This is a genomic window from Kurthia senegalensis (assembly GCF_000285595.1).
Lineage (GTDB): Bacteria > Bacillota > Bacilli > Bacillales_A > Planococcaceae > Kurthia > Kurthia senegalensis.
In genome coordinates, this window is the sequence record NZ_HE611064.1 from 743,956 (window position 1) to 791,404 (window position 47,449).

The 47,449-nt window shown below is 37.8% G+C and carries 40 protein-coding genes and 2 pseudogenes; 14 read left to right on the forward strand and 28 right to left on the reverse strand.

Annotated features, from left to right (window positions below):
- Positions 1–152: 152 nt before the first annotated feature.
- From KSHG_RS04000 to KSHG_RS04025, 7 genes and pseudogenes are all read right to left on the reverse strand, one after another.
- On the reverse strand, positions 153–572 hold the full coding sequence (locus tag KSHG_RS04000; RefSeq protein WP_010302172.1) for a TIGR03826 family flagellar region protein: 420 nt from the start codon (positions 570–572) through the stop codon (positions 153–155).
- Positions 573–593: 21 nt separating this feature from the next.
- The gene (locus KSHG_RS04005) at positions 594–1,193 is read right to left on the reverse strand and encodes a ComF family protein (protein WP_026022499.1); all 600 of its coding nucleotides are present in this window, start codon (positions 1,191–1,193) and stop codon (positions 594–596) included.
- A 3-nt stretch (positions 1,194–1,196) separates the two neighbouring features.
- Positions 1,197–1,727 carry a DNA/RNA helicase gene (locus KSHG_RS18695; RefSeq protein ID WP_010302178.1) on the reverse strand — a complete coding sequence of 177 codons (531 nt, stop codon included), beginning with the start codon at positions 1,725–1,727 and terminating at the stop codon, positions 1,197–1,199.
- Positions 1,687–2,559, reverse strand: a complete 873-nt coding sequence (locus tag KSHG_RS18700; protein WP_010302180.1) for a DNA/RNA helicase — start codon at positions 2,557–2,559, stop codon at positions 1,687–1,689. Before KSHG_RS18700 ends, KSHG_RS18695 begins: the two co-directional genes overlap by 41 nt.
- Positions 2,560–2,744: 185 nt before the next feature.
- Positions 2,745–3,592: pseudogene (locus KSHG_RS16100) on the reverse strand (DegV family protein).
- Positions 3,593–3,782: 190 nt separating this feature from the next.
- Positions 3,783–4,457, reverse strand: coding sequence for a response regulator (locus tag KSHG_RS04020; RefSeq protein WP_010302188.1), 675 nt, complete (start codon positions 4,455–4,457; stop codon positions 3,783–3,785).
- Positions 4,458–4,490: 33 nt separating this feature from the next.
- Positions 4,491–5,642, reverse strand: coding sequence for a sensor histidine kinase (locus KSHG_RS04025; RefSeq protein WP_010302191.1), 1,152 nt, complete (start codon positions 5,640–5,642; stop codon positions 4,491–4,493).
- A gap of 179 nt (positions 5,643–5,821) precedes the next feature.
- On the opposite strand from KSHG_RS04025, the gene KSHG_RS04030 reads away from it, so the two are divergent.
- Both KSHG_RS04030 and KSHG_RS04035 read left to right on the forward strand, forming a co-directional pair.
- Complete coding sequence (locus tag KSHG_RS04030; protein ID WP_010302195.1) at positions 5,822–6,457, forward strand: YigZ family protein; 636 nt, start codon at positions 5,822–5,824, stop codon at positions 6,455–6,457.
- A gap of 93 nt (positions 6,458–6,550) precedes the next feature.
- Positions 6,551–7,666 carry an LCP family protein gene (locus KSHG_RS04035; RefSeq protein WP_010302198.1) on the forward strand — a complete coding sequence of 372 codons (1,116 nt, stop codon included), beginning with the start codon at positions 6,551–6,553 and terminating at the stop codon, positions 7,664–7,666.
- 92 nt (positions 7,667–7,758) lie between these two features.
- On the opposite strand, the gene KSHG_RS04040 is transcribed toward KSHG_RS04035, so the two are convergent.
- Positions 7,759–8,817 (reverse strand): glycosyltransferase family 4 protein, encoded by a 1,059-nt coding sequence (locus KSHG_RS04040; RefSeq protein ID WP_026022500.1) that lies wholly within the window; start codon positions 8,815–8,817, stop codon positions 7,759–7,761.
- Between the two features lie 828 nt (positions 8,818–9,645).
- On the opposite strand from KSHG_RS04040, the gene brnQ reads away from it, so the two are divergent.
- The 4 genes from brnQ (at position 9,646) to KSHG_RS04060 (ending at position 15,847) form a co-directional block, all read left to right on the forward strand.
- Positions 9,646–10,959, forward strand: coding sequence for a branched-chain amino acid transport system II carrier protein (gene brnQ, locus KSHG_RS04045; RefSeq protein WP_010302203.1), 1,314 nt, complete (start codon positions 9,646–9,648; stop codon positions 10,957–10,959).
- A 310-nt stretch (positions 10,960–11,269) separates the two neighbouring features.
- Complete coding sequence (locus KSHG_RS04050) at positions 11,270–12,844, forward strand: FMN-binding glutamate synthase family protein (RefSeq protein ID WP_010302206.1); 1,575 nt, start codon at positions 11,270–11,272, stop codon at positions 12,842–12,844.
- A 618-nt stretch (positions 12,845–13,462) separates the two neighbouring features.
- A complete protein-coding gene (locus KSHG_RS04055; protein ID WP_010302208.1) occupies positions 13,463–14,806 on the forward strand; it encodes a C40 family peptidase in 1,344 nt (447 codons plus the stop codon).
- 324 nt (positions 14,807–15,130) lie between these two features.
- Positions 15,131–15,847, forward strand: a complete 717-nt coding sequence (locus KSHG_RS04060; protein ID WP_010302210.1) for a C40 family peptidase — start codon at positions 15,131–15,133, stop codon at positions 15,845–15,847.
- Positions 15,848–16,023: 176 nt separating this feature from the next.
- Here the strand turns inward: KSHG_RS04060 and KSHG_RS04065 are convergent, their stop codons facing one another.
- Positions 16,024–17,694, reverse strand: a complete 1,671-nt coding sequence (locus tag KSHG_RS04065; RefSeq protein ID WP_010302212.1) for a S1C family serine protease — start codon at positions 17,692–17,694, stop codon at positions 16,024–16,026.
- Positions 17,695–18,025: 331 nt separating this feature from the next.
- Between KSHG_RS04065 and KSHG_RS17935 the strand changes: the two are divergent.
- Both KSHG_RS17935 and KSHG_RS04075 read left to right on the forward strand, forming a co-directional pair.
- Positions 18,026–18,954: pseudogene (locus KSHG_RS17935) on the forward strand (CapA family protein).
- 42 nt (positions 18,955–18,996) lie between these two features.
- Positions 18,997–19,725 carry a WecB/TagA/CpsF family glycosyltransferase gene (locus KSHG_RS04075; RefSeq protein ID WP_010302214.1) on the forward strand — a complete coding sequence of 243 codons (729 nt, stop codon included), beginning with the start codon at positions 18,997–18,999 and terminating at the stop codon, positions 19,723–19,725.
- A 60-nt stretch (positions 19,726–19,785) separates the two neighbouring features.
- Here the strand turns inward: KSHG_RS04075 and KSHG_RS04080 are convergent, their stop codons facing one another.
- The 6 genes from KSHG_RS04080 to KSHG_RS04105 all read right to left on the reverse strand — a co-directional run bounded on the left by KSHG_RS04080 (position 19,786) and on the right by KSHG_RS04105 (position 31,714).
- The gene (locus KSHG_RS04080) at positions 19,786–24,135 is read right to left on the reverse strand and encodes a Cna B-type domain-containing protein (protein WP_026022501.1); all 4,350 of its coding nucleotides are present in this window, start codon (positions 24,133–24,135) and stop codon (positions 19,786–19,788) included.
- Positions 24,136–24,515: 380 nt separating this feature from the next.
- On the reverse strand, positions 24,516–27,560 hold the full coding sequence (locus KSHG_RS04085; protein ID WP_010302217.1) for an Ig-like domain-containing protein: 3,045 nt from the start codon (positions 27,558–27,560) through the stop codon (positions 24,516–24,518).
- Between the two features lie 263 nt (positions 27,561–27,823).
- A complete protein-coding gene (locus tag KSHG_RS04090; protein WP_010302219.1) occupies positions 27,824–28,351 on the reverse strand; it encodes a hypothetical protein in 528 nt (175 codons plus the stop codon).
- A 724-nt stretch (positions 28,352–29,075) separates the two neighbouring features.
- Positions 29,076–30,770 carry a methyl-accepting chemotaxis protein gene (locus KSHG_RS04095; RefSeq protein ID WP_010302222.1) on the reverse strand — a complete coding sequence of 565 codons (1,695 nt, stop codon included), beginning with the start codon at positions 30,768–30,770 and terminating at the stop codon, positions 29,076–29,078.
- Positions 30,771–30,965: 195 nt separating this feature from the next.
- The gene (locus KSHG_RS04100) at positions 30,966–31,271 is read right to left on the reverse strand and encodes a DUF2653 family protein (RefSeq protein WP_010302225.1); all 306 of its coding nucleotides are present in this window, start codon (positions 31,269–31,271) and stop codon (positions 30,966–30,968) included.
- Complete coding sequence (locus tag KSHG_RS04105) at positions 31,259–31,714, reverse strand: hypothetical protein (RefSeq protein WP_010302228.1); 456 nt, start codon at positions 31,712–31,714, stop codon at positions 31,259–31,261. Before KSHG_RS04105 ends, KSHG_RS04100 begins: the two co-directional genes overlap by 13 nt.
- Before the next feature lie 246 nt (positions 31,715–31,960).
- On the opposite strand from KSHG_RS04105, the gene KSHG_RS04110 reads away from it, so the two are divergent.
- Complete coding sequence (locus tag KSHG_RS04110; protein WP_010302231.1) at positions 31,961–33,670, forward strand: methyl-accepting chemotaxis protein; 1,710 nt, start codon at positions 31,961–31,963, stop codon at positions 33,668–33,670.
- A 97-nt stretch (positions 33,671–33,767) separates the two neighbouring features.
- On the opposite strand, the gene KSHG_RS04115 is transcribed toward KSHG_RS04110, so the two are convergent.
- Positions 33,768–35,141, reverse strand: coding sequence for a S41 family peptidase (locus KSHG_RS04115; protein WP_010302234.1), 1,374 nt, complete (start codon positions 35,139–35,141; stop codon positions 33,768–33,770).
- A 279-nt stretch (positions 35,142–35,420) separates the two neighbouring features.
- Here KSHG_RS04115 and KSHG_RS04120 point away from each other — a divergent pair, with 279 nt between their 5' ends.
- From KSHG_RS04120 to KSHG_RS04130, 3 genes are read left to right on the forward strand one after another with little or no spacing between them, the layout of a single operon-like run.
- Positions 35,421–35,678, forward strand: a complete 258-nt coding sequence (locus KSHG_RS04120; protein ID WP_010302236.1) for an SH3 domain-containing protein — start codon at positions 35,421–35,423, stop codon at positions 35,676–35,678.
- Positions 35,675–36,013, forward strand: coding sequence for a hypothetical protein (locus tag KSHG_RS04125; protein ID WP_010302238.1), 339 nt, complete (start codon positions 35,675–35,677; stop codon positions 36,011–36,013). The genes KSHG_RS04120 and KSHG_RS04125 overlap by 4 nt, the downstream gene beginning before the upstream one ends.
- A complete protein-coding gene (locus KSHG_RS04130) occupies positions 36,010–36,255 on the forward strand; it encodes a hypothetical protein (RefSeq protein ID WP_010302241.1) in 246 nt (81 codons plus the stop codon). Before KSHG_RS04125 ends, KSHG_RS04130 begins: the two co-directional genes overlap by 4 nt.
- A 34-nt stretch (positions 36,256–36,289) precedes the next feature.
- Here KSHG_RS04130 and KSHG_RS04135 read toward each other — a convergent pair whose 3' ends face one another.
- The 8 genes from KSHG_RS04135 to KSHG_RS04180 all read right to left on the reverse strand — a co-directional run bounded on the left by KSHG_RS04135 (position 36,290) and on the right by KSHG_RS04180 (position 43,179).
- The gene (locus KSHG_RS04135; protein WP_010302243.1) at positions 36,290–37,375 is read right to left on the reverse strand and encodes an LPXTG cell wall anchor domain-containing protein; all 1,086 of its coding nucleotides are present in this window, start codon (positions 37,373–37,375) and stop codon (positions 36,290–36,292) included.
- A gap of 239 nt (positions 37,376–37,614) precedes the next feature.
- A complete protein-coding gene (locus KSHG_RS04140) occupies positions 37,615–38,781 on the reverse strand; it encodes a hypothetical protein (RefSeq protein ID WP_010302245.1) in 1,167 nt (388 codons plus the stop codon).
- Positions 38,756–39,409 (reverse strand): hypothetical protein, encoded by a 654-nt coding sequence (locus KSHG_RS04145; RefSeq protein ID WP_010302248.1) that lies wholly within the window; start codon positions 39,407–39,409, stop codon positions 38,756–38,758. The genes KSHG_RS04140 and KSHG_RS04145 overlap by 26 nt, the downstream gene beginning before the upstream one ends.
- A 960-nt stretch (positions 39,410–40,369) precedes the next feature.
- On the reverse strand, positions 40,370–40,807 hold the full coding sequence (locus tag KSHG_RS04160) for a universal stress protein (protein WP_010302254.1): 438 nt from the start codon (positions 40,805–40,807) through the stop codon (positions 40,370–40,372).
- A gap of 67 nt (positions 40,808–40,874) precedes the next feature.
- Positions 40,875–42,386, reverse strand: a complete 1,512-nt coding sequence (locus tag KSHG_RS04165; RefSeq protein ID WP_010302258.1) for a glycosyltransferase — start codon at positions 42,384–42,386, stop codon at positions 40,875–40,877.
- 194 nt (positions 42,387–42,580) lie between these two features.
- A complete protein-coding gene (locus tag KSHG_RS17940; RefSeq protein WP_010302260.1) occupies positions 42,581–42,712 on the reverse strand; it encodes a YvrJ family protein in 132 nt (43 codons plus the stop codon).
- 15 nt (positions 42,713–42,727) lie between these two features.
- Complete coding sequence (locus tag KSHG_RS04175; protein WP_010302262.1) at positions 42,728–42,949, reverse strand: DUF2922 domain-containing protein; 222 nt, start codon at positions 42,947–42,949, stop codon at positions 42,728–42,730.
- Positions 42,950–42,987: 38 nt separating this feature from the next.
- Positions 42,988–43,179: a DUF1659 domain-containing protein gene (locus KSHG_RS04180; RefSeq protein ID WP_010302265.1), complete on the reverse strand. Its 192-nt coding sequence runs from the start codon at positions 43,177–43,179 to the stop codon at positions 42,988–42,990.
- A gap of 364 nt (positions 43,180–43,543) precedes the next feature.
- Between KSHG_RS04180 and KSHG_RS04185 the strand changes: the two genes are divergently transcribed.
- Positions 43,544–44,038: a sigma-70 family RNA polymerase sigma factor gene (locus KSHG_RS04185; protein WP_010302268.1), complete on the forward strand. Its 495-nt coding sequence runs from the start codon at positions 43,544–43,546 to the stop codon at positions 44,036–44,038.
- Positions 44,039–44,270: 232 nt separating this feature from the next.
- Here the strand turns inward: KSHG_RS04185 and KSHG_RS04190 are convergent, their stop codons facing one another.
- The 4 genes from KSHG_RS04190 to KSHG_RS04205 form a co-directional block, all read right to left on the reverse strand.
- Positions 44,271–44,699 carry a hypothetical protein gene (locus KSHG_RS04190; RefSeq protein ID WP_010302270.1) on the reverse strand — a complete coding sequence of 143 codons (429 nt, stop codon included), beginning with the start codon at positions 44,697–44,699 and terminating at the stop codon, positions 44,271–44,273.
- Between the two features lie 47 nt (positions 44,700–44,746).
- The gene (locus KSHG_RS04195; RefSeq protein WP_147630483.1) at positions 44,747–44,965 is read right to left on the reverse strand and encodes a hypothetical protein; all 219 of its coding nucleotides are present in this window, start codon (positions 44,963–44,965) and stop codon (positions 44,747–44,749) included.
- Positions 44,935–45,234, reverse strand: a complete 300-nt coding sequence (locus KSHG_RS04200) for a hypothetical protein (RefSeq protein ID WP_010302276.1) — start codon at positions 45,232–45,234, stop codon at positions 44,935–44,937. The genes KSHG_RS04195 and KSHG_RS04200 overlap by 31 nt, the downstream gene beginning before the upstream one ends.
- Before the next feature lie 262 nt (positions 45,235–45,496).
- On the reverse strand, positions 45,497–45,949 hold the full coding sequence (locus KSHG_RS04205) for a hypothetical protein (RefSeq protein WP_010302279.1): 453 nt from the start codon (positions 45,947–45,949) through the stop codon (positions 45,497–45,499).
- Between the two features lie 515 nt (positions 45,950–46,464).
- On the opposite strand from KSHG_RS04205, the gene KSHG_RS04210 reads away from it, so the two are divergent.
- Positions 46,465–47,418, forward strand: coding sequence for a hypothetical protein (locus KSHG_RS04210; protein ID WP_010302282.1), 954 nt, complete (start codon positions 46,465–46,467; stop codon positions 47,416–47,418).
- Positions 47,419–47,449 lie beyond the last annotated feature (31 nt).

The window sequence follows — 47,449 nt, forward strand, 5'->3', positions numbered from 1 at the left end:
CCCCTCTACTTCTTTTTGAATACTTACCCGTTATTTCGGAGAGAAATAGGAGATGTTAAGCATTTTTTTCGAAAAGAGAAAGTTTTACTATGTCACTTTTAAACATCTAGTCCTATATACCATAACTACAAAATTTAAAAAGGTACATAGTATTAGTAGCGTTTCGTCTTTTCTGAAAGATACGTGCCGCGTTCACGACGTGCAACACCTTCTCTAAATTCTCTTCCCGCTTCAAAGACGTTTAAATCTTTTTGGAGATTCGTCGAGCAACTTTCACATAGCTTTCCTGTTTGTGTCAGCTTGCCACAATTATCACAAGGGTAGCCTAAATTCGGGAAAAGCGCTGGCTGTAAACGACCTTTGCGCACCCACTTATGAAGCATCTCTTCCGTGCATCCTGTCGCTTCGACAATGCGCTCAATTGTAGCAGCACGATTCTCACGGCGACGTAAAAAGCGATAAACTTCCTCGTATTTTCTTTCTTCATCTGCTCCACAGTTTCCACAAACGTCACGAATACCAATGTCATTAAATAATTGCCCACAGATCGGACAGTTCTTTACTTCACCCATTGTTTGTTCGTCCCCTTTCTATTACGTACGTGCCGAAATTAAAACGAGTACGTCGATTTTTTCGAAACCTGCTTGTCGCAATACGTGCGTCGCATGTCGAATCGTCGTTCCAGTCGTAATAATGTCGTCCACGATTAAAATTGGTCTATTTTTCTTTAATTGTATAGTATTTCGGCAAAACAATATACGACTATTTTCTCGTTGTTCTTTCGTCTTTTCACTTTGAGATGCCGTCGTTGTTTTTTCGAGTAAATGAACGTAAGGGACACTTGCCGCTTCCAACAATTCGTCGATGTGCGCAAATGTACGCTCTCGCTTTTTGTCTGGATGCATTGGAATCGGCACGATTGTATATCCTTTATACGCTTTCAAGGTCTCACGTAATACATCGGCAAAAACGACTCGGACTACATAGTCTTTCAAAAATTTATATCGAAATAAATACGACTGCATCGCATCATTATAATAGTAAAGTGCTTGTACGTTTTCGTATGGCTGCTCTTCCACTCGTTCAAATTGTGCCATACATTTCTCACAAACGCTTTGCTGCCGTCTTTTCCTAAAAAAATCCCCCCACGTCGGAATCGCTTCTAGTAGAGCATCGCATAATAAACAGTTCATGAGCTACAACCCGTTCAACCGCTTAATTTCAGCGATCGCCTCATCCATACTTTTCGTAATACCGTGATGATAAAAAACAACGTCCCCGTCCGGATTTTCTACCGAACGACCGACACGACCGCTAATTTGAATGAGCGCATTGCTCGTAAAGATCGTCGACTCCGCCCCAAGTACCGCCACTTGAAGATTTGGAATCGTAATCCCTCTCTCCAAAATCGTCGTCGTCAACAAACCGGCAATTTTTCCATCTCGCAGCGCTTGTACTTTTTCTTTTCGATTCGGCTCATTCGCATAAACGAATGTAATCGATGCATCGATTCGTTCGAAAAGAGGTGCTGTCCGTTCCATCAATTCAATCGTCGGGAAGAATAAAAGAAATGGCTTACCATCTTTCAACCAAGACGTTAGTTGTCTTTCTAACACTTTCGGTATACGTGATGCTACGAGCTGCTTTTTATAAAATGGCAAAAAGCGCATCGTCGGTACGGGTAAATCAAAAACCGTGAAATCGTCGCGGAATAAATGAATAAGCATCGTTGCGTGTCGCTTTTATGCGCTGAGCTGACGTAGGCGTCGCTGTCACATACATGATTGCCCCGTCTTTTTTCACTGCCTTTTGTACGGCGAGTTGTAGCGAACGGTCATAGCTGTATGGAAAAGCATCTGCTTCATCAACGAATACGATGTCAAAGCTCTCTTCAAATCGGTACAGTTGATGTGTCGTCGTAACGATGAGTGGGGAGAAAGAAGGCTTCACATCTGCACCACCGTACAACGCATGAATGTCGGTGTCTGGAAAAACACGTTGGAAACGCGGAAACAATTCTAGTACGACGTCCGTTCTCGGCGTAGCGACACATACACGCCACCCTTCGTTCAAAGCGACTGCCATGCTCTCAAACAAAATCTCCGTCTTCCCCGCACCACATACCGCATGAATCAAACGTGCTTTCTTTTGTTTGACACTCTCTACTAATTCGTTCGTCACGCGACTTTGTGCATCTGTTAATTGACCTTGCCAGTGAAACGTATGTAGCTTCGCTTCGTACAAGTCATCCCCACCCCACAGTAGTAATTCATCGCAAGAAGCGACACGACCCATTTGAATACAATGACGACAATATGCACATCGTTGATTGCATTTTGCACAGTTGAATGTTACATACGCTGACGCATCCGGACAATGACACCTTTGGCAATGCCACTTCCCATCTTTTTTAATGACACCTTGTTTTTTTAAAATAACGCCACTCGCCTCTGCTCGTTGCAACAATTCATTTGAAAAAGGGAGACGATCTCCCGTAACAATACGCCCTGCTAAAAAATCATGTACCGTTTGCAATGATTCTTGTACTGAATGTTCCATATGACGTTTCTCCTTTTTTCATTTCATTGTACTTGAAAAAAGAACGAAAAAAAGCGTCCCTAGCCTGTGCTAGGAACGCCCATTTTTTAAGATATTGTTTAGTATAAACACAATAATAATCGTTTACGGAGGAATTGTCACTCGTTTTTTGTCGAAATACGACAAATTTCTCACATTTTTTTATTTTAAACGTTTTTAGGGAACCAACCCATTGCTAAAGCCCCTTCACCTAAATGCGTTCCGACAACCGCACCGAAATAAGATAAGTGGAACGTCACAGTCGGAAATTCTTGCTGCAAATGTTCCATCCATTCTTTTGCTTTCTCTTCACAATTCGAATGAATAACAGTCGCTTCTAATGCACCATGTCGTGCAACGTCTGCTGCTAATTCTTCTTCTACCCGTTTTAATGCTTTTTTCTGTGTACGTACTTTTTCAAATGGCACGATTACTTTATCTTTAAAATGTAAAATAGGTTTCACTTGTAACAAACTTCCGATTAAAGCAGAAGCTGCTGATAAGCGACCCCCTCGTTGTAGATGAGATAAATCATCTACGACGATAAAGTCTTTTTCATGTGCTTTCATTTTATTTAAATGAGCAATGATTTCTTTTGCAGTCGCGCCTTGCGCAGCCATTTTCGCTGCATGGATAGAGTACATTCCTTGCATATAGCAGGCTACTTCTGTGTCGAAGCCGTATACGTCAATTTCATCTACCATATCTCCTGCAGAAAGTGCGCCTTGATACGTGCCGCTAATGCCGCTTGAAAGATGGATTGTCACAATCTCATCGTAATCTTTCGCTAATTCTTCAAATAGTTGAACAAACTTACCGATTGGTGGTTGGCTTGAAGTCGGTAATTTTTACCGCCTCGAATTTTATCATAAAAATCATCGGCAGTTAATGTTACTTCTTCTTCATATGTTTCCCCGTCAATGACGACCGTAAGTGGCACCATATGAATAGTATATTGTTCAAGTTCAGCTTTCGTTAAGTAGGCTGTACTGTCCGTTACAATTGCAGTTGCCATTTGTTTCACTCCTCTACATGTAGTTCAATTCTATAAAAATATGACACAAAAGGCAAATCGAACATGACAAATATCACTATTTTTTTTAACAAATGTATGTTTCATAATAAAAAGCTATTTGCATGTGCGATTGCTCATGCAAATAGCTTTTTTATTCATCCTATTAAAATAAATATAATTATTCTATAAATTAGCGTACTTCTACCCAACCATTTTTGATCGCTGTTACAACTGCTTGTGTACGGTCATTAACGTTCATTTTTTGTAAAATGCTTGATACGTGGTTTTTAACCGTTTTTTCAGAAATGTACAATGTTTCACCGATTGCACGGTTTGATTGTCCATCTGTTAACAATTGTAAAACTTCACATTCACGTTTCGTTAATAAGTGGAATGGACGGCGAATTTCAGTTTGGTGGAATGAGCCTTTGTTTTCACGTTCGCTTAAACGACGGTATTCTGCTACTAAATTTTTCGTAATTTTAGGGTGTAAATAAGAACCGCCTGTTGCAACAATTTTAATTGCATCTACGATTTCGTTTGCATCCATTTCTTTAAGCATATAGCCTAAAGCACCTGATTTTAATGCATGAGAAACGTAAGATTCGTCATCATGAATTGAAAGGATAATTACTTTCGCATCTGGATATTTCTCGATTAAATCAGCAGTTGCCTCTACGCCATTTTTTTGTGGCATGTTAATGTCCATTAAGACAACATCTGGTTGAAATTCATCGTAAAGAGGAAGTATTTCTACACCATCATCACCTTCAGCTACTACTTCGAAACTATCTTCGAAGTCTAAAATACGTTTAACGCCTTCGCGGAATAATTGGTGATCATCAATAATAATAATTTTTGTCATAGTTATTTCCTCCTCTAGTACCTATACAAAAGGTTATATTCCCGTTTTCAATGGGATTTTAAACATAGTTGTTGTGCCTTTTCCGATTTCGGACTGTAGAACAATCGTACCATCCAATAATTCTACACGTTCCTTCATACCGACAATACCAAACGAGTTCTGTTTCGTAATCGTCGTATCGAATCCGATACCATCATCTTTTATATAAATAGTAACATTTTCCTCTAGCCATTCAAAGTTTACTGATATATTTTTTGAATGTCCATGTTTAATTGAATTGTTCACGCATTCTTGAACAAGTCTAAAAATAGCAGTTTCAAAGTTTGTTTGTAAGCGACGATCTTTCCCACGTGACACAAAATACACTTCTGTTCCTTCATTATAATCTTGCACGGAATTTAAGTATTTTTTCAACGTCGGTACAATGCCAAGATCGTCTAACGCCATTGGTCTTAAGTCATAAATAATACGTCTTACTTCATGTAAAGTGTCGCGAACCATACCTTTTAAATCTCTTAATTCTTGGATTGCTCTTTCTACACCTTTTTCATCATACGAACGTGTAATCAAATCTGTTCTTAGTAGTACATTTGCCAACATTTGTGCTGGGCCATCATGTACTTCTCGAGAAATTCTCTTTCGCTCTTCTTCTTGTGCCTCAATGACACGAATCGCAAAATTCTCTTTTACTTTTGCATTTTCAAGTGCTGGACCGATATCTCTTAAATCATCACTTAAATAAGTCAAAACGACATTCACTTGATTTACAAGATGATCTGCCTTATTAATCGTGTCTAGTAATCCTCGCATACGGCGTTCCAAATCATCACGACGCTCGCGCAATTGCTTTTCTTCTGATTGCACGACAGAATGACGAACTTGGATAGAATTGGCAAATTGGTACGCTTCATGTACTTGCTCTTCTGTATATGTTTGGAAATTTTGTGATACTTCTGCTAAGTTACTTCTCGCTTGCTTTGCTTGTTGTTCTAGCATATCATTTTCTTGAATAACACTTTGTAACTTTTGACGTACTTGTTGCAACTCGCTTTTCATTTCTTCGAACGATTGACGCGATTGTTCACTAATGATAAAAATATCATTTTTAGATGCATCAATCGTATCGACCATACTGTCGAAAATTTTATCAAGTAATCTAACGTCAATCTTATTTCCTTTAGGCATATCTATACTCCTTATTTCGTGTACCAAATGTATGGTAGACTTTTATAGTACTGACATCTCAGAATAAAAGGTATATATAACAATTATAACATCTTTGTGCTAAAAGAATATAAAAAACTATTGTAATAAAAATGACAAATGTATCATTTTTATTACAAGACATCGAAAGGAGAAAGAAAATGAGAGATAATTACCTAACAATAAAAGAATTTGCTATTGATGAATTAGTCATATCGAAGTCTCGCTTTATTGCCCATGCGGCACGTGCTGAAAATGAGACGGAAGCCCTTTCCTTCATCCAACAAATTAAGCAGGAACATCGTAGTGCAACTCACAACTGCTCAGCATACATAATTGGTGAACATAACCAAATTCAAAAGGCAAACGATGACGGAGAGCCTAGCGGTACAGCAGGCGTTCCTATATTAGACGTCTTAAAGAAACAACAGTTGCAAGATACAGTCATCGTCATTACACGCTACTTCGGTGGTATTAAGCTTGGTGCGGGAGGCCTCGTGCGCGCTTACGGAAAAGCAACGACACTTGGCATCGCAGCAGCTGGTGTTGTAGAACGTCGTCAACACGTCAAAATGAAAGTCGTAGCAGACTATACATTACTCGGTAAACTTGAAAATAATATCCGAAATTCTTCTTATTTATTAGAAGAAATTTTATACACTGAAGGTGTAGAATTCCATGTATTCGTCCCCGCCGAAGAAGAACAAACTTTCATAAATTGGATGACCGAGCTATCCAATGGACAAACGAAAATCAGTTGTTTAGAACGTCTTTTCTTACAATTTGACCGTACATAAATACGTTTTACGGATTTCTTATGTCATAGTATAATTAAACGCGTTGCAATTATTTATAAAAATCAATTAAATTTCTCACAAAGGAGATCGGATATGGCGGAATCTAGACAAGGCTCCGGGCAAAATTCTCGCACGAACGCACAACGTCCAAAGCCAAAATCTCACGCAAAATCAAAAAAAACAAAGAAACGTGAACGTCAAGAAGGAAAACAGCCACAAAAGAAAAAAGGTGGCTGTTTATGGAAAGTGTTACTACTCATACTTATTCTTTTATTAGCAGTTGGCGGCACTTACGCTTATTACTTGTACCACACAGGTAAAAAAGCGGTCGACAATGCTTATATGGAAGTTGGGCGTGAAAAATCGGATTTACGAACTGAAAACGTCGAACCTCTTTCCGACAATATTTCGATCTTAATTATCGGAATTGACGATAGTGAAAAACGTGCACAAGGTGAAGGAAACTCTCGTTCGGATGCGCTTCTCGTTGCCACATTAAACAACGAGAACAAATCCATTAAACTTCTAAGTATCCCTCGTGATTCATACGTATACATACCTACAGTCGGTTACAACGATAAGATTACTCATGCGCACGCTTACGGTGGTATTCTTTCTTCAATCGAAACGGTTGAAGGCATGCTGAATATCCCGATTGATTATTATTACCGTGTCAACTTCGATGCCTTTATCGACATCGTAGACGCACTAGGCGGTATTGAAGTAACCGTTCCTTACGAGATCAACGAATTAGATGAAAATGATAAACGTACGGTTCACTTATTACCAGGCAAGCAAACCGTCAATGGTCGAGAAGCACTTGCGCTTGCACGTACACGTCACCAAGATAGCGACATCGAGCGTGGGAAGCGTCAACAAATGATTTTACAAGCAATTGCGAAAAAATCAGCAACCGTTTCTTCTTTCTCAAAATATGATGATCTACTTGAAGCAGTCGGCAATAATATGCAAACGAATATGACATTTTCTGAAATGAAATCTCTGTTCGCTTACATGCAAAAAGGAATTCCAAATATTGACTCTCTTACACTTAAAGGAGCAGACGATATGTCTACTGGTATTTACTACTACAAAGTAAATGATGAAAGCTTACTCGATACGAGACAAACGTTGCAAAAACAACTTGGCTTACCTGTCGACGATGCACTAATCGACACATCAGATTCCTCAACAACGACTACTCCATAAAAAAAACCTCTCACCGACTGGTGAGAGGTTTTTTTGTCGATTCAGCTTTTTTCAGATGAAACAACCTTTATTTTACGAATTAATTTGACGAATCATCGTCTGAATCTTTTCGATTTACTTTTTTTTACGAGTTTCAGTAAGGGCTTGTAGCGACTTCCTGCAAGACCAATCACTTCAACGAACAACTCAAGCGCAATTAATAAAACGAGAATTAATAAAATCGCACCCCATAGTTTTGCCATAGAGAAAATAACAGCAGCTAAACCGAACATGATCGCAATGCCATAAATAATAATGACCGTTTGACGATGTGTAAATCCGATGCTTAGCAAGCGGTGATGCAAATGCGATTTATCTGGTTGGAATGGTGGTTGTTTATTTAATAAACGACGCACGATAGCAAAGAAAGTATCTGAAATTGGAACACCTAACATGACGATGGGAATAACTAATGATACGAACGTAACATTTTTAAATCCGAGTAACGCTAGTACAGAAATCATAAACCCTAAAAATAGAGCCCCTGTGTCACCCATGAAAATTTTTGCGGGATGGAAGTTATAAAATAAGAAGCCGATCGTACTAACAGCTAACACTGTAGCCATCACAAGAACGAACGTATTTCCCATAATAAATGCCATCGCAGCAAGAGTCACTAATGCAATCGTTGATACGCCGGCAGCAAGGCCATCTAATCCGTCAATTAAATTAATCGCATTCGTAATGCCGACAATCCAAATTAATGTCAGTGGGATGCTTAAATAACCAAAATCAATCACACCACCGAACGGTAAGTTGATGAAATCTATTTCAATATGTCCGTAAAAAATAATAACTGCTGCGGCAATTGTTTGCCCTAAAAATTTCGCTTTCGCTGATATTTCTAGCATATCATCTAGTACACCCGTAATGATAATAATGAATGCCCCAATCAAAATGGGAATCATCGCTTCATTCGTAGGAAGTAAGACAAGAACGCCGACTAGAAAGGCCAAGAAGATTGCCAAACCGCCTATACGAGGCATGATTTTCGCATGGACTTTACGATAATTTGGTTTATCAACAGCTCCAATACGAAAAGCAAGTCGTTTAACGAGCGGCGTAAATAAAATCGATGCTATAAATGCCGCTAATAAGGACCAGTAAAACAACATGCTTACGTCTGTTATTCAAAATATGGATAAACGCATATGTGTGTTTCAACATACTTTATGTAAAGGTATGACATACCGTCCAATACATCGCTTATCTAATAACAGAATCCTCCTTTCCTTCTATATCATATGAAAATTCCTTCTCACGAAAACGACCCGTATTTTCTCGAACGTTTTTATACGTAAAAATTCTTATTTATACTCGCTGTTAAATAACAGATTAAATCATTTTATATTATAGCATGATTTATGTAAAAGAACAGTTTACATCCTAGACAGACAAGAATTTACTATTTTTCACTAATTGCTCTCCTCCTTCTTCATTATGTATTAAAATAAGCATTTTTATACAATGTGAATACGTAGTTTCATCCTATTTAAATAGTAACTTTCTCTCTCTTTAAAATTGCATGTTCATACTCCTACATTTAGATTTCTTTCGTATGTTTACTTTTTCATCCATACCTTTTACTATGTCGTTTAGTAAGGAAGTACGTGCTCGTATAAATTTGTAACATGCAATATATAGCTTCTCCTTTTTTTGATTTTTTCCTCGTTTTTTTATGTGAAGCTAATCTTATTTATGTTATTTTTCGCTTACTTAACTTGTTTTTTCAAGATTATCGAGCTTATTTTCTGTTTTCAGAAAAATAAACGTTTCTTTCTTATTTTATTCATGTTAGTATATTGAAGTACTTTTAATAACACATTAATTAAAATATTCAGACAAAACAAACTATTTAAGTAAAAATATAACTTCCCTTTTCTTTCGGCTTAATTAGTCAGAAAATTAAGAAGTTTTAAACTAAAGGAGCTGCAATACATATGAATCGTCTTTCGTTCTCAGAAAAAGTCTCCGTAGGGTTTATGCTTTTCGCATTATTCCTCGGAGCAGGTAACATCATCTTCCCCCCACAACTTGGTCAACAATCTGGTGAAAACTTTTGGATTGCGATCATCGCCTTCTTAATTACAGGCGTCGGTCTTCCATTACTCGGTGTCATCACAGTCGCAAAATCAGGCGGCGAACTCGAAGATATGGCTGGTAAAATCCATCCGATATTCGGTATTTTCTTCACAGCAGTCGTTTATTTAACAATCGGACCGCTATTCGCTCTACCTCGTACAGGTACAGTGTCATACGAATTAGGTGTGAAACCTTTCTTATCAGATGCAACAGCGGCACACGCTTGGCCACTTGCTATTTTCACAGTCATCTTCTTCTTAATTACAACGTTCTTTGCATTAAATCCAACCAAACTAATTGACCGCGTCGGTAAAATTTTAACGCCGTTACTTCTATTAGTAATTGCGGTACTTGCAATCAAAGCCATCGTAACACCAATGGACGGTTCAGGTCCTGCAACTGGTAGCTACATCGACAACGCTTTCGGTGAAGGTTTCAAACAAGGCTACTTAACGATGGACTTCTTAGCTGCTTTAATTTTCGGGATTGTGATTATCCAAGCATTAAAAGGTAAAAATGTAACGGAAAAATCAGCAGTCATTAAAACGACGGTTTTCGCAGCATTCGTCGCAGCAATCGGTTTAGCACTCGTTTACTTATCACTAGGTTACATCGGCTCTTCAAGTTTCCAAACGATCGGAGCATTTAGCGAAGGATCCGACATTATTACACATTCAGCAAACGTTCTTTACGGTCAATTCGGAAACATTTTATTAACAGCCGTTATCGTTCTTGCCTGTTTAACGACATCAATTGGTTTACTAACAGCGGCATCAGAATACTTCGCCAAAATCATTCCTGCACTTTCTTATAAAAAATGGGTTTGGATTTTCGCTGTATTCACAACGTTCATCGCAAATATCGGTTTAGCTCAATTAATTCAATTTTCTTTACCAGTATTATTCTTCATCTATCCACCAGCCATCGTATTAATGCTTCTTACATTAGTATCGAAATGGTTCAACGATAGCCGCTGGGTTTACTTGTTCGGTATGCTCGTAACAGCTATTTGGTCACTATATGATGGTTTAGCTGCCGCAAAAATTACACCGCAATGGTACGAATCATTCGTAAGTGTTATGCCACTATTCGATATGGGCTTAGGTTGGTTAATTCCAGCAATCATCGGTGCAGTGATTGGTTACATCGTTTCACTATTCACTAAAAAATAAGTTATGGCTAACACCCTTCATACATTTTGTAGAAGGGTGTTTTTTTGTTTTGTTTTAAATATCCTTTAGTAACCCCCTCCTTATTACTTGTTTCTACATTTTCTTCATTATGAAAAAAGACTGTTTTTTCTCGCCTATTACATTCACCGCTAAAATAAGAAAGCGTTTTCATTTTTGTGATTAACTCGAAATATTCTGTCTATTGCAAAATGCTTGAATTAATATCGAATTGTGATATATTTGATACCGTTGTGATATGAGTTCAAAATTTCGACAAAAATTCGACAAAAAAATAAAAGGACGTGACATTATGAGTTGGACTTCGATCTTAGCCATCGTGTTGCTTGTAATCATTGCATTAATCATTTTAGTGCCAATCATTATTTTATCGATCTTATTCTTTACAGACCGTAAGCAAAACCAACATGCCATTTTACGTAACTTCCCTGTACTTGGGAGAATCCGTTATTTCACTGAAAAAATAGGACCAGAACTACGTCAATACTTATTTGACGATGATAATAAAGGGAAACCTTTCACTCGTGAAGATTATCTTCACATCGTGTTACCTGGTAAATACTTAGGAAGCGTTATTTCATTCGGCTCAAAACGTGACTTCGACGAAGCCGGCTTCTTCATTCGTAACGCCATGTTTACGAAACAAGTAGAAGAAATGCGTGTCGACAATACACAATTAATCGAAACGAAAAAATATATTATGGACGAAGATACACTTTTCGCTCGTAAAGAACATACGGAAACAAAACAAGTGAAACCTTGGTTGCTTCCAGAAGAAGACGCTATCGTCATCGGACCAAATTGTCGCGAGCCATTCCGCGTTCGCTCAATGGTCGGTCAATCCGCAATGAGTTACGGCGCACTCGGTAAAAATGCGATTACCGCTCTATCAAAAGGGATTGGTATGGCTGAAGGCTCTTGGATGAACACAGGTGAAGGTGGCGTATCACCCCATCACTTAGCTGGTGGTGCTGATATTATCGCTCAAATCGGTTCTGGTATTTTCGGATACCGTGACGCAGAAGGTAACTTCAGCTTAGAAAAAATTAAAGAAAAAGCAGCAATTCCTCAAATTAAAGCATTTGAATTAAAATTAGCACAAGGTGCCAAAACACGTGGTGGTCACGTTGAGGGTGATAAAGTAACGCCTGAAATTGCGGAAATCCGTGGCGTAGAAGTCGGTAAAACGATTAACTCACCTAACCGATTCCATCAATTCCATGACCTTCCTACATTATTCAACTTCATCGATCAAATTCGTGAAGCTGGTGGTCTGCCAGTCGGTATTAAAATCGTTATTGGTAGCCCAGAAGATGCGGAAGACTTAGCTCGCTTTATGCAAGAATCTGGTCAAGGGCCAGACTTCATTACACTTGATGGTGGTGAAGGTGGTACAGGTGCAACATTCCAAGACTTAGCTGACTCTGTCGGTCTTCCACTCCATTCTTCCATCGTGTTATTAAATGATGCACTTGAAAAATATGGTGTACGTAACCGCGTGAAAATCATCGCTTCTGGTAAATTAATTACATCAGATAAAGCTGCAGTCGTACTTGCACTTGGCGCTGACTTAATTAATATTGCACGTGGCTTCATGATTTCTGTCGGCTGTATTATGGCTCAAAAATGTAGTTCAAACGAATGTCCTGCCGGTGTAGCGACAACCGATCCGAAACTACAACAAGGGTTAGTCATCGACGAGAAAAAATTCCGCGTAACGAACTATATTATTAACTTACGTGAAGGGTTATTCCGTGTCGCAGCTGCGGCAGGTATCGACTCACCTACAAAATTCACTGATAAAAACATCGTCTACAAAGATGATGAAGGTAAAGTGTATACAATCGAAAATTTAAAAAACAAATAGTAATCTAAACGAAAACCCTCGAAATTTAAAAATTTCGAGGGTTTTTTATTTTTCATTTATTTCATTAAACTTTCTTCTATTTATATAAAAGATTTTCGATCATACAAAATAAGGAGGAAAACAATTTTATCCCATTCCTTAAAGACAAATAATTACTACACATCAAACACACTTGTCACAGTATCATGTCATTAACACTATTCAACATGAAGTAAAACGATTTTTTCTTATTCTCAATAAAAAGATGTTTATCATTTTTCTACAAAAAATAGCCGTCATAAAATTATATTACTATTTTTTATATTTTAATGTTTAAGAACTATATATACGTGGAATAATATTAAGAAATTTGGTGTTTTTCGTTCTTTTTTTACATAAAAAGGAATGAAAATAATAAGTAAATAAACTCATTTTATATAATAGTATAATTTTCTTTGTTTTTTACTTATAATCATCTTATATAGGTAAATATGTTTATTTATTTGAACATTTTCATACCTACAACAGTCAAATTTCCTCTTTTGATGAAATCCCCTTGTTGTCTGAAATTTTTTTCAATAAAATAAGAGCAACGCATCAGATCGTATATTAAAAATTAATTAAGGAGGAATGTCACTTATGAAAAAATCTCACTACACTGCACTTGCTGTCGGGGCTGCTTCTCTCGTATTCAGCACGCAAGCACACGCATCAAACACAAATACGTATACGGTGAAAGCTGGGGATTCCCTTTCGCTTATCGCCGCAAAACATCATACGACAATCGCAAAACTCAAAAAGTTGAATAAACTCACATCCGATATGATTTACGTCACCCAAAAATTGAAAGTACCTAATTCAACGACAACTGTAAAAAAAGGAAAAACAGTAAAAAAAGGTTCATCTGCTACTACGATGAAAAAAACGAGTAACGTAACATCAACTTATACTGTCCAACCTGGCGACTCCCTATCTGTAATTGCCAACAAAAAAAATACGACTGTCGCTACAATTAAAAGCTTAAATAAACTGTCGTCTGATATGATCTATGTCGGACAAACATTAAAAGTAAACGGCAAAGCGACCGTACAAGGAAAATCAACGACAAAGAAAACGACAATAAAAAAAGGTACGACGAAAAAAGCGACAGCTGCTTCTACTAAAAAAGCAGCAACATACCGTGTATCTAGTGGTGATTCTTTAAGTAAGATTGCCAATCAATACGGTACGACAATCGACCAAATTAAAAAGTTGAACAACCTTTCTTCTAATTTAATTTTCGTCGGACAAACATTAAAAGTATCTGGTTCTACCGTTACAAAAGTAGCTTCGACAACGCCGAAAAAAGCGGCAACGACTACGAAAAAATCGACAGCTACAAACACGAGTAAAAAAGCGACAAGTACATATGTCGTTGTGAGTGGAGACTCTCTCGGCAAAATCGCTGGTCAACACGGTATTTCAGTTGCAACATTAAAAGAATTAAATAATATTTCTTCTAATTTAATTTTTGTCGGACAAAAACTTAAAGTAACCGGTTCAACTATTACGAAAGTTTCAAGCGAAACGACAACTTATAAATCAACACAAACTTTATCAGACGATAAAAACATTTCTTACACGACTTCTAAAGTATTACAAGTCGCTCAAAAATATTTAGGCGTCCCTTATCGTTTTGGTGGTACAACACCAGCAGGATTTGATTGCTCTGGCTACATTTATTACGTTTATAAAGAAGCTGGATTAGATTTAGGTTCTCGAAAAACAGCTGCTGGTTATGCTGCATTAACGACAACCGTTTCGAATCCACAAGTCGGCGATCTCGTATTCTTCGAAGGCACTTATGCTGGAATGGAAGGACGTATTAGTCACGTCGGTATTTACTTAGGGAACGGGAAGTTCTTATCTGCATTGAGTAAAGGAATTGGTGTTTCTGACTTGAAATATTGGAAAGATTCATTCGTCCGATACGGTCGTTTGTAACAAAAAATTTCCTATTGTAAAGACTAAAAGGCGATACGACGCTGAAAAATCTATTCAGCGTCGTATCGCCTTTTTATTTTTTTACGAAAACAATATTATTTATTTGATATTTAAATAAAAAATAATCATTTTTTTACTATAAAGTCATATAGTTTAACGTAAAGACCTTGTTGTTACACAATTGTAATATAACTGTAATTGAATAGACGTTGTTAAAAAAGCTAAATTTCTTTAAAGTTATGATTAGGAAATTTAAACAAGAACATTCATTACTATTTACATAAAACATTGTCGAACATAAAACAATTTGGAGGAATTACATTTATGAACTTTAAAAAAATTACTACCGCGATTGCTACGAGTGCAGTTGCTTTATCACTAGCATTTACATCGGTTAATCCTGTAAGCGAAACAGTTGAAGCACAAGCTTCTACAGCTACTTCTTACAAAGCTACTTTATATGTAAAATCATATGACGGTAAATTAAACGTACGTAAATCTGCTTCTGCTAAATCTGCAAAAGTCGTAACACTTAAAAATGGCGTGAAAGTAAAAACAACTTTAAAGAAAAAAGTTGGGAAAGCTTCATGGGTGTACATTTCTGCAAACGGTAAAAAAGGTTGGGTAAATGCTGCTTACCTTTCTTCTAAAAAATCATCAATCAAAAAAGTATCTGAAACAAGTTCTAACGTGATCGCTTACGGCGAGAAATTTTTAGGAACTCCTTACGTATGGGGCGGTACAACACCTCGCGGATTTGATTGCTCTGGCTTCACAGGTTACGTTTACAAAAACGTATTAGGTAAATCTTTACCACGTACTTCTGGTGCTCAATATGCGGCTTCTCGCCACATTTCAAAAGATAACGCTGAAGTAGGCGATTTAGTATTCTTCTCAGCTTACGGTAGCCGTATTACACACGTAGCAATCTACGCTGGTAACAATCGTCTATTACACGCTGCTGGTAACCGTGTACAATACTCAAACTTATATGATGGCTACTGGAACGTTCGTTTAGTAGGATTCGGTACTTTCCGTTAATTTTAAAACTTTCCAATTGAAATATTGACAATGTTTACAATACGAAATAAAAGAGGATGAGCTAATAGCTCATCCTCTTTTTTGTTGCATTCACACCCTACCCGTTCCAGAAAGCATTGAATTTAACCTAATAAAAAAAGGAATACATGTTGCTGCATTCCTTTTTCACACATCAACTATTCTTTACTTGATGTCGTTGCCTCATCTGTTTTTTCAACAGTTGGAGCTGGTGCTACATCTGTCGTTGAATTGGTTGTCGACTCCTTCTCTTTTGAATTCGTCGTTGTGTTTTCTTTATTTTCTGTTGTCGGTTGTTCTTGATCTTTTTCAGAAGTTTGAGGTTGTGCTTTACTATCCTCACCTTTTTTCTCTTCAGTCGCATCTTCTGTTGTCGGTTTTTCTGTAGATTCCTTTTCAGTCGTTGCTTCTTCATTTGATGAATTATTAGTCGTTGCCTCATCTTGCTCTTCTGTCGCATTGTTATCATTCGTTGTTGGTGCGTTATTTGAATCTGTTGAACTATTTAATGTAATATCTGTAATTACATAATCGCTATATTCAATAATATATTTAAACGTTAACGTTTGTTTTAGTTTTTGTTCTGTACCATCTTTCATGTACGTTAGGACAGAATTTACTGTTACATTTGCATGATCTTCTACGACCGTAATGTCTGCGATAGAATACGAAATATTTTGTTTCGATTTATCGCTCGTCGTATAAGCATCAAAAATAGTTGGTGCTGCTTTGTATGCTGCACTTCCTTGTTGAATGAAGTTCAAGTACGCGCGGCGTTGTTTGTAGTCAAAGTCTTGTGCAATTAAGCTGTAGAAATCTTCAACGTACGCTTTTAAAATCTCGTATCCTTTATCGTCAGCAAACGTATATTGTTGCTCGTATTCATCTTCCTCATCATGTTCGTTGAAGTTGATTTCTGGATCTGTTGCAGCCCATTTGTTTACGAGCGGCATAACATTGGCCATCGGTAATGCATACCCGATTTCTGGATGATCCGTTAAAATGATTGAGTTAATGCCAATGACATTCCCTGTTTTCACATTAATTAATGGGCCACCACTTGAACCTGATTCTAACTTAGCCGTAATTTCATATAAATTCGTATATGAATAACCATCTGTAAAACTTGCGCCAACTGACGTAATCTTACCTGTCGTTGTCGTACCACTCTTCGCATGCGGACTACCAATAGCTACTACCTCTGTACCTACGACAGCTTGTGCCGTATCAATAACGAGTGGATTTTTACCCGCTAATTCTGGTACGCGAATGAGAGCAACGTCCGTCTTACTGTCGGTACCAATTACTTTACCGTTAAATTCTTGACCATTGGCGTTAATAACGACTACGTCATCCATTGAATTGGCAACGTGCGCATTCGTAATAATATCTCCCTTTGTATTAAAAAGGAAACCCGATCCTTGCTTTGAACCAGCTAAAATCGTATACACTTGCGTTTTTGCATTGGCAATGATGGCTTCATGGTTTTCTTTGGGCATCGTAATCGATGTTTCATCTTCATTTGTCGTTTCAGGAGAAGTTTCCGTTGTTGTCGGTCCTACTTCGCGCTCGTCTGTAACGGTGCTCGCACCTTTTTCGGAAGTCCCCTTTTCTTCAATGTCTTTAGATGAAACTTTCCCTGTAGCGGGTTTTTCATCCTTAGCTTTCTGTACATCATGGATATTTTCAGTATCTTCTACAGCTGCTTTTTCGTTATCATTATTATGCACTAAAGCATAAATACCGACAGCCACAGCGAGTACTAAAATAGCAGATATAACAATTCGCTTTATGGATGTTTTTGGCGTATAACGTCTTTTGTTCTTCATGACATCCACATCCTATTCGATTATAATGGAACTAGAAAATAAGGACGCTGTTACTTTTGTAAAAGTTCCTTATTCTTTTTTTGCCCAGAACTTAAATACATCGTATTTTTCTCAAAAAATGTATTTAAAATTCCAACGTTTATCATAGCATATTTTTATACAAATACTTGGACAAAGGAGTAAAAATTTGAAAAAAATTTCTATTTTTTTATTTATGCTTTTATTCGTAACAGCATGCTCTCCTGAAAAAAATGCAGGTGAGCCACCACTATCGAAAGAACAAACAATTTCAAATAAAAAGCAAGAAGCGAATACATCGATTCGCATTGCCATGATTGGCGATATTTTATTGCACACACAAATTTTACACTACAAAGATTACACCCCTGCACTCAAACCGATAGAAAAGTCATTACAAAGTTATGACTTTTTGATTGCAAACCAAGAATCTTTAGCAATCGGCAATCGATTTGCGCTTTCTAGTTATCCAAAATTCGCAAGTCCTGACTTCATATTACGTGACTTAAAAGAAGCGGGTGTCGACTTTTTAAACTTAGCGAACAATCACATTCTCGATCACGGCGAAGCCGGACTACGTACGGAACTTGAGAATATAAAAAAGTGAACCTTCCTTATGTAGGGGCTTATGAATCCGAAAAAGATGCCAACACGCGACGTATTCAAAATGTCGACGGTATTCAACTTGGCATTCTTAGCTATACTTACGGAACGAACGGTCTTCAAGTTCCAAACAATCGTGACTATTTGGTGAACTATATTGATGAAAAGAAAATTAAACGTGACATCAAAGCCATTCGCTCGAAGGCAGACGTCGTAATCGTCAATATGCACTGGGGTACGGAATACACGACGAAAGTAAATGCCACACAACGTCGCCTTGCGAAAATAATCAACGAAGCGGGGGCAGATATTATATTCGGCGGACATCCACATATTTTGCAACCGTATGCAGAGATGACAAACGCTGACGGCTTAACGACGCATATTTTTTATTCCATTGGGAACTTTTATGCGACGAATGCCGTTGGAAAAGCGACCTTAATCGGTGGTGCAGCGAGCTTTCAAATTACAAAACAAGGTGACCATATAACAATTGACCAACCGGAATTTAAAGCGACTGCCGTACTAAAAGATCAAGATATGTATAAAGTATTCCCTTTAAAGCAAGTTGAAAAACGTGCTCCAGAAAATTTACAGTGGGTACAACAATTATTAGGCAATAAAGTGAACGTACAATAAATGCTATAATGAAATGACTATGAAATGAGTGAGGTTTTTACGATGAACACAGTTTCGATATTAGATATTCCTGTGGCACAAACGACAAAAGCACAATTCGTGCCACATGTTATAAAAGAGATGCAACAATCAAATAAAGCAATCACAATCGTTACAGCAAACCCTGAAATTATTATGTTAGCAAAAGAAAATCATGCATATGAATGTTTATTAAAAGCTTCTAGCTACGTCGTCGCAGATGGCATCGGCGTCGTGATTGGTGCGAAAATGCTCGGTACACCGTTAGAAGAGCGCATCCCCGGCTATGAACTCGTACATGAATTTATGAAAACAGCGACACCCGAACGCAACCGCTTCTTCTTTTACGGAAGTAAACCGGGCGTTGCCAAACAAGCAGCTGAACGAGCTACTTCACTGTACCCACAAATAGATGTCGTTGGCATTTGCGATGGGTACGGGAATGATGGTGACGGTGACGAAGTAGCACAAAAAGCAATCGCTGCGAAGCCTGATTTTATTTTCGTCGCAACAGGCGCTCCGAAACAAGAAGAATGGATTGCCATTCATAAAGAACATTTTCCGCACACAGTTATGATGGGTGTCGGCGGAAGTTTCGACGTGCTTTCTGGCAATGTCGACCGTGCACCTGAGCTTTTTATTAAACTTAATTTAGAATGGTTCCATCGCTTAATTACGCAACCAACACGTGCTAAGCGTATGTTGAAAATCCCACAATTTTTATGGGAAGTGCAACGTAAAAAGAAAAAATAAAAAGCTACATCCACATAAAAAGAGGTTGAGACAAAATGTCTCAACCTCTTTTCGTTTTAGTTATGCTGCTTTTCTTTTACGTAGTGTGTAGATGAACATACTAAGCGCAAGTATCATAACAGCGATTCCGCTATATAAAATGATATTCGTATTTGCCATACCTGTTTGTGGCAACACTTTGTTACTTGCTGTGTACGATGGTGTTGTCGTTGGACTCGTACTTGAGCTGTAACTAGAAGGCGTTCCTGTTCCAGTAGTAGTGTTTCCTGTTCCACCACCTGTTCCTGAACCATTATTATTATTATTATTATTACCTGTACCGCCATCTGTCGTTCCGTTATTTGTAGGTGGTGTATCATCTTTCTTCACGAATGTGTTCGTAATCGTGAAGCCTTTTTCTTCATCACCTGAAACAGCGGCTGTATAATTTTCAACTGCTTCCTCTTCTACCGTATACGTAATTTCTTTATTTGTCGCATCGTATTTTGGTAAATTTTGTACGATCGTATGGAAGTCATTCGCTTCGTTTAATTTAATTTCGCAATCTGTACCATCTGAACCGATGAGATGAACTGTGATTTCTCCATGAATATCAAGTTCATCTTTCCATACTTTTTGTATTGGTAAATCAAATACTTTCGTATTCGTTACCGTATAACCATTTTCTACATCACCTGTAATAGCCGATGCATAGCCTTCCATGTCTTGCTCTTCCACCGTATACGTGATTTCTTTATTCGTACCATCGTATTGTGGAACTGTTAATGTCGCTTTAAATTCGTTCGCCTCATTTAGTACAACTTCATGTGCCGAACCGTCTGAACCTTTCACGTGTAACGTCACATCTGGATGTGTCGTTTCACCGTCTAACCATACTTTCGTAAAGTTTAGCGTTTGTTGTTTCGTATTCGTAATCGTGAAGCCTTTTTCCATATCGCCTGTCGTTGTAGAAACATAGCCTGCTGGGACATTTTTTTCTTTCACTGTATACGTAATTTCTTTACCATCTTCTGTGTAAAGTGGCATATTCGTAAATGTCGCTTTAAATTCATTCGCTGTGTTCAATTCTACTGTTTGTACAGGCTTTGTCGTATCTTGACCGTATAGTTCTACTGAAATCGCATCATGAGTTGACTTACCGTCTACCCATTTTTTCTCTACAGAGAATGACACTTCTTTCATGTTTGTAATCGTGAAGCCTTTTTCCATATCACCCGTTACCGTTGATTTGTAATGGTCGATTGGTGTTTCTTTTACGCTGTACGTAATTTTCTCACCGTTTTCATCGTAAGCTGGTAATAAATCGGTTGTTGCTTTAAATGCTTCTGCTTTCGTTAATTCAATTGTTTGTACGATTTCTTTCGTCGCATCATTAATAATAGATACTTCTACTTTATCCGGATGGCTACCTGTGCCAACCCAAACTTTCGTAAGGTCGAATTTCGTTTGCTTCGTATTCGTTACGACGAAACCATCTTTTTCATTTCCAGTAACTGCTGAAGCATATCCTTCTACCGCTTCTTCTTTTACAGAATACGTAATTTCTTTTCCTGAGCGATCATACTTCGGTAAGTTCTCAATCGTTGCTTCATAATTTTTTGCAGCCGTTAACGTTACGGTTTCCACCGCTTTCGTATCATTCGATGCAAAAACGAGGATGTTGATTTCTGGGTGTGTCGTCTCACCGTCTAACCATTTTTTCTTCACTTGTACATTCGTTACTTTCGTATTCGTTACGATGAAACCTTTTTCCATATCACCTGTAATTGTTGAACTGTACCCTGCAGGTGTTTGTTCCTTCACCGTATACGTAATCACATCACCGTTTTCGTCATATTTCGGTAATGCTTTGCTCGTCGTTGACCCCGTATCTTTCAACGTAATGGTATCGACTGGATTCGTTTGATCCACTCCGAAAATATCTAGTTGAACGTCGTCATGTGTTGACTCACCGTCTAACCATTTTTTCTCTGCTTTAACTGTCGTTAATTCTGTATTTGTAATGACGAAACCTTCTTCTACATCACCTGTCACAGCTGCACTGTAGCCTGTGACTTCTTGTTCTTTCACTGTATAGTTAATTACTTTATTTGAAGCATCATATTTCGGTACGTTTTCGAATGTACCTTTATAATTATTCGCTTCATTTAATACGAGCGGAGAATTCACTTTCGTATCATTTGCGTAAAGATCTACCTTTACTTCATCATGGCTTGATTTTTTATCGTTCCATTTTTTCTCAACTGGTACATTGACCACTTTCGTATTCGTTACGACAAAACCACCTGTCGTATTATCTTTCTCAATATTCGTCGTATACCCCGCAACTGGTTTTTCTGTTAATGTGTACGCAATTGCTTCCCCATTTTCAAACATCGGAATATTTTTAAAGCTATCTTTATACCCTTTCGCTTTTTCTAGCGTTAAATCGTATTGCTTACTAGCACCTGATAACGTTACTTCTACTGTGTCCGGTGTATTTTCCGTACCCGCTACCCATTTTTTCTCAACTGGAATGTCTTTCACTTTCGTATTTGTTACAACAAAACCTGTTGTCGCATCTCCAGTTACTTTCGAAATGTAACCAGCTGGTACATTTTTCTCTTTCACTGTATATTCATGTTCAAATACAGCTGTATCTTTACCGAACTTCGGAACAGTGATTTTCGCTTCATACTTATCTTTTTTCTCTAATGTCACGTCTATCGGTAGGTCTTTACCATTCGATACTTCTACTACGATTGAATCTGGTGATGAACCGTCATCAATCCAAGTTTTCTTCAAGTTAATATCCATCATTCGTGTGTTCGTAATCGTAAAGCCATCTTGTTCGTTTCCTGTCACGTCTGATTTAAAGCCAGCCGGTACATTTTTCTCTTTCACTGTATAATTAATTTCTTGACCATCTTTAAAAAATGGTAAGTTTTCAAGTGTCACCTTGAATCCTTTTGCTGGATCCAAGGTAATATTTTGCGAGCTTACTTCCGTTGAGCCAACTTTCCCTATCACAATCGCATCAACAGCCGTGTGATCGATATCATCTAACCATTGTTTCGTTACGGTAATGTCTTTAATTTTTTCATTCGTAATTGTGAAACCTGTCTTTTGATCGCCTGTAATTTTCGGTTCTTTGTTGTAACCAGCTACAGGAATTTCTTTCACTGTGTACGTATACGCTTCATTACCAGTCGAATTCATTACCGGATAATTCGTAATAGTTTCTTTCCAACCCTTGTCCTTCGTCAATGTCACTTCTCTATAATCTTTCCCATTTTGAAGTACCATTACTTTAATGTTATCGGGTGGTGTATCCCCTTGTTGCCACACTTTTTGCACAGTAAATGATGGTAAATTACCGAAACCACCACCACCTGCTGCTGGCTTATAAGAAGCAGTTGCCTTATCGTTGTAATCTTCTATTGTCTGATCTTTATAATTCCCACCGATACCGACCGTATCTGGCTCTCCATTAGTTTTCGTTCCTTTATAGCTAAAATTATTTTGCCAAGCATTTTTATCAAAATCATCTGTTGGTATTGTTTTGTAGTAAATAGACAATTGTTTCGTTATATCTTTTACTACTTTAATTTTGAAAGATGTGTCAGTCACATCAATAATCTCTACCGAATCTTTTAGCGTACTCGGAGAAAATGTAAATGAGTCTTTTACGAGTTTTTGATTAGCAGACATCGTATCTTCAATAATAGAACCTGCTGGAATTTTCATCACATTTTCATACGAAAGTAAATAACGCCAATTGATTTCAAATGTCCCATCTTGTTTTAAACTAACCGAACCATCTTTATATACTGTATGCGTTTTAATACCAAAAGATGGATTCCCTTCATTTTTTAAATAGTACGTTTGTCCGTTATCAAATGTAACTGGATACGTTTGACCTGCCGTTAATCCACTAGCCATCGAGATCGTATGCCAAATATTAAATTCTCGATTTTGTTTATTTACGAAATACGAATTAAATTTTACGTAAATTTTTTGGTTATTGATTGAAAACGTACCAATCTCCGTACCAGTTTCATCTTTCAATGTTTGAACGCTAAAGTTAGCTGATAAAATATTTTTAGGAATATCGATGACATATGTGTCTTCCGTTGAAATTTGATTTGCTCCATCCGGAATCTTATAGTCGTAGCTAACGCGAATAGTAGACCCATTGTATAAACCATATCCTGCTTGTGGATTTAAAGCATTTTTAGATATGTCATTTGCATCAGTCGGCTGATTCCCTGTCATTGAATGTAGCGTTACCTTTTCTAAAAAGTTAAGTGTCTTCAAATTCACATCAGCTGCATTTGCAACTTGCGTCGTTCCAATATAGGGAAACACTAAGTTCAACAACAGCATAACCATTGCTAAAATAGTCCCTACTAATATCTTCTTTTTCTTCATACGCCTCACCTTTGCTTTCAAATTAGTATGTTTTCTACTGACGACAAAATCACTCTCTATTTCCAATACTTTTAAAAATGATAAAAAAGAACTAAAAAAGTAAAAATAACACAATTCAAAATAGAATATTTTATTTTTATAGAAATTTAAGACTATTAATTTTTCGTCTTAACTTATTTTCCCCAATTTTAAAAGTCTATAAACCTATTTCTATTTACTTATTTAATTTCAATTTATCTTTTTTGACATTTTTTTGTTATTTGAACTAAAAAAAGGCTACTAAGGTAGCCTTTTAGTGTGAGAATAAAAATAAAAACCCCCAAATCCTACTGAAAGGATTTGGGGGAAAATGTATCACTTTATGTTTTAAACTGTTGGAATTATTGTGCTTGTGCAGCTGTTACTGTTACTGGTACAACGATTACTTCGTTACCTACAGTAACACGTACGCTTGTCGTACCTGCTGCTTTACCCGTTACAGTAATTTCAGCATCATTAGCTGTTACTGTCGCAATTGTTGGATCAATTGATAAAGCTTTCACTTTTGGAGTAATTTCATCTCCGTATTGATCAAATGCTTTGAATGTTACTTTTTGTTCTTTAGTTTCTTCAACATTTACTGAAGTTACTTTTTCATCAGCAAAGTTAAATGTACCCGCTGCTAACGCTGAAGATTTTGCAGATACCGTAACTGTTACTGTTTGTTTTTTACCGAGTACGTCTGCTGTAAATGTGACTTTTTTATCTTCTGTCACTTCTTTTGTTTCAATCACACCGTCTACGATGGTTGCGACTGATTCATCGCTAGAAGTCCAAAGAACTTCTGATTGATTAATATTTACTTTAGAACCGTCTGCTTCAATGCCTGTTGCTGTTAATGTTGCAGCTCCTGTAGTTTCTGATTTTAAGATGACATCATTTTTAAGGCCATCAATCGCTACGTTACTTACAACGTCTGTTGTTAGGCCAACAGTAATTGAAGTAGAAGCTTTCACATCACCGATTGTGAATTCAAGTGTTCCTGTACCTTTATCTTTACCTGTTACCTCTACAGTGTATTCGCCAGCTTTGCCAGTAACTGCCTCTACAGTGCCTGCTTCTAATACTTTGTTTGTTGATGTTACTTTTGGTTCTGCTACAAATGCTTTACCGTATTGGTCTAATACATTAATAGTAACCGTCATTTTACCATCTAAACCTAATTTGCTTGATGATGGTGCAACCGTCATTTTCGCTGCTTTACGTTGTTCTCCAACTGTTACGTTGAAATTAGAAGTAACTGTTTTACCGGCTGCTTCTGCAGTTACAGTAACTTTGTATGTGCCTGCTGCTACTGATGTTGTTGGTAATACTTTAACGAATGATTTTCCGTTAGCATCTTCATTGAATTTACCTTCTGCATCGATATTACCTGTTACGATATCTGCTAGACCTGCTACTTCTTTGCCATCTTTATCTGTTACGTTGACAGAAATTTTTTCTGCTGCGACTTCTTTGCCATCTTGGTCTACAGTTTCAATTGCATTGTATTTAGCAAGTTCTGCTGCATCGCCAGCGACAACGCCTGTTACGTCATTCCCTGCAGTTACTTTAGTTAATACGGGTGCTACTACGTTTACTGAAGCTGTTTTCACAATGTTTCCTACTTGTACGCTTACTACAGCAGTACCTGCAGTTAATGAAGGAAGCGTTACGTATGTTGTTGTTACGCCGTCTTTCGTTACGTCTTCAATGTTCGGTGTACCTGTTACGGCAGCTTTTGAGCTAGCAAATGTTGCATTATCTTTCACTTGTGCTGCTGTTAATACTTCACCGTGTTTGTTTTTGAATACGATGGCTGCTTTAACATTTGTAGAACCAGCTTTTAACTCTTTGCTATCGAAAGCAAAGTCAGAGATAGACGCTACTTCTGTATTTGTCGTTGTTGTGAAAGTAAGATCATTCGCTTTGATTACTTTCGCATCTGTGAATGAAGCGCCAATGTACGGTGTAATTGTGTACGTACCTTGTTTAGATGAAGTCGCTTTGATTTCAATTGATTCATTACCAGCTGCATCTTTCACTGTTTCAGCTGTCACTTTTACGTCTGCTGCTGTTACACCGGCAGTTGCTGAAGTGATATTGAATTTAATGTTTTCTGGTAATACTACTGAACCTGTGTTTCCAGCAATTGTCGCAATTGTTGCTGCTTCATTGTTGAAGCCAGTTGTATTTTTTGCAGTTGCTGTTAATGTTGTTAATGTCGCTGCGCCAACTGTAATTGTTGTAGACGCTTGAACTTTTGAATCTACTTTTGAGAATACTTCTACTTTATAAGTACCCGCTTCATCAGATTTGAATGTTACTTTACCGTCTGCAGCTACTTGAATTACAGATTCCGGATTAGTTGTATCTACTTGTTGGCCATTCACTTGATAAATAACTTCTTTGTTATCCATTTCATTGTTGAATTGGTCTAGTAATTTCACTGAAAGATCTGTCGCTTCTTTTGCAGGGATAGACGTGTCAGCAGCATTTACTGATAATGTAGTCGCTTTTGAAGCTTCTTCTTTAACGACTGTGTATTCGATTGCATCTTCTGCTAATACAGTCGGTGTTGCTTTACCATCTGTGTGCGTTAATGTAATGACTACTTTATCGCCTTCGTTTAATTGTTTAGAAATAGTCACTTTACCATTTTCATATTTTGCATCATTAGCTGTTAATGCTAAACCGTTAACTGTCACTTTTACAGCTGCTGTAGTTGGTACAGCGATTTCTTCACCGTATTGGTTTTCAGCTGCTACAGTTACTGAAGCTTGTGCCGCTGCTGGGATACCTGTCGTTACTTTTGTAAATTTAGCAACGTAAGCAGGTGCCACTTTTGCTACAAATGTTGCATTTGCAAATTCAGCCCAATCAGCTGATGCTGTGTATGCTTTTGTATCTTGTAATTTTGCTTCACCGTTTAATTTGAAAGTAGCTTCGCCTTTTTCAGTAAGTGATTTAGCAACGTAAGTCGCTGTGATTTCTTGTTCACCTAAAGTTAAAGTGATTTGGTTACCAGCTACCGCTTCTTCTGTTGTACCTGCAGGTAATGTTGCAACGACTGTTGTTTCATCAGCTGATACGATTGAAGTTACAGCTGTTTTAGCTGCGCCGACAACCACTGTTGTTGTATATTCTTTTTCGTTGTTGTTATCGTCTACTACTGTGTACGTAACTGTGTACGTACCAGCAACTGTTGCTACGAATTTAGCTGCATCGAATTCTTTCACTTCGATTGCTTTACCTTCCACATCAACACCAGCGATTGCTGTTACTGTTGCAGTGTATTCTTTACCAGAGTTATCTTCTACTTTAGAAACTAATGCGTTAAGATCTAGTTCTTTACCGAAATCAACGTTTGTTTTTTCTGCTTTGAAAGAAACAACTGGTGCTTCCATATCTTTTTCACCGTCGATGTAGATAACACCATTGTCAGTACCAGATGCCTTTTTACCTGCTTCGTAGTAGAAACCATCCGCTTGTACACCCGTTGCTAATTTACCTGCTTTATAGTAAGTATCTCCAACTAAGCCTGTGTATTTTTTACCTACTTTATAGTAAGTATCTCCAACTAAGCCTGTATATTTTTTACCTGCTTTATAGTAAGTTGAACCGACTAAGCCTGTATGTTTTTTACCTGCTTTGTAATATGTTGTGCCAACTAAGCCTGTATGTTTTTACCTGCTTTGTAATACGTTGTTCCAACTAAGCCTGTGTATTTCTTACCTGCTTTGTAATACGTTGTGCCAACTAAGCCTGTATGTTTTTTACCTGCTTTGTAATATGTTTTGCCAACTAAACCTGTGTATTTTTTACCTGCTTTGTAATACGTTGTGCCAACTAAACCTGTGTGTGCTTTACCTGATTTGTAGTAAAGGTTTTTATAAGAACCAGTTGCTAATTTACCCGCTTTGTAATATTTAGCTGAACGTAAACCAGTGAATGCTTTACCATTTTTGTAAAGAACTTTGCCTGAAGTTACATACCCTTTTGCTTTTTTACCATCTTTGTAAAGTGTTGATTTATAAACTTTGTAACCTTTTACGACTTTACCAGTTTTAGCATTCACTAATTTACCTGATTTTACTTTGTACGTTGTTGCTGCTGAAGCTGAAGCAGGTGCTACTGATGTTGCCACCACTGATGTGCTAAGTGCTACTACTGCTGCTGTTGCGATCATTTTTTTCATAATGTACTCGATCTCCCTTTTCTCATAACTTTATTTTTAGTAAATAATTGGATGAATCAGCGAGGAGGCCTAAACATCGCCATACTAAACAATATCCGTCAAATGTCCCCCTACGTAATTCTTAATGACTATACTAACACAAAAACAATCATCATTTTATTATTTTTACTATTTTTTTGGTATTTTTCTTAATAACAATATATTAATACTATTAATTTTCTATTATTTTCTATTTTATATCCCTTTATTTTCCATTTAAGTATATTAATTGTTTTTAAAATCCTTTTTATTCCTCCAAAACAATATAGACCCATATTGAATTAGATAAAATTAGCGATAAATTACAGGAACTATCTATACATTCATACTAAAAAAGGATTCATTAAAAGAAAATATGCTTATTTATATTTTTCTCATATAGTTCAAAAGTTTAAACAAAACATCTATTTTATCTTATTTATGACATATCAATGTTTTTTACATGTTTTATTATTATTTAAATAGTTTTTGATTTGTAGTATTTTGTCGAATATCCCCGTCAATATTTGTACATATTTAACGTTTTTATCGTATTTTCGAGAGTATTTACGTTTTTTATATGTGAGTTATTTTTTATCATTTTTCTTTCATCTCATTATAAAAAACATTTTTTATTAAGAATACATAAAAAAAAGCCCCAAAAAATAAAAAAAGAGTGACTAAATAGCCACTCTTTTTCTAATGATTATGTTAATTTGAATTGATTAATTTCTTGATCGAGCAATTTCACCATTTGTAGTAACTCGCTCGCTCTCGAAGAAACCCCTTCCATCGTCGTCGATGTTTGTTCGATCGTTGCGACCGTTTCTTCTACGCCAGCAGCTGATTGTTGTGCGACGGCTACGATATTTTCAATCGTCTTGTTAATCGCAATCGCTTCAGATTGTACTTTTTGAATATTAGAAGACGTGCTTTCGATTCCTTTGTTCATACTATCTACCGAATCTGCGATATGTTCAAACGTATCGTACGTTTCTTCAATTTGCTTCGTTCCTTTTTGTACTTCTACGAAACCACTCGATAAAGAAGTCGATACTTCTCCTACTTCGCGTTCAACGCCTTGTATAATCGTCGCAATGTCTGCGACCGCAGCATCTACTTGTTCTGCAAGTTTACGCACTTCTGTCGCAACGACTACGAAACCTTTTCCATGCTCGCCTGCACGAGCCGCTTCTATTGACGCATTTAACGCAAGTAAGTCTGTCTGTTCGGCAACGTCTGTAATTTGTTTTACGAGAATGCCAATTTTCGACGTTTCATTTTCTAACTTTCCGACTTTTTCTACAGACTCTCCGATAATATTATGAATAACTTGCATTTGACTCGTTGAAGACTGCATTTTTTGCTGTCCGTTTTCAGTTAAGTTATGAACAGTATTCGAATGCTCTGCCATACGAGTCGCTTCGTCACCCATAAAGTTTATTTTTTCACGGAAGTCTTCCATCATTTCAGATAACTCAATGGAGCCATTCGCCTGATGTTCACTACCTTGTGCTAGTTCATGCATCGTCGTCGCAATTTGTACAGATCCTTCATATACTTCTGTTGACGATTCAGATAATGCATTACTATTCGTTGAGACATTTTCTGACACGGTATTTAATGAGTGAATAATTTCTTTAAATTTATTCGTTAAATAATTAGACGTTTCCATCAACTCTCCAGATTCGTCACGTGACTTCACGAGTAGCGGTTGCTGCGTTAAGTCCCCTTCACTTAATGCTTTCAAACGAGTAGATACCGCTGTAATCGGTTTCGTCAATTTATTTGATAACCAATAGCCAATTAATAAAGAAAGAATAACGAGTATAATCGTTGAGATAATTAATAACATTTGTTGTGTATGTGCTTCGTCCGAAATTTTACTGATGAGCTGTTCAATATCAGCTTGTCGTTTTTCAGCTAGTTTCTCGAATGCTTGTTGTAGTTGTAAACTTTCAGCACTATGTGAATTTAAGTTTTTTAGCGCTAACGCTTGATCCCCTTTGTCGTAAACATCGAACACATTTTGCTGCATGTATTCACGCCAAACGACAGATTGTTCGATAAGATTTCTTGCTTCTTGAGACGTACTCTTTTCTAAAATCATTTCATTATTTTTCTTAGCTTGCTCTGTATACATTTCAAAATTTTGCTTTTCCGTCGCATCCCCGGACATAACATATCCTCGAACTGCAGCAAGACGCACGCCAAACGAACTCGATAATTCTGCATCGGCTCGATTTAATACGATATCTTTTTCGACGACTTCTTTTAATTCAGCAGATACGTTTGCTAATTTTGTGTACATAAATAAATTAACGAATAAAACGAGTACCGTAATGACGATAAAACCTAACAACATTTTCGTACGAATTGAATTGAACTTTATTTTTCCCAACGAAAGACCCCCTTATGTATATAAGTACATATACCCTTATAATAACAAAAATAAAACTTTTTAATTAAAAAATTACTTTTTTATTTATTATGTATGCACTAGTTGTCGAATAAGTACATAATCTATCGTTCACATATGAAAAAAGCTCGAAATCGTAACGACGATTCCGAGCTTTTTATATACTTCATACTAAGATTAATCGATTGTGGCGAAAATACCTTGGTCATCTGCAAATTGTAATTTAACTAATGCCGCATAGGGATCGCGATTGTATTCATAATCAATCCAGTTACGGATAGCTTGAATCATATCGCCTTTTTGATAAATTGTAATGTCCCCATTTACGTCTGCTTCTGCACCGAATTCTTCTGGTTCTAAACCATCATGGTCATCGTATGCTAATTCAATCATGACATCTTCCGGAATTAAATTCTTTTGACGTGCATGATACGTACATAATGCATTAATTACTTCTTGTTCGTCTAAAATTAGCGATTCCATTGGCGGTCATCCTTACGATCATCGTGACGGTTGTTACGATTTTTGTTGCGGAACATATTAATAATGCTCATCACTAACATAATAACGACTAAAATAGCGATTACGTTTACTAATAAACCAAGGATGTTCCCCATAGCGCCCATACCTGACAGTAAGCCACCGAATAATAGACCTGCTAAACCACCAAGCATTAAGCCTTTCATTAAGCCGCCTTTATTTGATTTTTGAGCAGCTGATGAATTTTTAGCTTTTGTGCTAGTTGATTTTGTTGAAGAATTTGAGTTAAAGCTGTTTGAATTGTTGTTTGAACTTTTGCTGTTGAAACCACTTTTACCAGATTTGTACCCTTTTGCTGAGGCAGTAGTCGGTTGGTCAACGACAGCAGTGCCTACAGTCGCAAATGATAATGTCGCAGCGAATGCAGCGGCTAATAATTTTTTCAATGAAAAACCCTCCTGAGATTGTACTGTCTACATCATATCATTTTGCTTTATATCTATAAAATGATATCTATTTAATATACGCAAATCATCAGAAAACGTTTCATTTTTTGAAAACTTTTTATTTTTCATATTATTTTTGAAATGCCTTTAAAAGTGCAACTTTAGATAGAATTTTCTGTCTTTTCAGTATACAATAAGTACTAGTTCGAATTATTTAGATTCTCGAAATACTAGGAGGTTGTTTAGATGACTTTACGAAAAAGGCTTCTTGTCACGTTAGCTTCTATTAATGTCGTGACTATATTAATCGGTATTTTTTGTATTTATCAATTACAGACGATTAATCATAATTATAAACAATTAATCGCCACCGACGTACAACAAATGATTCACATTGGCGATATTCGAAAGAGCAGCGCCATGCAAAGTACCGACATACGAAACTACATACTTGAACCATCGACAGAAAATGCGGACGCACTCGATGTACAGAGCCGCTACTTAGAACAAAGTCTCGCAAGCTTAACGAAACAGCTTGAGAAAAATGCGACGACAGAAAAAGAAAAAGAATTGGTGAAAGAAGCAACGATCGCTATTCGGTATGAAGAACAGATCCAACAATATTTAACGTCTGTAAAAAGCTTATCTGAAAGTGGTCAAAAAGAGCAGGCTTATAAAATGGCAAACGGCAAGGTGAAGGATGCGAGCGTTAGTTTACTCAACACGTTAGATTTACTAAGAGATGAAACAGAAAAACATATGCAAGCCATTGAGGCTACTGAAAATAAACATGCGCAAACGGCTTCCATCATCATTATCGCATGTGTTCTTTTCGTCATTGGACTTAACGTCATCTCTAACGTCATTCTCGTGCGCCGCATCGCAAAACCGACACGCAAAATCGCCCAAGAAGTGGAACGTGTCGCGAATGGTGACTTAACAGGTGAAGCGATCGCCACACATCGCTCGAAAGATGAAATTTACACATTAACGGTTGAATTCAATCATATGAAAGACGCTTTATATAACATTATTAAAACGTCGAATGATAGTACGATGACGTTATCGGGTTCATCAGAAGAATTACTAAGCAGTATCGACGAAGTGAATGCATTATCGGAAAGAATAAGTCAACGCATTCAAGCAGCTACGACTGCTATGCAATCTAATAAATCCGCTTCTTCTGAAATTGCGATTGCGACGAGTGAATCAGCAACTGGCATTAGTCGGATCGCAGCAGAAACGGGCGAGCTTCGTGAATTCGCATTGCACACACAACAAATTTCGGTCAAAGGAAACGACACATTACACGATGCCACGACACAAATGAAGGTCATTCAAAAATCGACGGAAACCGTACGTGACTTAATGGAAAAACTAACGAATAAATCGTTAGAAATCCATAATTTCAGCTCAGCCATTACGGAAATTACCGAACAAACGAACTTACTCGCTTTAAACGCTGCCATTGAAGCAGCTCGTGCCGGTGAAGCAGGCAAAGGATTTGCGGTCGTCGCAGAAGAAGTTCGCAAACTATCCGAACAATCGAAAGTGTCCGCCGATCACATCGTACAACTGACACATGAAATTACAGCAGAAACAAAAACAGTCGGAGAAGCTGTACAATACGGACTTTCCAATGTCACAGACGGTGTCCAAACGATTCAAGCAGCCAGCACCGCTTTCCATGACATTAATGCGGCCATCACGAACATGACAGACAAAGTGACGAGCATTTCAGCAGTAACGGAACAAATTTCCGCTTCTTCTGAACAAGTTGCCGCAACAGCGGACCAAGCATCTCGTGCTAGTGATGATACGGTCGCAACGATGGAGAAAATTAATCACGCCGTTTCAGAACAAGTCCAAACGTTCGCCAACATTAACGACGTCGCGAAAGACTTAACCGGACAAGCTGAAAATCTTCAAAATCACATTCAAAACTTTAAACTATAACTCAAAAAAGAAGCTAGAACATAATTGAAAAGCAAAGCTTCTCATGAAAAAAGACATGCGTGATTTTATTCAAATCACGCATGTCTTTTCTTATGTTTTATTTACGAATCGAAATGTATTGATACGTCCCTTTTTTCGCATCTTTCGCATTCACTACTTTTAAATAGTAACTCGTTTTTGGTTTTAACGTTGTTTTTGGTGTCACCGTTAATTGCTTATTGGAAGCTTTCACCGTAATAGCACGTGTTTTACCACCTACTTGGTAAAGCGTTACTTTCGCATTTTTCAATGCAGACCCGTTCATCGCTTTCGTCGGTTTAACCGTAATTGATTTCGTTGTACCAGAGCGAACAATCATCGTTTGTTTCGTATAATTTTTAAGTTGTTTATTTAAGAAGTCACGGTGACTAATGAACACTTCTTTGTTTACAGCCGTCACATTCGTTGGTGTGACGCCGATACCTTGGATTTTTTTATCATTCGGTCCGCGGAATTCAGCCATCGTATATTTGAAAGCTGAACCATCTTTGAATTCAACAACGTTTTGCATAACACCTTTACCGTACGTTTTTTGACCGTAAATTTTCGCTGTTTTTTGATCTTTATAAGCAGCCGCTGTCATTTCAGATGCACTGGCAGAGTTTTTATTCACTAAAATAGACAATGGTTTATTCCAAACGTTTGATGGATTTGCCGTTGCATAGTAACCTTCGTCTTCTGTCGTACGAATCGTAAAGGCGACTTTATTCGATTTTTTAAAGCCGATCAACCCGATTGCTGAATTCACATCACCGCCGCCATTATCACGCAAGTCCAAAATGTACCCATTCGCTTTTTTCGATACAGCTTGAATCGCTTTCTTCACTTCGTTATGCGCTGTTGATGAGAATGAATTAAGGCGAATGTAAGCGATATTCCCTGCTAACATAGCCGTTTCTACATTTGGCATATTAATTACTTGGCGCGTCACCGTTTTCGTAACGGATTTTTTCGTAGAAGGACGATAGTACGTAAACGTTACTTTCGTATTTTTTTCACCTTTTAACAGTTGGCTACTTTTATCAACAGCTTGTCCCCCGATATTTTTTCCGTTCACGCGCGTAATAATGTCGCCCGCTTTCAATCCTGCTTTTTCAGCTGGGGATCCTTTAAAGACTGTCATAATCAAAATACCTTTTTTATGTTGTTCAATAGAAACGCCGATTCCGACGAGTGTGTATTCGACAGCATCATTAAACGCTGCGTATTCACTCTTTGAAAAATACACCGTGTACGGATCTACATTTTTGCTTATATCTTTCAGCGTTTTAATGTTGTTTAACGTTGAAATTGATGGATAATACTCTGTCTTTAAAATTGACTTAATTTCTTTTAGCTTATTGGCATCTGTAATCGTCGCAGCAGAAGCCGACGTTGACGTTGTAAAAATAGCTGTCGCGATGACCGTCGTTACTAACGTTTTCCATTTCATAATCGTTCCCTCTAATCCCTCAAATAATTTGTCCGTCCAGTAGTAAGGCCGTTTATTGAATACTAATAGTATACCCTGTTTCTTTTCCTATGAGCGAAGCTACACCTATTTCATTTCGGTTTTGTTTCCCTATTATAGCAAACTTTTATCTCCTTTCATTAACAATAAAAGGAATTATTTTTTAGTTATTTCGATATATTTTTACTAGTGAAATAGAATTACCCTATATTTCGACTGAATTTGTACGATATTAAAAAAGAATGAAAGGAGTCGAATGATATGAAAGCTTATTTAAAATGGTTGCTACTCACTTTTGTCGCTATGCTCTTTATCGCTATAAGCCATGTGACAGAAGCACATGCTGTAGAAAATTTAAACTATACGGCAACGATGAAAGTTAAAAATACATTGTATGCTAATCACCCCGGTACGAAAAAAATTATGACCGTACCAAAAGGCGCACAAGTGACATTTCATTACACGCAAAGTAATAGTTGGGGATACGTAACGTATAAAGGAAAAAAGGGTACATTATGACTGCTTATCTCAACATCGATGATAAAGGAAAATCGAGTAAATTGTACGACTTAGATCCATCTAAAATTTATACGTACCGCGTCTACAACCACTCTCTTTTTGAATCGATTCATCGCCGTACGAAAGCACGACCTGAAACGAACGGAACGAAATATCCATATACGAGCTATACGTGGTATGACAAGTCAGATGGGTATTGGCACGTAGATACTGTTCCTTATCATACTAATCCGTGGAATACGTTTAAGCTCGACAAAACGAAATTTGATTTAGTTTTATGGGTACAAAAAATGGACGCTTTTTACGTTCGCATGAAATCGTATCGTACGGTGTGATTGCTAACACACGCTATTGGGATATGGAGCGTACGAAAACGATGAAGACGACGATGACGACAAAAGTGCTGTACGTTGGTAATGCCCGTGCAGGTGGCAAAGTATATCCCGGTGTCATGGGCTTCCACTATGCTGACCGTACGACGCTCTACTTCTCAGAAAAAAACGGAATCATTTGGGAAAAACATAAAGGGAAGCCGATTCGTGAGTTACTCAACATTTCGACGAACCCAAACTATTAAAAAACCCTCGCTGAAACGATGTCAGCGAGGTTTTTTATATTTTTATTTTTCTTCGTTTCCACACCAGCAAGCTACTTATGGCGAGGAATGCAGCACCTGCAAATATCGTCGCACGTTCTCCTGTTTGAGGAAGCTCCGTTAGTTCTGTTTCTCCGTCATTCGTCACGATAATATCTTCATTCGTCACTTTACCTCGTTCACTTTCAGTCGAGGTTACTTGAGTAGTAACTTGTGTCGTCAACTGCTCTGACGTAGGTTTTGTTACATTCACAGTCGTATCAATTGCTGACTCTGCTACGTTTGCCGTTCCTTGCTTTTGAAGCGTCGACTGATTCGTAGACAGTAATGCTACATCATTCGTATAAAGGGATGACGGTGAAGTCACTTTCGTTTTAAACATAATCGTCATCTTCCGCTCGTCTAAATCACCTAAATTCAGTTTCATTTCATTCGCTGCAGTTGGGCGAACAGTGAAAAATTCGTCATACGATGTCCCGGTTTTTAAACTTTGATATTTCACATGGACTTGTCCTTCTAGTTGTTGATCATCACTCAGCGTTGATACGAAACGAGCCGCACGATACGTATTTTTTTTCGTATATGCTTTTACCGTCCAATGAATAAAAGCGCCTTCCACTGTATGCGTAATATCTAATTCCCCTGCTGCCTTCATTTTTTCAATCGTATACGGTAATTTTTGGTCACCGGCTGCTGTATGCACGACGAGCGAATGTGTCCCTACCGTTACATCATCCATTAACACCGGAAGACGAAGTGTCATCGTTTTATTTTTGTAAAAATAAGCTTCCTCCTCAAAGACAAAATGCAATTGATTCACATCATCTTCAAAAAATATAGCGCCTTTATTCCCGCGGTCATCTTCAACTAGCTGTTCCGATTTCTTTTGTAAAATCACGCCTACTGGTAAATCAACAGTCGCTTCCTTTTTGCCATTTAATGCATCTAAACGAATCGTATACATAATTTGAACATGATCCGTCGGTTTCACTATCGTATTTTCAGGAAGTGTCACATCGGATACGAGCGGCTCTTCTTTCGCAAAAACGTCTAAAGGCAAAAGTGTCAAACAACTAATAAGAACAACGACTAATTTTCGCAAAAAAATTCACCCCTTTTGCACGTTCTATTCAAACGAGTCTCTCATCGATAAAATCAATGCAGTCACAACGTGTATCCACCCATTTTCTGAATGCTTCCTTTTCTATTTCACATATGTCTTATTACGCAACTATTCCCCGTTTTTTCCAAAAATATGCTTTTTATTTTAACAGAATTTTTTACATCCTTTTTCCTAAAAAAAGCCTCAGAACAAAACACATTCTGAGACTTCTATAACGATTAAATTGTTTGGGCTCCCCATTTTGAAGAAACGTCCATCGTATCATTGACCGTCGTCGATCCTGCATCTATTGTCGGTTTCGTAGATGCTCCCGGTTCTAACCGAGACGGTGTGGATGTAGCAGGTTCCGTACCAGTCGAAGTCGTTTTTCCCGGTTCCATACCGTTTGAGCTATTTGCTCCTGGCTCCATCGTAGACGAAGATTCATTTCCCGGTTCACTTCCATTTGACGAAGTTTGTCCGGGTTCTAAACTTGTTGAGCTATTCGTCCCAGGCTCTAATCCAGCTGCTGATCCTGTCCCTTCTGCTCCTGCATCTGGAATCGATGTAGAAGGAGACGTTTCATTTGAAGTCGCATTTTCTGGATTTTCTGTCGTCGAAAGCGAAGGTGTCCCGAGTTCCGCAGGTGGGATGGCTCCTTTCATTTGCTTTCCTTGATCATCTACTTTAATCCATCCGAGTTGTTTCGTCCGAAGCCACCCACTTTGAATAACGCTTCCACGATACCAGCTTCCTTTATATTGATACACCGTATTGTTTCGATAGCTATTTTTATAAAGAACCTTGTTGTAAACGTAATACCCTGTCGCATACGTCGTATTTTTGTATAGACGTTTTGAAAAAACGATATATCCTTTATTCACTTTCGCCCCGTTGTACAACTTCCCTTTATACATTCGCACTTTTTTATTTAAAGGTCCTTTGTAATAAAAATTACCGCGATAGACAGCGGTTGTTTTTTTACCTTTTACGTAATATACATGATTTGCTACACCGGTGTAGACGTACCCATTTTTATAATACATACCGTTTAATAATCCGTTTGCTCGTTTCGCATAGCGATACGTCACCCCATTGAAAAGCACTACTTTACTCGTAATTGGTGCCCACGTTCCTTTATCGTATAGCTTCCCATTTTTTAAATATACGTATTTTGACGTCGTTTTATAAATCGTATCTGCTTTTGCCGTCATCGCATTGCACGCAAAAAGCATTATGCTGACACTAACTATGCAAAAAAATGCTTTCTTCATCTTCTCACCTCTGTTGTCAATATCGTCTCGTTCTTTGAAAGTTGTACGTTTTGAACGTAAAAAAACAGCCCGAATCGGTTGATTGCGGACTGCTGTTTCGTCTACTTTATTTCTTTTTACTCTCTTTTTCATAAACGAGAACGCTCGTTGAATTATCGGTTTTTGAATACGTTACACCGATGAGTGCACCTTCTTCATGAAAGAAGAATTTTTCTTTCATCGTAGTGTCTTTCGTTTTCGCATACCATTTTGATGCGTCGTACAATTCATACGTATTCGATGAATCTTTTAATGTCGCGCCATTGTCTTGAAGTTGTTTCAATCCATCATAGTTCATCTTCAATGAACCGTCGTCATTTTTGAATGCTTTGATTTGATAATACGTACCGTCTTCTTTTAATGAGCGGTTGAGTACGATATTTTTGCCGTCGTTCGTATAGTGATAGCGTTGTAATACGTATTGATACGGGTCTTTCATTTCTACGTCATCATAAAAATAAATGTTTTGATCGAATAGGCCGTTTTTATGCAGCGTAATCGTTTCCCCATATGTTAAATCTTCACTTAGTGGTACTTTTTGATATGCTTTATACGCATTGCCTGTCGTTTGTCCCATCGATACGAGTTTGTACGTTCCGACATAGGCTGCGTCAACGTCTTTTGCAAGCTTTTCTGTTTCGTCTTTTTGATCTTGACAGCCTGCCAATACGGCGGCGAGTAAACAGATAAAGCATACAAGACAAATCCAGTTCTTTTTCATTTTATTGTCTCCTTACTCTATTCTACTTTATTATACGCCATTAACGAGGACGTTCGTATATGTAAAACGTTCCTTTTCGGAATGCTTATTTTGCACGGGAGTTAGGTTTAGGATGGAAGGTCAAGGTCAAGGTCAAGGTCAAGGGCAAAAGAAGAAAGACTTCGTCCTCTTCACCGGAAGCTTGCCTGTGGGACGTGGGTTCAACTAAGTTTCACCAAAGTTCGTGGTGAAACTGGATTTTCACCCACTAATCAAGAAAGCTTAGGCTTTCTTGATTCCCCTTTAGGCGTCTCCGGTTCGAGGACTTATATGCTTCAGCTTCGACCTTTCATTCACATTCGGTTTTCTCAAAACTCCTTGCCCGTTAAATCATCCGCTTCGACCTTCCATCCACTTTCAGAACTCCAATCTTTCTTGTCCGTTCAATCATCCACTTCGACCTTTCACTCACTTTCGGAACTCCAATCTTTCTTGTCCGTTCAATCATCCACTTCGACCTTCCACTCACATTCGGAACTCTAATCTTTCTTGTCCGTTCAATCATCCACTTCGACCTTTCATTCACATTCGGTTTCCTCAAATCTCCTCGTCCGTTCAATCATCCGCTTCGACCTTCCATTCACACTCGGTTTTCTCAAAACATCCTTATCTGTTCAGCTATTTCACTTCGTTCTTCCATTCACTTTCGAATTCCTCAAATCTTCTTGCCCGTTAAATCATCCGCTTCGACCTTCCATCCACTTTCGGAACTCCAATCTTTCTTGCCCGTTCAATCATCTACTTCGACCTTTCATTCACATTCCGATTCCTCAAATCTCCTTGTCCGTTCAATCATCCGCTTCATTCTTCAAGACATTTTCACTTTTGCTACCTTCGCTACACAATGGTTTTTTTACCTTTTCGAATGATTTTTAAGTAAATAAAAAAAGCCTCCGCTTCTCGCGGGGGCTTTGGAGATTGTTAGTTTGAATAACGTACGACTAATGTGTCGCATGGTGATGTGCGTACGATGTTTTCGGATACGCTGCCGAGTAGAAGGCGTTCGGTTCCTGTCACCCCTGTTGCACCACAGATGATCAAGTCCGCGCCAATTTCTGGTGCGATTTTTTTCGTAATGACGGTACGTGGTGAACCTGCTTCGATAATCAATTCGATTTTTTCGATGCCGGCTGTTGCCGCATCATCATAACTTTCAAGTAGGCTCGTCGCAAATTGATGTGCATCTTTCTCAAGTGTTTCTTGATTGTGTGCTTCAAGGCTTGCGAAAAAGCGCGTGTCGATAATGTTGACGATATTTAATACCGCTTGATTATGTTTCGCTACTTCAATAGCGCGTGCGAGTGCTGCTTCCGATTCTTTTGAACCGTCGACGGCTACGATAATGTTTTTGTAGTTCATCTTTATGCCTCCCCTTTTGCCTTTCATTATAGCAATTGTCCTAGCATCTGGAAACGCAGAGCCTTTGTTATTTTTTCCAATAATCTTCACGTAAACGTTGAATTAATTGGGTCCAATAAATAGCATAATTTTTCGCTTGGAATCGTTCGGCTTCTTCGTAAGCGCAATTGCTCATATCTTCCACTTGCGTCTCATCGTTGAGCGCATGAATAATACTTTCTGCCAGTTCATCTTCATCATTTACCGTCGCAAGAAGTCCGCTAATGTGATGCATAATTAAATCACCTGGACCATATAAATACGTAAAGCTTGCGGTCGGAATTCCGTGAGCAAGGCAATCTAAAATGCTCATAGGCATATCCCCTTCGATGCTCGTAGAAAGTGCCAATTGAACGTCCGCATACAATTCTTCTGTCGGTTCTTCAATGAAAAAGACACGCTCTTCCAAACCGAATTGTTCTGCAAGTTCTTGTAGCATGAATTGCATCGGTCCTTCTCCACAAAACGTCAAAAAAGCGTCCGGCACTTCTGCAGCTACTTTAGAGAAAATACGAAGTGCAATGTCCGGTTGATAATTCGATTCGAGTGGTGATTGGAATAAAATATGATGATTGCTGCGTTCTTCAAATGGCAGTCGTGTAGGTGATTCTAAAAGACCTGTCGGAATGACGAAATGATCTGGACGATTGCCGAAACGTTCTTGTACGTGCTCATATTGTTCGAAGCTTTCAAACACGACAGCTGAAAATTTTTCACGTTGCTGGAATAGACGACGATACGTTTCATTTAGAGGTCCATCAATTGGACGATGTGGAAAATCGACGTGTGCGCTATGTACCATGCCGATGACTTTGATTTTGCGACCTAATTCTTCAAAAATCGGTGCAAAAACAGGATCTTCATCGACGAAACATAAATTCAGCTCATCATCTTCTAAAATCGTTTTCAACCAGAACGTTGCGAGTTCCACTTCGGTTTCGCATTGATGAAGAACAGCGCCTTCATCGTCTACGAGTTGAATCAGCGTTAATTCATCATTTTCAAAGAAATGATACATACATACTTTACCGTCTGTTCGATAGAAGATTTCACAGACGACGGCTTCTTCTTTTACGATTTGAGACTTACTTAAATAGCCGTTCGCATCAAATAAATCGGTACGTAAAATAACACCATTCGTGTCATAATAAACGATTGTTTCCAAATGGTCTTCATCGTCAAAGTAACGGTATTGTACGGGACGTCCTTCACTATTGAGTACACCGATATCATATGTATCAGGAATTTGTTCGTACGACCAAAGTGGATTCGTCTGCCATTTTTTTGGTGGTAAAAGCGTCGTTTGCGTCATTTGCAAATCTTCGTACATGTTTAAAATTACGGTGTTCTCCGACAACAATTGACGTTCGATGAAGTCGGCTCGATTTTTCGCAAATCGTGGCTCGTATCCTAACGTAATGATTGTTGGAGTGATATGTAAATACCGTTCAAACAGCTGGGCTCGCATAAAAATACGACGCTCTAAAGTTGTTTGACCCGTCGCCATAGAATCTGCGAAAAAATAAAACTGTTCCTTCACGCGCTTTCTCCTCCTTTTGATCTTCCGAATTTTCGATACTTTCATTATACCGAATCTGCAGTGGAAAAGTCGCCTTCCCCACAAAAAGTCACGAAAAAAATCCACTAAATTTCCAAAATGTGTCGTGCCACGCAAAAAAAAGAGGCTGTTTGCCACAATGGCACAGCCTCTTTCTTTGTTAGAAGACCAAGATGTTACGCGTCTTTTTTTGACAGATTTTTAATCGCATCGGTCAATTGTTGAAGCTTATTTTCCATCCGGACTAATAAGTAGATTGCTATCGCAACAGGAAACCCATAGTCGAGTAAGTTTATGAATTCGCCCATTCGATCACCTCCTTATTAATTCAATTGGTCAAATGTTTGCGTGATGCGTGTTTCCACTAAGTTCGCTTCTTTATTTGTGAGCGTTTGGTCGGCAAACTTCGTGAAAGCCGATTTAATCGTGTTCATCGCTGCTGAAACTTCCGCCGCTGTTAAGTTTTGGCTCGGGTTCGTCACCGATACCATGCGCTCTTTTCCTTCACCATTGACATAAATTAATTGTAGTGTAAATTTGCTCATCGTCTGTCACCTCCTTCATGATTTAATACGATTGCTGCTTACAGTGCGTACGTTTTTACGTCTGTGACCTTCACTTCAAAAATTTCTTCTGATTGTAAAGAGCCGTATGCACGAGCTACGTTTAGTACTTCTTCTTGTGACAAAGTAGGTTTTAATCCAGCAACGTTGAATGATTTTGGATCACCGTCGTATAAATATACGCAGCGCATTGATTTTTTATCTTCTGCCATAATGCTTTCACCTCCTTTCAAGGTGATTCGTTAATTGTGCAATACTCACGAGGAGCAAGATTAGAAGTGTCACCTCGTTCACCCCCTTCTGAACACTACATAGTCGCAACAGACAATAAAGTTTCCTCCTAATTTTTAAAAATAAAAATTATATTTAATACATTATTTAAAATGAAATTTCTTATTTCTTTAAAAAAATCGCATAACACCGGCTTTTCTAGCATTTTTCCATTATAAAAATCGAGCTTTTCTCTGAATTCCGTGGAAAAAACAGCGAGAACGAAAAGACGTCTTTTTCGTAGCTGTTATGCTGAAGCTACCTAGGAATAAACCGGTATTGTGCAATACGAGAAATGAGTTCCAAATGAAACATTTTGAAGAAGTCGCACAACAATATGAAGCAATGATCCACTATACGATTCGAAAATTACGCATTTACAAAGATTTTGAGCATTTTAAACAAATCGGCTTAATTGGCTTGTGGAAAGCATACGAAGCGTACGATGAAGTGCGTGGAGACTTCCCTCCAATGGCAGCACGTTACATCCAGACGGAAATGATTACCGAATTGCGTAAAATGAAACGATATGAAGACAAGCAGTTTTGCTGCGAAGATGATACGCTGACGTTTCATTCTGAACAACAGCAGCAACTCGAAATCGAGCAGTCGATTTTACTAGAACAGGCGATGAAAAGCGTCTTAACACCTGATGAATACCGCTTTCTCTACGATTACTTCCTATACGGTATGAAATTGGATGAACTTGCGGAGAAACATCACATGACGAAAGGCACGATGACGAAGAAAAAAGCGAAACTTCTATTAAAGTTACGTCAGGCATTACATGAAACGATGTAACTAACGCAAAAAAACCTCGAAACGATTGTTTCGAGGTTTTTTTTATGTATAGATTCTCTTGATTTATTATTGTTGTATAATAGCTGAAAAAAATGATGAAAATCACGTTCGGTTTTTCGACACAATTGCATAAGGGCGGTCTTTTTAAGCATTTTCAAAACAGAAAAACAACAAAATAAAACCACCTTTCTCCGATTGACGTAAAGGAGGAAAGATGGTCGTCCATTCCACATTATAAATGATTCATATAGGAGAAGACGAGTCGTTCATCAACGACTGGCAAACGGTAAAACTGCGTTGCCGTCATCCGCCTCATTAAATCCGTTCGCTCAGTTAGTACCCATTGGATGTCTTTAAAAGGAATGGGTTTCGGAAATAAAACTAAGTCCATAGGCTTTAGTTGAAACCCTGTCACGAGACAACTCCCTTGTTTACGATGGGTTCGATACGCTCCTTGCATCGTATACCCGATTAGCTGCTCACGATGGACAAATAAAAAAGATTCCTCTTCCCCGTAACGTCGTTTAATGAGCGTACGCGCATCCGTTGGCGGGATAGCGAAACAATATGCCTCCTCGTGTAAACAATGGTAAAAATAAGCGTAACAACTTTCAATTGTGTTCATTTCAAAAGGGGGCAAATGCAACTGGCAAACTCTCAAGTCCACGCACTCCTTTTCTTCTCAAAAAATATTTTGCATCGTTCACTTTACGAAATATCAATCAAATGAAATGTTTCTTCTTCTATTACAATATAAATTTTCTTAACCGCTTTATTTTTCTCGTAATCTACTGCTGTATAGATGACGGTGTATTTACCTGGAGCGGTCGCCTTTATTTTCTTAATTTTTTTGCCATTCGGTTGATAAATGACCGGCGACACTTTCCACGTACCCTTCACTTGGTCGACTGCTTTTGCAGTCGGCAATTGAACTTTTTCACCGTACTCATACGTATACGTTTTTTCGTAGAAGAGAGATGAATGACCGGCTTCACACGGTCTTTCACATATATCCCATGAATATACTGTTTCTTTTTATAAATTTTTTTACCCGGTACGACTTTGCCAGTACTTTTATAAACGAGCTTTCCTTTGACTAATTTGTAAGAGGTTGCGGCAGTAGACATAGCTGGTGATGCGATAGATGCTGCACATAAAATAGTAGCAAAAAAAGCGGCACGGATAGCTTTTTTCATAATGTAAAACTCCTTTTTCAATCGGTTATTGCATATGAAACGCTTAATCAAAAGCCGATATTTTTTTAGGAGAGATGATGAAACGTCATGCTCCTTACACTTTTTATCGGTTACACGTACCTATTTTTTTGTCTTTACTACACAGGTTTTTAAGAGGAAAATAATTCATGTAGGAAATTCGTAGATGGATGGATTGATCTTTCGTTAGTCGTCCACTTATGTAGTACGAGGACGTATGCAAAATGACTTTGAAAAATGTCGTTTATTTTTGTGGATGCATATACGTCCACACACGTTTTTGTAAATAGCCGTCGAGTAATCGTTCTGCACGACCACTAATAACATTCCATTGTGATGTTTTGACGAAATTCACATGGATTTGATTCGCTCTGAGATGTAATTCAAATTCCTTTAAATCGTACGCTCGATAAAAGATCAGCAGCGTTTCCGGCTTCAAGCGAATCCCGACAACCAGCCCATTTTTATCAATAATCTTCTTATCTAGTTCGGCGACGGCAAACACGCTGTTCTTAAATGAAAAAATAAGCATTCGGTCCTCTTCATCATATTCTTTCTTAGCAGCAAGCGATCTAAAATTCTCTTTAATAATTCGCACACAATAATCTTCATGTGGCAAAACATACCGAAACATATTGATTACACTTTCTACATTCGTCGCATAAATATTTTGCTCTGTTAACTTACAAATACGCATGATTCCAACCTCCTTCTTAGAAAATTAGTTAGCATTTCAATTATTTTCTGAACATTTAGAATTAACTAACTTCTTTTATTTTACATTTTTTAAATTCTAATTGTTCATAATTTAAACAATTTTATTTTGACATTTTTGTGAATAAAATATTCATAAAATAATATGGCGCTCGCCTCTTTTCGCTCAAAAAACAAACGTATTTTTTACATAAAAAAATCGCATGCTTTTCTTACGCGTAGAAAGCGACTCCGCTTTTTCACTGTACGTATCGTACGAATACCGTTTCCGTAAAAAGAATGCTGCTTTTTTCGAAACGTTATGATGAGATACTATTACGAATAGGTATTTTTATAAAAACGACGAAAAAAACTGACCTCTTTCCAAACAATATGCTCGTTAAGCCGTCAATTTCTAAAAATCCACAATAAAAATAGTCGAAAAAAAGCGGAAGCACAGTTGCATAATTCCCCTATTTTCTTTTACACTACGAGTAATTCAAAAGGAGGTATAACAAAATGCTCGACTATCAATTCATGACGACAAAAAAGTATCGGGAACAAAAAAAGACGTTTGATTTTGCTTGGAAACAAGCAAAAAATCGATTTCTAGAAAATGAAAAGGAATATGACGACTTTACTCACATACAGGAAGCGCCGCACACCGAAGAAAAATACGCGACGAAATTTGTGAATGGTCAGCTTTTGTTATATAAAGGTGGACAACTCGTACCCGGATTTCACACGTATATCGATACATTGTTCCACGATGGGATTCCTTTTACTGGCGTGTATCAAAACGGTTACTACGAGAACGGTTCGTTTATTTTTAAAAACTTTCAAGAAGATGAAGATGTGTATTTGTTTTATAGTGATACGTCGAATGAAGCAACGCTCTACTACGCTTTGCATCAGACGACGAACGTCAAAATCCATCAGTTTGACGACATCACGATTTCGAATGGTGGTACGATTACGCGCGCATCCATTATTACGAGCATCACGCCAGGTGGACAAGAATGTTTGTGGCTTCGCCTAATGCTTGATAACATTCAAAATGATCAACAGTATACAATTCGTATTCGAGACTTAACTTTTTATCCGATGACCGGTAGCAATTTGTCAGAAGAAGTATCCGTGCAAGCGCACTTTTCTTTCGTCGCAACACGCAAATGGTTGTATGAAACGGTACATTACAGAGAGCTTTTAACGTTTCTTAGACAGTATCAAGCATGTAGCGATGCTCAACTCGCTGCAATTTCCCCTGAGGAATTTGAAATATTCGGGCTCATTTTGAATCAATTCATTAGTTTATTGCATTTGCAAAACATTGATGAACGTCTTGAAAAGAATCTTCCAGGTAATCTTCCACTGCCACTGAAGCTCCGTAGTTATTTAGTGAGCTGCCTTGCGGTCATTACACTTTGTGAAAACATGCAAATGCGCATCGATCGCGTGACGCATACAGAATGACTTTACATAAAAAACCTGACTTTTAACGAAA

Bases quoted from the DNA above. Each gene is read 5' to 3' on its own strand.
- KSHG_RS04000 (WP_010302172.1), bottom strand. From the start codon at position 572: ATGGGTGAAGTAAAGAACTGTCCGATCTGTGGGCAATTATTTAATGAC.
- KSHG_RS04100 (WP_010302225.1), bottom strand. From the start codon at position 31,271: ATGGAATCGCTAATTTTAGACGAACAAGAAGTAATTAATGCATTATGT.
- KSHG_RS04025 (WP_010302191.1), bottom strand. From the start codon at position 5,642: ATGCCTAAAGGAAATAAGATTGACGTTAGATTACTTGATAAAATTTTC.
- KSHG_RS04120 (WP_010302236.1), top strand. From the start codon at position 35,421: ATGAAAGCTTATTTAAAATGGTTGCTACTCACTTTTGTCGCTATGCTC.
- KSHG_RS04145 (WP_010302248.1), bottom strand. From the start codon at position 39,409: ATGAAAAAGAACTGGATTTGTCTTGTATGCTTTATCTGTTTACTCGCC.
- KSHG_RS04160 (WP_010302254.1), bottom strand. From the start codon at position 40,807: ATGAACTACAAAAACATTATCGTAGCCGTCGACGGTTCAAAAGAATCG.
- KSHG_RS04185 (WP_010302268.1), top strand. From the start codon at position 43,544: ATGAAACATTTTGAAGAAGTCGCACAACAATATGAAGCAATGATCCAC.
- KSHG_RS04125 (WP_010302238.1), top strand. From the start codon at position 35,675: ATGACTGCTTATCTCAACATCGATGATAAAGGAAAATCGAGTAAATTG.
- KSHG_RS04085 (WP_010302217.1), bottom strand. From the start codon at position 27,560: ATGGAAGCACCAGTTGTTTCTTTCAAAGCAGAAAAAACAAACGTTGAT.
- KSHG_RS04035 (WP_010302198.1), top strand. From the start codon at position 6,551: ATGGCGGAATCTAGACAAGGCTCCGGGCAAAATTCTCGCACGAACGCA.
- KSHG_RS18700 (WP_010302180.1), bottom strand. From the start codon at position 2,559: ATGGAACATTCAGTACAAGAATCATTGCAAACGGTACATGATTTTTTA.
- KSHG_RS04030 (WP_010302195.1), top strand. From the start codon at position 5,822: ATGAGAGATAATTACCTAACAATAAAAGAATTTGCTATTGATGAATTA.
- KSHG_RS04005 (WP_026022499.1), bottom strand. From the start codon at position 1,193: ATGAACTGTTTATTATGCGATGCTCTACTAGAAGCGATTCCGACGTGG.
- KSHG_RS04050 (WP_010302206.1), top strand. From the start codon at position 11,270: ATGAGTTGGACTTCGATCTTAGCCATCGTGTTGCTTGTAATCATTGCA.
- KSHG_RS04060 (WP_010302210.1), top strand. From the start codon at position 15,131: ATGAACTTTAAAAAAATTACTACCGCGATTGCTACGAGTGCAGTTGCT.
- KSHG_RS04065 (WP_010302212.1), bottom strand. From the start codon at position 17,694: ATGAAGAACAAAAGACGTTATACGCCAAAAACATCCATAAAGCGAATT.
- KSHG_RS04175 (WP_010302262.1), bottom strand. From the start codon at position 42,949: ATGAGCAAATTTACACTACAATTAATTTATGTCAATGGTGAAGGAAAA.
- KSHG_RS04205 (WP_010302279.1), bottom strand. From the start codon at position 45,949: ATGCGTATTTGTAAGTTAACAGAGCAAAATATTTATGCGACGAATGTA.
- KSHG_RS17940 (WP_010302260.1), bottom strand. From the start codon at position 42,712: ATGGGCGAATTCATAAACTTACTCGACTATGGGTTTCCTGTTGCGATA.
- KSHG_RS04115 (WP_010302234.1), bottom strand. From the start codon at position 35,141: ATGAAATGGAAAACGTTAGTAACGACGGTCATCGCGACAGCTATTTTT.
- KSHG_RS04090 (WP_010302219.1), bottom strand. From the start codon at position 28,351: ATGAAAAAAATGATCGCAACAGCAGCAGTAGTAGCACTTAGCACATCA.
- KSHG_RS04020 (WP_010302188.1), bottom strand. From the start codon at position 4,457: ATGACAAAAATTATTATTATTGATGATCACCAATTATTCCGCGAAGGC.
- KSHG_RS04200 (WP_010302276.1), bottom strand. From the start codon at position 45,234: ATGAAAAAAGCTATCCGTGCCGCTTTTTTTGCTACTATTTTATGTGCA.
- KSHG_RS04140 (WP_010302245.1), bottom strand. From the start codon at position 38,781: ATGAAAAAGAGAGTAAAAAGAAATAAAGTAGACGAAACAGCAGTCCGC.
- KSHG_RS18695 (WP_010302178.1), bottom strand. From the start codon at position 1,727: ATGCTTATTCATTTATTCCGCGACGATTTCACGGTTTTTGATTTACCC.
- KSHG_RS04080 (WP_026022501.1), bottom strand. From the start codon at position 24,135: ATGAAGAAAAAGAAGATATTAGTAGGGACTATTTTAGCAATGGTTATG.
- KSHG_RS04075 (WP_010302214.1), top strand. From the start codon at position 18,997: ATGAACACAGTTTCGATATTAGATATTCCTGTGGCACAAACGACAAAA.
- KSHG_RS04210 (WP_010302282.1), top strand. From the start codon at position 46,465: ATGCTCGACTATCAATTCATGACGACAAAAAAGTATCGGGAACAAAAA.
- brnQ (WP_010302203.1), top strand. From the start codon at position 9,646: ATGAATCGTCTTTCGTTCTCAGAAAAAGTCTCCGTAGGGTTTATGCTT.
- KSHG_RS04110 (WP_010302231.1), top strand. From the start codon at position 31,961: ATGACTTTACGAAAAAGGCTTCTTGTCACGTTAGCTTCTATTAATGTC.
- KSHG_RS04180 (WP_010302265.1), bottom strand. From the start codon at position 43,179: ATGGCAGAAGATAAAAAATCAATGCGCTGCGTATATTTATACGACGGT.
- KSHG_RS04055 (WP_010302208.1), top strand. From the start codon at position 13,463: ATGAAAAAATCTCACTACACTGCACTTGCTGTCGGGGCTGCTTCTCTC.